Raw genomic sequence first — 57,008 nt, forward strand, 5'->3', positions numbered from 1 at the left:
AACGTCCCCGGTCGCACGGCCTGCGACATGCTGCCCTCGACCGTGGCCCGCCTCGCCGAGATCCCGAACATCGTCGGGCTCAAGGAGGCCAAGGGCGACCTGGACCGGGTCCGCGAGCTCGTCGCGCTGGGCCTGACCGACTTCGCGCTCTACTCCGGCGACGACGGCACCGCCCGCGCGTCGATGCTGGCCGGCTTCCACGGCGACATCTCGGTCACCGCCAACGTCGCGCCGGAGACGATGGCCCGGATGTGCAAGGCCGCCGTCGCGGGGGACGCCGAGACCGCGTCCGCGCTGGACGCCGACCTGGCCGGGTTGCACTCCGCGCTGTTCTCCGAGCCGAACCCGATTCCGGTGAAGTGGGCGCTGGCCGAGCTGGGGCTGATGCCGGGCGGGATCCGGCTGCCGCTGGTGCCGCTCGACGAATGGCACCACGAGGATGTCCGGGCCGCGCTGCGTACCGCCGGGCTGCTGAGCTGACACCCCGCTCCTCGAGCGGCACCCGATCGCTGTTCGATCTTCCGGCGACGATCCTGCCGTACCCCTCGAGGGTGGGCCTCAGGCGTCCGGCGGGGGTGCGCTCGTGGTGCGCACATTGCGGACGATGTCCCGGCCGAAGGTGACGTCCACCCGCTCCGCGACGGCCAGTTCGAGGACCGCGATCATCACCTCGCCGGAGATCCGCCGCATCCGCTCGATCGTCTCGTAGACCCGGGGCCACTGGTCGTCGGGCCGGCCCTCGGCGTCGAACGGCTGCCAGATCTCGCCGAGGAACAGGTCGACGTAGAGCTTCGCGACGCCGTCGGCGTGCTTGCGCAGCTGCTCGACGACGTCGAGCGAGCGGCCGATCGGGATCCCCAGGCCGGTCAGCTCCGCGGCGGCGTTCATCAGCCGCGGGCTGATCTCCTCGTAGGTGTCCTCGCCCAGCTCGCGCAGCAGGCCCATCTTGACCCCGCGCTTCGCGAGCCCGGCGTCGGTCGTCTCGTACCGCTCGGCGAGCTCGGCCAGCTGCACCATCTGCCGGTCCTCGGGGGCGAACAGCGCCCGCACGGTGCGGATGAACTGCACGACCTGCTCGGTGGAACCGCCCGTGGTGTCGAGCAGCTTCTTGACCGTGTCGAGCTTGACGCCCTCGTCCTGCAGGTCCTTGATCAGCTCCAGGCGGGCGGCGTGGCCGGGCCCGTAGTACCCGGTCCGGGCCCTGACCTGCGGCGGAGGGAGCAGGCCGCGGGCCTGGTAGGCGCGGATGTTGCGGACGGTGACGCCGCTGGCGCGGGCCAGCTCGTCGATCGTCAGCCAGCCGTCCGGATCGTCGGGGGTCGGGACTCCCTCCGTCATGACACTGAGGTTAGCAGGGGTCGATGTGACACGAGACTCCGGCTAGCTGCACTTGCCATGTGACATCAATACGCGCAGAGTTGATGTCATGATCCGACCCGCGGCACCGAGAACGCCCCGGCGCCTGCTGTCCGCCGCGCGCGTGCTCACCACGCCGCTGCTGCCCGAGGACTTCCTGACCATGATCGATCCGCTGTGGTCGACGCGCACGCTGCGGGGCCGGGTCGTCGCCCGTCGTCGCGAGACCGGCCGCGCGGTCTCGGTGACGATCGAGCCGGGCCGGCTGTGGGCCGGGCACCGGGCGGGGCAGTACGTCGGCGTCGGGGTCGACGTCGACGGCGTCCGGTACCGCCGCAGCTACTCGCTCTCGTCGCCGGAGTCGGCGGACCGGCTGACGATCACCGTGCAGGAGGTGGCCGACGGGACCGTCTCGCCGACGCTGGTCCGGGACCTGCCGATCGGGACGATCGTCGACCTGGAGCAGGCGGCCGGGGAGTTCACGCTGCCGGACCCGCTGCCGGCCAAGCTCCTGTTCGTCACCGCGGGCAGCGGCATCACCCCGGTGATGGGCATGCTGCGCACCCTCGACGAGCGCGGCCGGATCCCGGACACCGTGCTGGTGCACACCGCCCGTACTCGTGCGGACACGATCTTCGCCGCCGAGCTGGCCGGGCTCGCGGAGCGGCACCCGTCGCTGCGGGTGGTGCTGCGGCACACCGCGGTCAGCGGGCGGCCGACCCCGGAGTCGCTGGACGCCGCCGTCCCGGACCGGGCCGACCGCGCCGTCCACGCCTGCGGCCCGGCCGGGCTGCTCGACGCCCTCGACGAGGCCTGGGACGGCGTCGTCGCCGAACGCTTCACCCCGCCCGCCCGGGAGGCCGAGGGCACCGGCGGCACCGTCGACCTCGACGGCACCGAGGTCGAGGTGGCGCCGGGCCAGAGCCTGCTCGAAGCCGGCGAGGCCGCCGGGAAGCTGATGCCGCACGGCTGCCGGATGGGGATCTGCTTCGGCTGCGTGCTGCCGCTGCGCGAGGGCCGGGTCCGTGACCTGCGCACGGGCGAGGCGCACGGCGAACCCGGCGACCTCGTCCAGACCTGCATCAACTCCGCCTGCGGGCCCGCCCGCATCGGCACTCCCGCCCCCGATCCGAGGAGGTCACCATGACTGCCACCCAGGACCGTCCCGTCGCCGTCGAGCCCGGGCCGGAGGAGACCGGTCGTGAGCAGCACCCGCAGCGTCCGGTGCTGGAGCTCGTCCCCTCCACCCGCCGGGAGGACGTCGAGGCCACCACGAACCTCACCGCCGGGCAGATCGAGGAGCTCGGCCGCCGGCTCGACGCGATCCGCGACCGGGTGCTGGCCGAGCGCGGCGCCTCGGACGCCGCCTACATCCGCGGGGTGATCCGCAAGCAGCGTGCGCTGGAGGTCGGCGGGCGCGCGCTGCTGTTCGCCGGCGTCCTGCCCCCGGCCTGGATCGCCGGGACCGCCATGCTCTCGATCGCCAAGATCCTGGAGAACATGGAGATCGGGCACAACGTCATGCACGGCCAGTGGGACTGGATGCGCGATCCGGAGATCCACTCGTCGACCTGGGAGTGGGACAACGTCTCCTCGGCGGCCGAGTGGAAGCACTCGCACAACTACCAGCACCACACCTACACCAACGTCGTCGGCAAGGACCGCGACGTCGGGTACGGCATCCTGCGGCTGTCCGAGGAGCAGCCCTGGCGGCCGTACTACCTGGGCAACCCGCTCTACAACTTCCTGCTGTCGATCGTCTTCGAGTACGGCGTCGCGCTGCACGACCTGGAGGTCGAGAAGCTCGTCGCGGGGGAGAAGCCCTGGTCGCGGGTGTGGCAGCAGATCAAGTCGATCGGCCGCAAGACCGGGCGGCAGGTGTTCAAGGACTACCTCGCGTTCCCGGCACTGGCCGGGCCGTACTTTCTGCCGGTGCTGGCGGGCAACGTGACCGCGAACGTCGTCCGGAACCTCTGGACGCACGCCGTCATCTTCTGCGGGCACTTCCCGACCGGGGCGGTGCAGTTCACCGAGGAGCAGCTGGAGGACGAGAGCCGCGGCGAGTGGTACGTGCGGCAGCTGATGGGCTCGGCGAACCTGGACGGCGGCCGGACCTTCCACCTGATGACCGGCCAGCTGTCGTTCCAGATCGAGCACCACCTGTTCCCGGACCTGCCCAGCAACCGCTACGCCGAGATCGCGCCCGAGGTGCGGGAGCTGTGCGCCGAGTACGGGCTCGAGTACACGACCGGTCCACTGTGGAAGCAGTACCTGCAGGTGCTGGGGACGATCAACCGGCTGGCGCTGCCGGACGGGAGACGCTGACCGGTGCCGCCCCGGGCCGCGCGGTCGCGACCGACCGAGTCGCCGGAAAGCGACCCGCACCCGCCCGTGATCCATTAGCGTCGGTGTTCGTCCAGGTCGGACGGATCCGGGGGAGACGGCATGCGGGTGGCGGGAATGACCGCGGGGCTGCTGGGCGCGGTGGTCGCGGTGGCCCTGATGGGGGCCGGGACCGAGCGGGTGCGGCGCGGGGCCGCGTTGCTCGACCACTCGTACCTGTACCCCGGGGCGGCCCTGATGCTGGCCGGAGGTGCGGTGGTCGGAGTCCTCGCCGCGCAGGCCGGGCGGTCGCCGGCGACACCGGCGACGGCGGGTACCGTCTTCCTGCTGGGCAGCCTGTACGCGCTGGTGGACCCGAACTCGGCCTACCGGATGATGGGCCCCGGGATCGGCGACCTGCTGTTGCTGCAGTTCGGGACCGTGCTCGGTGCCGTGCTGCTCGTGGCCGCGGTCAGGCGCCGCCGCGCCCCCGCCGTCAGCGGGCGCCCGTCGCCGCGGACGGCGCCGCCCTCACCGGGCAGCGGGCCGGTCGTGCACTGAGCGGTCGGGGGCGGGCGGTCGGGCGGTGGGGCGGTGGGGCGGTCGGGGGCGAGGCAGTGGCACTGTCTACCCCGCCCCACACGATCGGCGTGCTCCGGACGCGGCTACCCTGGCGCAGCGTGGCACCCACCTCCGTCTTCCCTGTCCTGGAGCCGATCCTGCCCCGCGTCTCCAAGCCGGTGCAGTACGTCGGCGGTGAGGGGAACTCCCAGGTCAAGCCGTGGGACTCCGCGGCCGTCCGGTGGGCCCTGCTCTACCCGGACGCCTACGAGGTCGGCCTGCCCAACCAGGGCGTCCAGATCCTCTACGAGGTCCTGAACGAGCGCGGCGACGCGCTGGCCGAGCGCTGCTACGCGGTCTGGCCCGACCTCGAGGCGCTGATGCGTGAGCACGACGTCCCCGCCTTCACCGTCGACGCCCACCACCCCGTGGGAGCCTTCGACCTGCTCGGCGTGTCGTTCTCCACCGAGCTCGGCTACACGAACCTGCTCACCACGCTCGACCTGGCCGGCATGCCGCTGCACGCGCGCGACCGGGACGAGACGCACCCGGTCGTCGTCGCCGGTGGGCACGCGGCGTTCAACCCGGAGCCGGTCGCCGACTTCGTCGATGTCGCGGCGCTCGGCGACGGCGAGGAGGTCGTCGGGGACATCACCGACGTCGTCCGGGACTGGAAGGCGGAGGGCCGCCCCGGCGGGCGTCGTGAGCTGCTGGTCCGGCTGTCGTCGACGCCGGGCTGCTACGTGCCCTCGCTCTACGACGTCTCCTACGGCGACGACGGCGCGATCACCGCGGTGACCCCGGCCGACGACCGCGTCCCCGCCACCGTGCAGAAGCGCACCACCATCGAGCTCGACGAGTGGCCGTACCCGAAGAAGCCGCTGGTCCCGCTGGCCGAGACGGTGCACGAGCGGGCGTCGGTGGAGATCTTCCGCGGCTGCACCCGCGGCTGCCGGTTCTGTCAGGCCGGGATGATCACCCGCCCGGTGCGGGAGCGGTCGCTGCAGGGGATCGGCGAGATGGTCGACGCCGCCGTGCGCTCGTCCGGGTTCGACGAGGTCGGCCTGCTGTCGCTGTCCTCCGCCGACCACTCGGAGATCGCCGAGGTCACCAAGGGGCTCGCCGACCGCTACGAGGGCACCAACACCTCGCTGTCGCTGCCGTCCACCCGGGTCGACGCGTTCAACATCGACCTGGCCAACGAGATCTCCCGCAACGGCCGCCGCTCCGGCCTGACCTTCGCTCCGGAGGGCGGGTCCGAGCGGATCCGCCGCGTGATCAACAAGATGGTCTCCGAGGACGACCTCATCCGGACCTGCTCGGAGGCGTTCGCCCAGGGCTGGCGGCAGGTCAAGCTCTACTTCATGTGCGGGCTGCCGACCGAGACCGACGAGGACGTCCTGGAGATCGCCGGGATGGCCTACCGGGTGATCGAGGCGGGCCGGCGGGCGTCCGGCCGCAACGACGTCCGCTGCACGATCTCGATCGGCGGGTTCGTGCCGAAGCCGCACACGCCGTTCCAGTGGGCGTCGCAGACCAGCCCGGAGGTCGTCGACAACCGGCTGCGCAAGCTGCGCGAGGCGGTGAACTCGAACCGGAAGATCGGCCGCAACATCGGCATGCGCTACCACGACGGCGAGCCCTCGCTGATCGAGGGACTGCTCGCCCGGGGCGACCGGCGGGTCGGCGCGGTGATCGAGACGGTGTGGCGCGACGGCGGCCGGTTCGACGGCTGGTCGGAGCACTTCTCCTACGACCGCTGGGTCTCCTCGTCGGCGGCGGCGCTGGAGCCGGCCGGGGTGTCGCTGGACTGGTTCACCACCCGCGAGCGCGGCCGGGACGAGATCCTGCCGTGGGACCACCTCGACTCCGGCCTGGAGCGGGACTGGCTCTGGGAGGACTGGCAGGAGGCGCTCGACGGCCGCGAGCAGGACGACTGCCGCTGGACCCCCTGCTTCGACTGCGGCGTGTGCCCCTCCACCGGCACCGACATCGAGGTGGGCCCCAGCGGGACCACACTGCTGCCGCTGACGGTGGTGAACCCGACCGCGGCCGGTAGCACCTCCGCGGTCCCGGGCCCCGGTGCCTGAGCAGGGCCTGTCCTCGATCCCCGACCCCACGACGGCAGGTGACGCCGCCGGGTCGGCCTGGGAGTTCGGCGGCCGTCGGCTGAGGGTGCGGGTCGCCGACGAGCGCGACGTCGCCGGGCTCGCCCGGCTGCGCCGGGAGTGGCTGGAAGAACGCGCCGGACGCCCGGTGCCCGACCCCGGCTTCGAGGAGGCCTTCGCCGCCTGGTGGCGGGTCGAGCAGCCGCGCCGGGCGTTCTGGATCGCCGAGGCGGGCAGCGACCGGGCCGGGTACACGCCGATCGGGTCGATCAACGTGCTGGAGACGGTCCAGATGCCGCGCCCCGGCGGTCGCGGCGCGCGGACCGGGCAGGTCGGCAACGCGTTCGTGCTGGCCGCGTTCGCCGAGGCGGGGGTGCCGCGGGCGCTGCTGACGGCGGTCGTCGCGCACGCCCGGGACCGCGGGTACCGGCGGCTGATGCTCGCCCCGACACCGGGCAGCGCGTCGTTCTACCGGCGGGCGGGGTTCCGGCCGGCCGGGGAGTCGTTGCTGGTCGTGGACCCCCGCGAGGGCTGAGCCCCGTCGGGGACCGGAGCCCGCCGGTAGGCTCCGCCCCATGACGGCCACGCCGACCGATACCGCGGACGCCCTGCGGTCGGCCGCCGAGCGGGCGGCGGCAGACATCCCCGCCGAGGTCCGCTTCGCCTACCTCTTCGGCTCGCGGGCGACCGGCCGCGCCCGCCCGGACAGCGACGTCGACGTCGCCGTGCTCCTCGACGACGGGCTGCCCGCTCACGAGGCCGACCGGGTCGCCGCGAGCGTCGGGGAGCGGCTGTCGGCGGAGTCCGGCCTCGCACGGATCGAGGTCGTCGTGCTGAACGACGCCGAGCTGCGGTTCGCCGGGAGGGTCCTGCGGGACCGCGTGGTGATCTTCAGCCGGGACGAGGAGCGTCGCGTGGCCTACGAGTCGCTCGTCGGGCGGATGGCCGACGACGTCGAGGTGTGGGCCGCGCCGCTGGACCGGGAACTGCTCGCCGCGATCGCCGAGGGGCGACGCTGACGTGGTCGACCCGCTCCGGTTCCGCGCTCTCCTCGACCGGCTCGGCACCGAGATCGTCGCGCTTCGTCGGCTGTCCCGGCGCGACGCGGCAGAGCTGCTCGCCGACGAGGACGTGCTCGCCGCGATCAAGTACCGGTTCGTGGTCGCGATCGAGGCGTGCATCGCCGCCGGGCGGCACCTGGTGGCCGCCGGGGGACTGCGCACTCCGCGTGACTACGCCGACGTCTTCACCGTCCTGGGCGAGGCGGGAATGCTTCCTGCCAGACTGGTCAGCGATCTCCGGGAGATCGCACGGTTCCGGAACCTGCTGGTGCACGGGTATGCCGCCGTCGAGGACGACCGCGTCGTGCAGATCCTGCACACCCGGCTCGACGACCTCGAGAAGGTGCGCGCCGCGCTCGCCGCGGCCGCGGGGCGCGGCGGACCGGAGCCTGCCCGGTAGATGAAGGTTTCCTCACCCTGCGTCGATCGTCATCGGGGTACCGTTCGGCGGTCATGACCGTTCACCGGCCCCACTCCGCGGACGCGGAACCGCAGGCGGGGCCCGGTACGGGGACCGTCCGCGCGACCAGCGTGCGCGCCCCCGACCGCCCCGCGTCGCGACCGGTACGCCGCCGGCTGTTCCTCCCGGCCCGCCTGCGCATCGTCGGCTGGTGCACGCTGCTGCTGATCGTGACGCTGTTCAGCGTCGGGCTGGCCGTCCGCAACCTGCTGCAGGCCGACGCCGTCCGGTCCGTCCACGACGGACTCGTCCAGGAGACCCGGGAGTTCCTCCGGGTCGCCGAGAGCGGGCGCGACCCGATCACCGGAGCCCCGACGGTCGATGCGGTGCAGCTGATGGAGGGACACCTGCTGCGCCAGTACCCGCACGACGGCGAGCTGCTGTTCGGCATCGCGGGCGACGGGCGCGTGCTGACCCAGCCCGACCGCCCACCGAGCGAGGCCGAGCAGCGCGAGGTGATCGCGCCGATCGTGGCCGAGGCCGGGGAGGGCGGCCGGCTCGAGACATCCGCCGGACCGGTGCTCTGGTCGTCGGTCCGGGTGGTCGACGACTCCGGCGAGCCCGCCGGTACGTACGTGATCGCCTCCGAGGTGACGCCGCACCTGGCGTCGGCGGAGGCGGTGACCCGGGCCGTCATGATCGTCTCCGGCGGCGGGGTGCTGATCGCCGCGCTGGCGTCGTGGATCATCGCGGGGCAGATCTTGCGGCCGGTGAACGCCGTCCGCAAGGCCGCCGAGCGGATCACCCACGAAGACCTGACCCAGCGGATCGAGGTCGTCGGGCACGACGACGTCGCCGCGCTCGCGATGCAGTTCAACGCGATGCTCGACCGGCTCGAGGGCGCGTTCCGGGTGCAGCGCGAGTTCCTCGACGACGCCAGCCACGAGCTGCGCACCCCGATCACGATCGTCCGGGGCAACCTGGAGCTCCTCGGCGACGACGACCCCGCCGAGCGCGCGGAGGTCGTGCGGCTGTGTGGCGGCGAGCTGGACCGGATGAGCCGGATCGTCGAGGACCTGCTGCTGCTGGCGAAGTCCGAGCAACCCGACTTCGTGAGCCCGCGCCGCACCGACCTGCTGGAGCTGACCACCGACGTCGCGGCCAAGCTGCAGCGCCTCGGCGACCGCCGCTGGCGCATCGACGACCTGCCCGAGGGCGAGGCGATGCTCGACCCGCAGCGGATCACCCAGGCCCTGGTGCAGCTGGCGCAGAACGCGGTGCAGCACACCGGGCCGGGCGACCGGATCGCGCTCGGTGCGGTCGTCCGGGGCCCCGACGTCGTCTTCCGGGTCGCCGACACCGGCCACGGGGTCACCCCGGACGACGCCGAGGCGATCTTCCAGCGGTTCTCCCGCGGGGCGACGCACGGCGGCTCCCGCGGACTGCACACCGGCGCCGGCCTCGGGCTCGCGATCGTCACCGCCATCGCGGAGGCGCACGGCGGGCGGGTGGAGCTCGATTCGCGGCCCGGCGCGGGTGCGACGTTCTCGATCCGGCTGCCCGGCGCGGCCGGCGGCGCCGGCGACGTCCCGACCGACCGGATCGAGGGGGGCGCGTGGACCACATCCTGATCGCCGAGGACGAGGAGCACATCGCGCGCTTCGTCGGGAAGGGCCTGCGCGCGCACCACTTCCACACCACGGTCGTGGCCGACGGGCAGGACGCCGTCGCGCACGCGGCGACCGGCCGGTACGCGCTGCTGGTGCTGGACCTCGGGCTCCCCGGTGTCGACGGCTACGCGGTGCTGCGCGCCCTGCGCGAGGCCCGCAACCCGATACCGATCATCATCCTCACCGCCCGGGACGGGGTGCGGGACACCGTCGCGGGCCTGGAGGGTGGCGCCGACGACTACATGACCAAGCCCTTCCGGTTCGAGGAGCTGCTGGCCCGGGTGCGGCTGCGGCTGCGGACGTCGGGCAACGGTCAGGGCGAGGCGTCGGTGCTCTCGGTCGACGGGGTGACCCTCGACCTGCGCACCCGTCGCGCGACCGTCGCCGAGAAGTCCGTGGACCTCAGCACCCGTGAGTTCGCGCTGCTCGAGCTGATGATGCGCCACCCCGGTCAGGTGCTGTCCCGCGAGCAGATCCTCGACCGGGTCTGGGGCTTCGACTTCGACCCCGGGTCCAATGTGGTCGACGTGTACGTGCGGCAGCTCCGCCGCAAGATCGGCGCCGAACGGATCACGACGGTTCGCGGCGTCGGCTACCGGTGTGGATGAGGTGACGATGAGCGAGCTCCCCGACTCCCGGCGCCGCACGGTCAAGGCGGTGCTGATCGCGTTCCCCGTGTTCGTGGCCGCGGTGACCTGCGGTTATCTCGGCGGCTGGTTCGGCGACGACGACGCGCGGTTGCGGGCGGAAGGCTCGGCGGCGCGACCGGAGCGGGCGACCGAGGTGCCGGTGCCGACCTTCCCCGCGGCCCCCGCTCCGGGGGCTCCGCCCGCACCCGCACCCGCACCCGCGGACGCGGCCCCGGGCGCCGGTCCGGCCGCCGAGGGTCCGGACCTCGCGGGCGGCGTGGCCGCCGCGCTCGCGGTGCCCGCCGCCCCGCCCGCGCCTCCCGCGGCCCCGGCTCCGGCCGCGCCCGCGCCCGCCCTTCCGGCGGAGGTGCCGGCGGCGCTGCCGCCCGAGGACGTGCCCGACCCCGCGGACGACGGAGACGGAGAGGACGGGCCAGGGCCGGGAGACGAGCCGCTCCCGCCGGGGGAGGACGACGGTCCCGGCGTTCCGGACGACGAGGGCGGCGGCGACGCGGCCGGTGACCCGGACGACGGCGACGACGCCGGTGACGACGATGCCGGTGATGACGACGCCGGTGATGACGACGCCGGTGATGATGACGACGCCGGTGATGACGACGGCGGCGATGACGACGCCGGTGACGGCGATGACGATGACGGCGGCGATGACGATGACGCCGATGACGCGGATGGCTCCGACCCCGACGACGGCGGTGATGAGGACGACAGCGGCGACGACAGCGGCGACGACGGCGGCGACGACGGCGACGACGGCGACGGCGACGGCGACGGCGACGGCGACGATGTCCCGGACGGCGATGCCGCCGATGTCACGACCGGCGATGACGCTCCCGACACCGACGACAGCGCCCCCGCCGACGCACCTCTTCCCGACGCCTGACGGCGATCACCCCCGGCGTGTGACGCTGCGAGCCCGACGGAACGCCCGACACCGGGACGATCCCCGCCGAGATACGCGTGAGCGGGAATTGTCGATCTCTGCGGCCCGCTGAGGCGTATCTCGGCGGTTCGGTCGGAACGGGCAGGCCCCCGGGCCCGGCCGCAGGATCGAACGTCACGAGTCGCGCCGAACGTCACGAGTCGCGCCGCGGCGGCCGGGGCGGAGGGCACCCGTCCGACGCCGCAGAGGAACACCCGTTGTGGAGCATCCCATGCGGTCAGCGCACGGTCCGCTCCTCAGCCGGCGATCATCGGCGAGGCCGCGGTCGGTCACCGGCGACGCCAGGATGAAGATTCCCTCACGGACGGCTCAGACGTCGTTCATGTTCCGTCCCGATGGTGGACACCATGGACGAACGAGGCGCCCGGATCGCGCTGTACGGGCACGACACCATGGGATTGGGGCACCTGCGCCGCAACCTGGCGCTGGCGTCGGCACTGTGCGCGGACCAGGGCGGGCCGGGGCCGCAGGTCCTGCTCGTCAGCGGCGCCGCGGAGGCCGGCCGGTTCCCGCTGCCCGACGGCGTCGACCTGCTCGTGCTCCCCTCGGTCGCCAAGGGGGCCGACGGCGGGTACCGGGCGCGGCGCTGGGACCTGCCGCTCGACGACGTCGTCCGTATGCGGTCCGAGATCCTGGCGGCCGGGCTGCCGGCGTTCGCGCCGGACCTGCTCGTCGTCGACAAGGTCGCGCGCGGTTTCGCCGGTGACCTGGAGGCGGCGCTGCCGCGGCTGCGCGCGGCCGGTACCCGGACGGTGCTGGGCCTGCGCGACGTGCTGGACACCCCCGCCGTCGCGGCGACCGAGTGGCGTCGCGACCGCACCACCGAGATCGTCCGCGAGCACTACGACGCGGTCTGGGTCTACGGCGACCCGCGGGTGGCCGATCCGGTCGGCGACCTGCGACTGCCGCCGTCGGTCCGCCGGATGGTGCGGCACACCGGCTACCTGGCGCCGCGGCACCGGCCGGCCGCGACCGCGCGACCGGTGCCCGGTCCGTACAGCCTGTGCCTGCTCGGCGGCGGTGAGGACGGCGAGGCGCTGGCCCGCGCCTACGCCGCCGCACCGCACACGGCCGGGGTGACGCCGGTCGTCGTCGCCGGGCCATACCTGCCCGGCCGGACCCGGGATCTCCTGCACGCCGCGCCCGGGCTGCACGTCGTCGACTTCTGCGAGGACCCGGCGCGCTGGGTGGCCGGGGCGTCCGCGGTGGTGGCGATGGGTGGCTACAACACCGTCGTCGAGCTGCTGGGCACCGACACCCCGGCGCTGATCGTGCCGCGGGCCGTGCCGCGCGCCGAGCAGGTCGTCCGGGCCCGGCGGCTGTCCGAGCTGGGCGCCGTCGACGACGCCGACCCCGCCGACCTGAGCCCGGCGCTGCTGGGGCGCTGGCTGGCCGGGGCGATCGGGACCCGCACGCCCCGGGACGGCCTGGACCTCGACGGCCTGGCCCGCGTCCCGGCGCTGGCGGCCGAGCTGGTGGCGGAGGCGCGTCGTGCGGCCTGAACCCCGGATCGGGTACGTGCTCAAGCGCTACCCGCGGCTGTCCGAGACGTTCGTCGTCCAGGAGATCCTCGCCCGCGAGGCGGCGGGGGAGCGGATCGCGATCGCCGCGCTCCGCCCGGCCGGCGACCCCTGTTTCCACCCGGCCGTCGCCGCGGTCCGCGCGCCCGTCACCTGGGTGCCGCGGCCGACCGGCAGCGAGGCGCTGTGGGAGGCGATGGAGCGCGCGCTGCCCGAGCTGCCCCGGGTGCTGCCCGAGCTCCTGGCGCTGCGGCCGGCCGACGCCGTGCAGGTCCTGCACGTGGCGCAGTGGGTGCGGGAGACCGGCGTGACCCACCTGCACGCGCACTTCGCGACGATCGCGACGACCGTCGCGCGGCTCGCCGGCCGGCTGGCGGGGGTGCCGTACTCCTTCACCGCGCACGCCAAGGACCTCTACCACCACGACGTCGACCACGACGCGGTCCGCGCGATGCTGGCCGAGGCCCACCACGTCGTCACGATCAGCGACCACAACGCCCGCTGGCTCGCCGACACCTTCGGTGCCGCGGCCGCCCGGGTCGCCCGGGTCCACAACGGACTCGACCCGGCGACGATCCGGTTCCGTGAGCCGCGGGACCGCGAGGCCCGGGTCGCCTTCGTGGGCCGGCTCGTCGCCAAGAAGGGGCTGCCCGACCTGATCGACGCGATGGCGCTGCTGCGTGAGCGCGGACGGCCGACCCCGCTGGACGTCGTCGGCTCCGGTCCGCTGTCCGAGACCGCGCGGCGGCAGGTCGACGAGCTCGGCCTCACCGGGCTGGTCCGGTTCCACGGACCACTGCCGGCCGACGCGGTCGCCGGGATCGTCGGTGCCGCGAGCGTGTTCGCCGCGCCCTGCGTGCATGCGCCGGACGGCGACCGCGACGGCCTGCCCACCGTCCTGCTGGAGGCGATGGCACTCGGCACGCCGTGCGTCGCGACCACGGTCACCGGCATCCCGGAGGCCGTCCGGCACGACCGGACCGGCCTGCTGGTCCCCGAGCGCGACCCGGCCGCACTGGCGGACGCGATCACCGTGCTGCTCGACGACCCGGCGCGCGGGATCCGGCTGGCCCGCGCGGCCCGGGCCCTGGTCGAGGACCGCTTCGACCGGGCCGACCAGGCCGCGGCGCTGGCCCGGCTGGTGCGCGGCGAGCGAACCCCGGACCCGGCGTCGCTGCCGGTGGAGGTGCCGGCATGAACGACGCCGCCGTCTACGTCGTCACGGACCCCGGGGTTCCGGTGTTCGGCACCAAGGGGTGTTCGGTGCACGTCCGCGAGGTGCTGGCCGAGCTGCGTGCCCGCCACCACGAGGTGCACCTGGTCACCACCCGGCCCGGCGGTCCGGTACCCGCGGGGTGGGACGACGTCGTCCTGCACGCCCTCCCGCGTCCGGCCGGCGACGACCCGGTGACCCGCGAGGCCGCCCAGCGCGCCGCCGACGTGCAGGCGGGGCTCCGGGTCGCCGCCCTGTGCGCGACCGGCCGGGTCGCGCTGGTCTACCAGCGCTACGGGCTGTGGGGCGCCGCGCCGCTGGAGGCCGCCCGCATCACCGGAACGCCGACCGTGCTGGAGATCAACGCACCGCTGGTCGACGAGCAGCGCCGGCACCGCTCACTGTCCGATCCGGACGGAGCGCTGGCGTACACCCGCCGCGCGCTCGCCGCCGCGAGCGCGCCGTTCGCGGTCAGCGGGCCCGTCGCGGACTGGGCGGCCGCGCTCGATCCGGCGGGTCGGGAGATCCCGGTCGTCCCGAACGGCGTCGACCCGGGCCGGTTCCTCCCGGCCCCGGTCCGCGACGACCGGGAGCGGCTGGTCGTGGCGTTCTCCGGCACCTTCCGTCCCTGGCACGGCACGAGCCTGCTGGTCGACGCCGTCGCCGCGGCCCGGGCGGACGGGGCGACGCTGGAGCTGCTGCTGATCGGTGACGGCCCCGAGCTCGCCCCGACGGTCGGCCGCGCCGACCGGGCCGGGGTGCCGCTGCGTGCCACCGGGCGGGTCGACCCGTCGGTGGTGCCGGAGCTCCTGCACACCGCCGACCTGGCCGCCGCGCCCTACCCGGCCGGCGAGCACTACTTCTCGCCGCTGAAGGTCGCCGAGTACCTGGCTGCCGGGCTACCGACGGTCGCGAGCGCGATCGCGGACCTGCCCGGCCTGGTCCGCGACGGCGAGGAGGTCCTGCTCGTCCCGCCCGGCGACGTCACCGCGACCGCCCGCGCCCTGCACCGGATCGGCACCGACCGCGCCCTGCGGGGCCGGCTGGCCCGGGCCGGACGGGCGGCGGCGCAACGGCGGATGTCCTGGTCGGCCGTCGTCGACGCGACACTGGCCCTGCCCGGCGCCGGGCGGGCGGCATGAGCCGCCGCGCGGCCCCGCCCGGCGGCGCGCACCCTCCCGCGGGTCCGCCCGGCGACGCGCACCCGTCCGCGGGCCCGCCCCGGCCGAGCGCACTGCGGGCCACGCTGCGCCACCTGCTGCCGCTGCTGCGCGGCCGGCGCGCGCTGATCGCGCTGGGCCTGACCGCGGTGCTGGTCGAGGTGCTCGCCACGCTCGCCGAGCCGTGGCCGCTGAAGATCGTCATCGACGACGTCATCCCGGCCGTGCTGGCCGGGGCGCCGGTCCCCGGCGGCGAGCTGTTCGGCGTCCCCGTGCTGGCCCTGGTCGCGGCCGGGGGCGTGCTCGCGGCGGCCGCGCTGCGCGCCGGGGCCTCCTACCTGGCGACCGTCTGCTTCGCGACCGTCGGCTCCCGTGTGACGGTGGACCTGCGGGCCGCCGCGTACCGGCACGTGCTGGCCCAGTCCCTGCGCTACCACCAGAGCGTCCCGTCCGGGGACCTGCTCGCCCGGCTCACCGCCGACGTCACCCGGCTGCAGGAGGTCGCCGTCACCGCGGGCCTGCCGATGCTCGCCAGCGTCGCCACCTTCGCCGGGATGACCGTGGTGATGCTGATCCTGGACCCGCTGCTCGCGCTCGTCGTCCTCGCCGTGATCCCGCTGTTCCTGCGCGGCGCGAAGCGCGCCGGAGGCGAGGTCACCGACGCCGCCCGCAGCTCCCGCAAGGCCGAGGGCGCGGTCGCCGGCCTGGTCGGGGAGTCCCTCGGCGCCGTCCGCGTCGTGCAGGCCTACCGGCTCGAGGAACCGCTGTGGCAGCGGTTCGCCGCGAGCAGCCGGAAGGGACTCACCACCGGGGTCCGGGCACAGCGCCTCGCCGCCGGGCTGGAACGGCGCACCGACCTGCTGATCGGTGCCGCCACCGCGGTGGTGCTGCTCGCCGGGACGCTGCGGGTCACCGGCGGTGCGCTGACCCTCGGCGAGCTGGTCGTGTTCGTCAGCTACCTCAAGTCGGCGTTCAAGCCGATGCGCAACCTGGCCAAGTACACCGGCCGGATCAGCCGCGCCACCGCGTCCGGGGAACGGATCGCCGAGCTGCTCGACACCGAGCCGGACCTGCGGGACTCGACGGGCGCCCGGCCGCTGCGCCGGGTGGTCGGCGACCTGCGCCTCGACGCCGTCAGCGTCGCGCACGGGGCCGGGCCGCCGGTGCTGCGCCGGGTGGACCTGCACGTCCGCCCGGGCGAGCGGGTCGGGCTGACCGGTCCCAGCGGCGCCGGCAAGTCGACGGTGCTGGCGCTGTTCCTGCGGTTGCTCGATCCCCGGGCGGGCACAGTCCGGCTGGACGGCCACGACGTCACCGACCTCACGCTGGCCTCGGTGCGGTCCTCGTTCGCCGTCGTGCTGCAGGAGGCGGTGCTGTTCCACGGCTCGGTCGCCGACAACATCCGGATGGGCCGGCCCGGCGCCACGGACGAGCAGGTCCGCGCCGCCGCCGTCGCGGCCGACGCCGACGCGTTCGTCCGCGCGCTGCCCGACGGTTACGACACCGTCCTCGCCGAGCGCGGCGACTCACTGTCCGGCGGGCAGCGGCAACGGATCGCGATCGCCCGCGCGATCCTGCGTGACGCCCCCGTCGTGCTGCTCGACGAGCCCACCACCGGGCTCGACGCCGCCTCCCGGCGCGCGGTGCTCGGCGCGCTGGAACGGCTGACCGCCGGGCGGACCGTGCTGGTCGTCGCGCACCACGACGAGCTGCTCGCGTCCTGCCACCGGGTGCTGCACGTGGCCGAGGGGCGGGTCGACGAGCGCCCGGCCGCCCCCACCGTCCGCCTCGAGCCGGCCGGGGAGGCGCGGTGAGCGCCCCCGTCGATGCCGCGCTGCCCGGCGCGGCCACGATCCTCGACCCGGCCGCCCGGGACCGGCTGCTGGCGCGGCACGGCGCCGGGGACCCGGTGGCGCTGCGGCTGCGCTGGAAGCCGGGCACGAACCTGCGGCTCGGCGTGGTCGGCACCCGACGTTCCCTGCTGGTGGCGTCGTTCGCCGACGCCGGGAAGGCCGACGCGCTCGCCCGGCGCCCGGGCGCCGTCCGGGACGCCACCGGGCTCGTCGTGCTGGACGCGGTGCGCGATCCGGCCCTCCGGCTCCGGGGCGCGGAGCCGGTGCCGGGCATGTCGGTGCTGGCCTACAACCCCGACCGGCGGATCGTGCTGCGCTCCGGCGACGAGGTGCTCAAACGGCACGCCGCACCGCCGCCGCGGGCGGTGCTCGACCTGCTGACCGACCCGCCCGGCCCGCTGGCCCCGCACCTGCCCGGCACCGTCGTCCACGGCACCGGGCGCAGCGTGCGGTCGTCCTGGGTGGACGGTCGTGCACCAGGGCCGGACGACGGCGACGCGGTGCGCGACGCGCTCGCGGCGCTGCGGTCCTGCGTCCCGCCGGCCGGGCTCCCGGTGCTGCGCGGGGGAGACGTCCACGCGGCCGCCGCGGCGGCCGTCGCCGCCCTGACCCGGATCCTCCCGGACAGCGCGGCGCGGACCCGGCCCGCGCTCGACGTGCTGCGCCGGGCCCCGTGGCCGGATCCCGTCGAGCCGGTGCACGGCGACCTCTCGGTGGACCAGGTGGTCGTCGACGGCGACCGCGCGGTGCTGCTCGACCTCGACCGCGCCGCGGTCGGCCCGCCCGGCTGGGACGCCGCCCAGTGGACCGCGGCCGCGCTGACCGGGCCCGGGCCCGCGTGGCCGGGCCCCGAGCCCGACCCGGTGCTGCTGCTCGCCGCGCTGCTGCAGCGGCTGCCGGAGCCGTTCAAACGGCTGCGCGACGGCTGGGAGGCCGACACCGGACGGCTGCTCGACGCGGTCGAGGAGACCGCCGCCCGGGTGGCGGACCGGTCCGACCCGGCGCCGCCCGCGGACCGTGCCCTGCGGCGCCTGCCGTCCGGGCTCCGCACGGCCCGCGCCTGGCCGATCGACCGGCCGGGCAGCCGGGCCCCGGTGCTGGCGGTGGAGGCGACCGCGGCCGACGGCCGGGTGGTCGGTGTGCTGCTCCCGGTCCGGTTGCGCCGGCCGGTGGAGGTCCTCGACGGCGCCGACCCGGCGCTCCCGGACCTGGCACCGGCGCTGGCCCGGCCGGGCGCGGTGCTGCTCGGGCACCGTCCCGGCAAGCGTGCCGTGCTCCGCGACGGCGACGGCGGCTATCTCAAGGTGGTGCGGCCGGGACGGGCCGGCCGCGTCGTCGCCGTTCTGGACACCGCGCGGGAGAAGGTGCGCGGACGTCCGGGCGCGCCGGTGATCCCCGATGCCGTGCCGCTCACCGACGGGACGGTCCGGCTCGCACCGCTGTCCGGGCCGTCGCTGCACGCGCTGCTCGCGCGGGACCCCGGCGGGCGGGCCGCCGAGGCCTGTGCCGGCCTGGTCGGGGCGCTCGCCGCGCTGCGGGACGCCGACCCGTCCGGGCTCGCCGTGCACACCGGGGGCGACGAGGCCGCCGTCCTCACCCGGTGGGCCGCCGACGCCGACCGGCTCACCGGCTCGTCGCTGTCCGGTCCGGCCCGGGCGGTCGCGGCCGCGCTCGCCGCGCTCGGGCCCCGCCCGGCCGTCCCGTGCCACCGTGACCTGCACGACAAGCAGGTGATCGCGCTGTCCGGTGGCCGCACCGGGCTGCTCGATCTGGACACGCTGTGTGCCGCCGACCCGGCCCTCGACGCCGGGAACCTGCTGGCCCACCTGCGGCTGCGCGCCGAGCAGGGGCACACCTCCGCCGGGCGGGCGCGGGAGTGCGCGGCCGCGCTCGGGCTGCCGGACCCGTACTCGGCCGTCCCGGGCGGCCGTCCCGACGGGCACGCCCTCGCGGTGTACACGGCGGCCGCGCTGCTCCGGGTGGCGGCGGTGCACCGGTTCCGTCCCGAGCCGGCCAGGCTCACCGGCCGGCTGGTGGCCGCGGCGCGGGAGGTCGCCCCCGGGCCTCCTAGACTGGCGGCATGGCGCGCGTGAAGGCGGGAGCGGCGGCGAACCCGGCACCTCCGGTGGTGCAGCGGGTACGCCTGCGGTTCGCCAAGCGCGGACGGCTGCGGTTCCTGTCGCACCGCGACGTCGCCCGCAGCTTCGAGCGGGCGGTGCGCCGGGCCGGCGTCCCGGTCGCGCACTCGCACGGGTTCAGCCCGCACCCGCGGCTGTCCTGGGTCGGCGCCGCACCGACCGGTGCGGCCAGCGAGGCCGAGTACGTGGAGATGGGCCTGACCCGCGAGGTCGACCCCGAGGTGCTGCGCGCGGCGATGGACGGGGTACTGCCCGACGGGCTCGACGTGCTCGAGGCCGTCCCGGCCGCGCCGCCGTCGCTGGCCGACCGGATCGACGCCGGACGCTGGCGGCTGGAGATCCGTGGGATCCCGTACCCGGACGTCGCGGCGGCCGTCGCGGAGCTGCTCGGTCGGGACTCGGTCGTCGTCACCCGGGTCACACCGTCCGGGCGCAAGGAGATCGACGTGCGGGCCGCGCTGGTCGCGCTCGCGGTCGACCCGGCCGGGACCGGCGGGCCGGGCGCGGACCCCGCCGAGGGCCCGGCGGGTCAGCCGGGTCCGGCGGCGGACTGTGCGATACTGACGGCGGTCGTACGGCAGACGACACCGACCGTCCGACCCGACGACGTGCTCAGTGCACTCGGCGTTGTCGCAGGCCTGACGCCACCGGTACCGGTGACGGCCACCCGGTTGGCGCAGGGCCTGCTCGACGACGGGGGTGACCTGGTGGATCCGCTCGGTGCGGTCCCGGTGACCCGGGAGAGCCCGGCCGGATCCTGAGCCGGCGGGACCCCTCCCGCCGCCACGCCGTCGAGGGCACCACCCCCCGCCTGGCGCGGGGACAGCGACACCGATGTGCCGTACCGCGCACCCGCGCGAGCTGCGGAACGAGAACGCGCAAGGTCCCTGCGCGGCCGCCTCCGACGTGAGGCGCCCGGGGGCGAAGGAGCTGAATGTCAGTGAAGGACACGCCCGCCGGTGCAACCGGCGGGCCCCCGGGTGTGCCGGGCGGTACTGCGGACCTGCCGGAGAAGATGCGGGTCCACGCCCTCGCGAAGCTGCTCGGCCGGGCCAGCAAGGACGTCCTCGACACGCTGACCGGTCTCGGCCACGAGGTCCGCAGCGTCCAGTCGAACATCACGCGTGCGACGGCCGAGCAGGTCGTCGCGGCGTTCGGCGCGGGGAACGAGGAGGTGGCCGCCGAGGCGCCGGTCCCCGAGCCGACTCCTGAGCCGGCCCCCGAGCCTGTCGCGGAGCAGCCCAGGCCCCGGCGGCGGACGCGGAAGAAGGCCGTCGCGGAGGAGGTCCGGCCCGAGGCCACGCAGCCCGACGCCGCCCAGCCCGACGCCGCCCAGTCCGACGCCACCCAGCCCGACGCCGCCCAGCCCGAGGTCGTCGACGCGCCGTCCCCGGCCGCCGAGACCCCCGAGGGCCCCGGCACCGCGCCGTCGTCCGCCTCGGAGCCGGCCGGCCCCGGGCTCGCCCCGGTGTTCGCCGTGCCGATGTTCCAGGCGCCCACCGCCCCCGCCGCGGCGCAGCCGTCGGCACCGGCGCCGGAGGCCGCCGAGACCGGTGACTCCGGTGACGGCGGCGGCCGCAAGGGACGCAAGACCCGCAAGCGCAAGCGCGACGACGACGCGGTCGCCGAGACGGCCCCGCAGCCCGCCGGCGACAAGGCCGCCGACACCGCCGACACCGGGACCGCCGACGGCCCGGACACCGGCGACGGCCCCGACGCCGACGACTCCGACGACGACGGCGCCCGCCGCCGCCGGCGGCGTGGACGGCGCGGACGTGGTCGCGGCAAGGGCGGCGACGAGCAGGCCGACGACGACTTCGACGGCGACGACACCGCCGACGAGGACGACACCGAGACCTCCGCCCCCGGGACGTCCGACTCCCAGAAGTCCGGGAAGTCCGACTCCGACGACCGGGACAACGACTCCGACGACTCGGCCGACGACTCCGACGATGCCGAGGACCAGGACCGGTCCGACCAGTCCTCCGGCGGGTCCCGGCGGCGTCGCCGGCGCCGCCGCCGCGGTGGCTCGGACGCCGAGGACCGCTCGGACGACGACCCGCCGAACACCGTCACGAAGGTGCGGGAGGCGCGGAGCAGCGACTCCGGTTCCTCCTCGTCCGACGACCAGGTGCAGGGCGTCCGCGGTTCGACCCGGCTGGAGGCCAAGCGCCAGCGACGCCGGGACGGCCGCGACGCCGGCCGCCGTCGTCCGCCGATCCTGTCCGAGTCCGAGTTCCTGGCCCGCCGGGAGTCCGTCGACCGGCAGATGGTGATCCGCCAGCTGGCCGACCGCACCGAGATCGGGGTGCTCGAGGACTCCGTCCTCGTCGAGCACTTCATCGCCGGTGGCGGCGTCGGCAGCGCCGGCATGGTCGGCAACATCTACCTGGGCCGCGTGCAGAACGTGCTGCCGTCGATGGAGGCCGCCTTCGTCGACATCGGCCGCGGCCGCAACGCCGTGCTCTACGCCGGTGAGGTCGACTGGGACGCCGCCGGGCTGAACGGCAAGGCCCGCAAGATCGAGCAGGCGCTGTCGTCCGGTGACCAGGTGCTGGTGCAGGTCACCAAGGACCCGGTGGGGCACAAGGGTGCCCGGCTCACCACGCAGATCTCGCTGGCCGGCCGGTTCCTGGTCTACGTGCCCTCCGGCGGCGCCGCCGGCATCTCCCGCAAGCTGCCCGACGTCGAGCGCAAGCGGCTCAAGGAGATGCTCAAGGAGATCGTCCCGGCCGAGGCCGGCGTGATCATCCGGACGGCGTCCGAGGGGGTCTCGCACGAGGCCCTGGAGCGCGACGTCCGCCGGCTGCAGGCGCAGTGGGAGGTCGTCAAGGAGAAGTCCGAGCGGACCGGCAAGGGCGCCCCGAAGGCGCCGACGCTCCTCTACGAGGAGCCGGACATGCTGGTCAAGGTCGTCCGCGACCAGTTCAACGAGGACTTCTCGAAGCTGATCGTGTCCGGCGACGGCGCCTGGGAGACCGTCTCCGGCTACGTCTCGCACGTCGCCCCGGAGCTGGCCGACCGCATGCACCGGCACACCGGCCCGACCGACGTCTTCACCGAGTACCGGATCGACGAGCAGCTGCTCAAGGCGCTGGACCGCAAGGTCTGGCTGCCCTCGGGCGGCACGCTGGTGATCGACCGGACCGAGGCGATGACGGTCGTCGACGTCAACACCGGCAAGTTCACCGGCTCCGGGGGCAACCTGGAGGAGACCGTCACCCGCAACAACCTGGAGGCGGCCGAGGAGGTCGTCCGCCAGCTCCGGCTGCGGGACATCGGCGGGATCATCGTCGTCGACTTCATCGACATGGTCCTGGAGGCCAACCGGGACCTGGTGCTGCGCCGGCTCACCGAGTGCCTGGCCCGCGACCGCACCCGGCACCAGGTGGCCGAGGTGACCTCACTGGGCCTGGTGCAGATGACCCGCAAGCGGGTCGGCGGCGGGCTGCTGGAGCACTTCTCGACCCCGTGCGAGCACTGCCGCGGCCGCGGCGTGATCGTGTCCACCGACCCGTCCGACGGCGGTCACCAGCACGGTGGCGGGAACGGCAAGGGCGGTGGGTCCGGGTCCGGCGGCTCCGGGAACGGTGGCTCCGGGAACGGTGGCCAGGACAACAGCAACGGCAACGGCGACGGCGGTGGGCGCCGCCGGCGCCGGCGCGGCGGTGGCGGTGACGGCGGCAACGGGCGTTCCGCGCACGGCAACGGTGACGGGGTGGACGTCGAGGCCGCCGGGACCAACGGCTCGGCCGGATCCGGTGACGCCGGGCGCCCGGTCGACACCAGTTCGGTCGTGGCCGGGGTGGCGGCGGTCGCCGCCGGCCTGCCCCGCGGCGACGACGGCGCCTCCGCGCCGGCTGGTACCGACACCCCGGTTGGTACCGACACCCCGGTTGGTGCCGACACTCCGGGCGATACCACGGCTGATTCCGATGGCCCGGGCGGCGACGACCGGCCGGCCGGCATCGGCAGCCCGGCGAGCGCCGACGGGTCGGCGAGCGCCGACGGCACGGTGGCCCCCGCCGGACCGGCGACCGGGGACAGCACCGTGGCCGACGCGGCGCTTGCTCCGGAGCCCACGGCGGATCCGGACGCCGACCCGGCCGTCGCCGAACCGGCCGGCGCCCTCGCCGCCGCGACCGCGCAGCCGACCGGACCGGCCGACGTCGCGGAGGCGGAGCCGGCCCCGCGCCGCCGCCGGGTGAGCCGGTCCGCCGGCGCCCCGGTGAAGGGCGCCGACCCGGTCGTGATCACCACGGCGAGCACGGACGGCGCCGCCGCCCCGGCCGCCCCGACGACCCCGGACCCCGCCCCGGCGGTCCCGGACAGCACCGGGACGCCCGCGGGCGCCCCGGAGCAGCCGGAACCCGCCGCGGTGGTGTCCCGGCCCCGCCGCGCACGGCGGGCCGCCTCGCGTCCCGCGGGACCACCGCAGGACGGGGGGTGAGTGCGGCCCCGCCAGTGGGGTCGCGTACCCTTGACCGACAGAAGCCACGCCTGGAGTGCGCAAGTTATGGGGCGGTGGCGTGCGCGCCGGGAACCGGTGCGAGCTGTGAGAGACCCGAGCGCGCGAGTCGCGCCCCCGATGTTCAGGAGTCGTGCGTCAGCGATGTACGCGATCGTCAAGACCGGCGGCAAGCAGTACAAGGTGGCCGTCGAGGACAAGGTCACCGTCGAGAAGATCGACGGTGAGCCCGGTGCCGAGATCGTCCTCCCGGCCGTGATGCTCGTCGACGGCGACCAGGTGACCACCGACGTCGCCGGTCTCACCACCGCGGTGACCGCCACCGTCGTCGAGCACACCAAGGGTCCGAAGATCCGGATCCACAAGTTCAAGAACAAGACCGGGTACCACAAGCGTCAGGGCCACCGCCAGCCGCTGACGACGGTCCAGGTCACCGCGATCGGTAAGTGAGGAGCCTGCGTCATGGCACACAAGAAGGGTGCATCCAGCTCCCGTAACGGTCGCGACTCGAACGCCCAGTTCCTGGGTGTGAAGCGGTTCGGCGGCCAGGTCGTCAAGGCCGGCGAGATCCTGATCCGCCAGCGCGGCACCAGCACCCACCCGGGCGTCAACGTCGGGCGGGGCAAGGACGACACGCTGTTCGCGCTCGCCGCGGGCACCGTGCAGTTCGGGTCGAAGCGCGGTCGCAAGACCGTCAACATCGTGCCGGCCGAGGTCTGAGCGACCCGCCAGCACAGCGACGCCGACGGCGGGTCACCCGGTCATCCGGGGGCCCGCCGTTCGTCGTGTCACCAATGATCAAGTAACTCAGTGACCGAGTAGAGGAGCATCGCCATGTCCCGGTTCGTGGACCGCGTCGTGCTGCACGCGACCGCGGGATCCGGGGGCAACGGCTGCGCCTCGGTGCACCGCGAGAAGTTCAAGCCCCTCGGCGGTCCGGACGGCGGTAACGGCGGGCGCGGCGGGTCGGTCCTGCTCGTCGTCGACCCCGGGGTGCACACCCTGCTCGACTACCACCACCGCCCGCACGCGTCCGCGAAGAGCGGCGCGCAGGGCCAGGGCTCGTTCAAGCAGGGCGCAAACGCGCCGGACCTGGAGCTGCGGGTCCCGGACGGCACCGTCGTCCTCGACGCCGACGGCGAGATCGTCGCCGACCTCGTCGGGTCCGGCACGCAGTACGTGGCCGCGCAGGGCGGTCGGGGCGGGCTCGGCAACGCCGCACTCGCCTCCGCCGCGCGCAAGGCGCCCGGGTTCGCGCTGCTCGGCGAGCCCGGCGACGAGGTCGAGCTGACCCTGGAGCTCCGCTCGATCGCCGACGTCGGACTCGTCGGCTTCCCGAGTGCCGGCAAGTCCTCGCTGGTCGCCGCGCTGTCCGCGGCCCGGCCGAAGATCGCCGACTACCCGTTCACGACGCTCGTCCCGCAGCTCGGCGTGGTCAGCGCGGGCGACGAGACCTTCACCGTCGCCGACGTCCCCGGCCTCATCCCGGGTGCGGCCGACGGCCGCGGGCTGGGCCTGGAGTTCCTCCGGCACGTCGAGCGCTGCGAGGTGCTGGTGCACGTCGTCGACTGCGCGACGTTCGAGACCGAGCGCGACCCGGTGGGCGACATCGAGGCACTCGAGACCGAGCTCGCGCACTACGCCGACCAGCTCGGCACCAGCGCGCTGGGGGAGCGGCTCGACGAGCGGCCCCGGCTGATCGCGCTCAACAAGATCGACGTCCCGGACGCGGCCGACCTCGTCGACATGGTCCGCGCCGACCTCGACGAGCGGTTCGGCTGGCCGGTGTACCCGATCTCCACCGCGTCCCGGGCCGGGCTGCGGGAGCTGACCTTCGCGATGGCCGAGCGGGTGGCGGCGGCGCGCGCGGCCCGGCCGGTCGTCGAGGCGACCCGCACCGTCATCCGTCCGAAGGCGATCGACGACGCCGGGTTCACCATCGAGCGGGACACCGAGATCTCCGACGGCTTCGTCGTCCGCGGCGAGCGCCCCGAGCGCTGGATCCGGCAGACGAACTTCGAGAACGACGAGGCCGTCGGCTACCTCGCCGACCGACTGGCCCGGCTCGGGGTCGAGGAGGCGCTGGCCAAGGCCGGCGCCGTGCCCGGCTGCCCGGTCACGATCGGCGACGTCACCTTCGACTGGGAGCCCTCCACTCCCGCCGGTGCGGCGGCGCTGCTCACCGGGCGCGGCACCGACGTCCGGCTGGAGAGCAACGAGCGGGTCGGCGCGTCGGACCGCAAGCGGGCCCGCGCCGCGCGTCGGGCCCACCTGTCCGACGCCGAACTCGCGGCCGGTGCGCGGTACTCCTCCGACCACGAGATCGACGAGTGAGCACTCCCGCAGCGAGTACCGCGTGACCACCCGGGCCGCGCTCGGCGCGGCGCGCCGGGTCGTGGTCAAGGTCGGGTCGTCCTCGCTCACCAGCCTCACCGGTGGGCTCGACCCGGCCCGGCTCGACGCGCTGGTCGACGCCCTGATGGTCCGCCGCGCGACGGGCGGCCAGGTCGTGCTCGTCTCCTCCGGCGCGATCGCGGCGGGGCTCGCACCGCTGAAGCTGCGCAGGCGCCCGCGCGACCTCGCCACCCAGCAGGCCGCCGCCTCGGTCGGGCAGCTGCTGCTCGCGCACGCCTACTCGGCGTCGTTCGCCCGGCACTCCCAAGGCATCGGGCAGGTGCTGCTCACCGCCGACGACATGATCCGCCGGTCCAACTACCGCAACGCCCAGCGCACCCTGGAACGGCTGCTGCAGCTCGGCTCGGTGCCGGTGGTGAACGAGAACGACACCGTCGCCACCGCCGAGATCCGGGTCGGCGACAACGACCGGCTCGCCGCGCTGGTCGCGCACATCGTCGGCGCGGACGCCCTCGTGCTGCTCTCCGACGTCGACGGCCTCTACGACGGCCACCCGGGCGACCCGGCGTCGTCGCTGGTCGGGGAGGTGGCCGACCCGGCCGAGCTGGCCGGGGTCAGCATCTCCCGCCCGGGCTCCGGGCTGGGCACCGGCGGCATGGCCACCAAGGTCACCGCGGCGGCGATGGCGTCCGCGGCCGGGATCCCGGTGCTGCTGACCTCCGCCGAGGACGCCGCCGCCGCGCTCGACACCGGACCGGACGGCCCGAAGGTCGGCACCGCGTTCCGAGCGGCCGGGGCGCGGATGGGCGCGCGCCGGTTCTGGCTGCGGCACGCCGCCGACGTCCGCGGCGCGCTGGACCTCGACGACGGCGCCGTCGAGGCCGTCCGGAAGCGGCGGCGCTCGTTGCTCGCGGCCGGGGTGCACGGGATCTCCGGCGACTTCGTCGCCGGGGACGTGGTGGAGCTGCTAGCCCCGGGTGGGCGGGCGATCGCCCGCGGCGTCGTGTCCTACGACGCGACCGAGCTGCCGTCGATGATCGGCCGGCGGACCCGCGAGCTGCCGCCGGAGCAGCGCCGCGAGCTGGTGCACGCCGACGACCTGGTGCTCGTCTGACCCGTGAGTGCTTGTCCTGGTCACAGACACGTGGTCAGGGCCACGACGACCACTCACAGGTAGCGTCGGCTGCATGGCAACCGCCGAGGACGCCAGGTCCGGCCTGGTCGCCGGGCTGGTCCGGGACGGCCGCGTGCACAGCGGGCGGGTGCGGGCCGCGTTGGAGGAGGTGCCCCGGCACCTGTTCCTGCCCGGGCTCGAGCCGCCGGCGGCCTACGCCGACGAGGCGGTCCCGCTGAAGTTCGACGACGGCGTCACCGTCAGCTCGGTGTCCCAGCCCTCGATGGTCGCGATCATGCTGGAGCAGCTGGACGCCGGGCCGGGGCACCGGGTCCTGGAGATCGGCGCCGGGTCGGGGTGGAACGCGGGGCTGCTCGCCCACCTCGTCGGACCGGCGGGTGCGGTCACCACGGTGGACATCGACGAGGACCTGGTCGAAGGCGCGCGCGCCAACCTGGCCGTGGCCGGCGCGCACGGCGTGGCGGCCGTCACCGCCGACGGCGCCGCGGGCTACCCGCCCGGCGCGCCGTACGACCGCATCGAGCTGACCGTCGGCAGCACCGGGGTCCGGCCGGAGTGGGTCGCCCAGCTCGCGCCCGAGGGCCGGCTGCTGCTGCCGCTCACGGTGCGCGGCAGCCAGCTCTCGGTGGCGTTCCGGCTCACCGCACCGGGCCGGTTGAGCTCGGCGTCGGTGCGCAGCTGCGCGTTCGTCCGGTTGCGCGGGGCCGGCGCCACCCCCGGTCCCGACGCCGCGCTGGCCGACTCGGGATGGACGGTGCAGCCCGCGGACCCGGGCGTCGTCGACCCCACCGTGCTGGCGGAGGCGCTGCGTGCACCGGGTGCGGACCGGCCGGCGGCCTCGCCCGGGTCGGTGTCCGACCTCTGGGACGGGCTCGGTCTGTGGTGCGCCCTCGCCGACCCCGCCACCCTGCGGCTGATCGGACGGCCCGACGACGGGCTCGCGCCGGCGCTGTTCCCGCTGGCCGGGGGCCGGGCGGGGCTCGGCGTCGCCGCCGGGACCGGGTGCGCCCTGCTGCTCGCCGAGCCGGGCGCGACGATCCGGTCGTTCGGGTCAGGCGGCGACGTCGCCGCGCTCCGGCTCGCGGCGCTCGTCGAGGGTTGGGTGGCAGCCGGCCGCCCGCACGCCGCGGACCTGCGGATCGACGCCGTCGTCCCGGAACTGGCGGGCGGCGGCGATCCGGTTATCGGCGGCGCGGGCGGGCAGGTCGTGGTGGACGGGGCCGGCACGGTCCTGACGGCGTCCTGGCACCCGGTCGCGGGCTGAGCACCCGGCCGCGACGCCGATCCCCCGAACGCATGGGCGATGTGTACGCGCAGCGGACCTCGAATCGAACCGTACAACTCCGGCCCCCGGGACCTGCGGAGGTCCCGGACGGTCGCTGCGCTCCCGGTGCGACCGTCCGGCCCTCACCCCGCGGATCAGGCGTCCACGATCTCGAAGTCGACCTGGCCGCCCTGGATGCCGGTCACGTGGACCGCGACCGGGATCTGCTCCCCGGAGGTGTTGAGGGTGCAGGCGACGCGGCCGTCGGTGGATGCCGGGAGGTCGCCGTCGCACTCGGTGGAGTCGATGAAGGCGACCGGGACGCCGGCCTCCGCGGCCACGGTCGAGGCGACCGTCTCCTCGAGCAGCGCCCGCGGCACCGGCCGGGCCTCGGTGGTGATGTCGAAGGAGACGTCGTCGTCGTCCACCGCGGTCACCGTCACGACGGCGCCGACCGGCTGACCGCCGGTGCGGAACTCACAGGTCTGGCCGGCGCCGACCTCGGCGTCGAGGTCGCCGGGGCAGTCCGCCGTCCCGCCGTCGAACGAGACGCCCTGCGCACCCAGCTGGGTGACGATCTGCTCCTCGACGCTGTCGGCCGGCACCGAGAAGATGGTGCAGGCGGTGGTGGAGAACAGCACCGCGGTCGACGCGGCGCCGATCATGGCCAGGCGGGTGAGGGTGCGGACGGTGGTGCTGCGGGCCGTGCTCACGGCGGTCCTCCTGAAGGCGGTGCCCGTCGGCCGGGTGGCCGGTGGGCTGATGAGGAGGACTCTGCGCCGGGGCACTCGCAGCCGACTTGCAGTCGCATTGCAGGCGGCCTGCAGGGAGGCGTTCAGGCGCTGCGGCCGGCTTCCCGCAGCACCGCAGGGGTCCCGCCCAGCTCGTCGAGCACCGAGTCGACGGCGGCCCGCCCGCCGGCGACCCCCTCGCCGAAGGCCGTCGCGAACCTTTCCGCGGGGTGCGGCCCCGTCCCGAGCGCGGACCGGACCAGCGCCAGGTTCCGCTCGGAGTCCTGCGGGTCCATCTGCGCCGGCTGGAAGCCGACCTCACCGCCGACCGCGGAGACCGCGCCGAGCAGCCGTGCGCCACGCTCCCCGTCGCCGGCCAGTCCCAGGGCGCCGGCCAGCGCGTGCAGCCCGACCAGCCAGGACGTGACGTCCGGCTGGCCGCCCATGAACTGCACCATCGGGAGCGCCTCGGCCAGCGCCGCCGTCGCGTCCCCGCGGTCCAGGTGCACCTTGACCAGGTTCCAGCGGGCCGAGCCCTCGGCGAAGCCGTGCCCGCAGGCGTGGGCGACGGCGGCGCTCGCCCCGAACCGCTCGAGCGCCGTGCCGGGGTCGCCGCCGAGCCGGGCGAGCTGCCCGAGCGCGGCGAGCGCCTCGGACTCGCCCGGACCGTCCGCGGCGGCGCGGGCCACCGCGTAGGCCCGCTCGATGAACGCCGGCGCGGCGGCCGGGTCGGTCGCCGCGGCCAGGTACGCGCGGAACGCGAGCCCGCGCGCGACCTTGGTGGGCTCGACCGCCGGGTCCATCCGCTCCAGCCCGGCGACGACGTCGGCGCGCGCACCGGCGTGGTCCCCGGCCAGGTAGCGCAGCGGCCCGACGGCGAAGTGGGCGGCGCCGAGCGCGGCGGGGTCGGCGTCCGGCCCGGCCGCCGCGATCACCGCGGACGCCCAGCCGATGCCCTCGGCGATCCGCCCGAAGCGGTACCAGTACCAGCCCAGCGCCCCGGCCAGGCGCAGCGCGTCGTCCACGGCGTCGGCGGACCCGTCGGCGAGCGCGGCGGTGAAGGCGACGCGGACGTTCGGCTGCTCGATGCGCACCCGGCCGAACCAGCGGGCGGCGTCGTGGCCGAGCCAGTGCCGGTCGGCCTCGGCGACGAGGCCGGTCACCCACCGGCGGTGCCGGGTCGTGGCGTCCGGCCGGCCGCCGTCGTCCAGCACCGTGCCGCCGAATGCCCGCAGGGTCTCCAGCAGGTCGAACCGGCGCGGGCCGGACCCGGTGACGTCGGACCGGACCAGCGACTTCGCCACCAGCGCCGCGAGCTCGTCGTGCACCGGACGGCCGGCGACGGCGGCCGCGGCGGATGCGTCGAAGCCGCCGGCGAACAGCGACACCCGTCCGAAGAGGTCCCGCTGGCCGGCGCTGAGCTCGTCGACCGAGAGCGCGACGGTCCGCGCCACGCTGCGGTGCCGGGCCGGCGCGGTCCGCGGACCACCGACGAGCAGCCCGAACCGGTCGTCGAGCGCGTCGGCGATCTCCGCGACCGAGAGGGTGCGGCTGCGGGCCGCGGCCAGCTCGACGGCCAGCGGCAGCCCGTCGAGGGCGCGGCAGACCGCGGCGACGCGGGTGCGCTCGTCGTCGCTCGGGATCCAGCCGGGCGCGGCCGCGCCGGCCCGCTCGACGAACAGGGCCTCCGCGTCGGCCGGGGTGAGCGGGGCGAGCTCGTGCAGGTGCTCGCCGGGCAGCGTCACCGGTTCCCGGCTGGTGGCCAGCACCCGCAGACCCGGGCAGGACGGCAGCAGCACCGCGAGCAGGTCGGCGACGGCGTCGAGCACGTGCTCGCAGTTGTCGAGGACCAGCAGGGCCTCGGAGTCGCCGAGCGCGGCGGCCAGCGCCGCCGGCGCCTGCGCGGTCACCACCCCGGCGGTCTCGGCGACCACCGCGGCCAGCAGGTTCCCGCCCCCGGCGGACAGGTCGGCGAGCTCGGCGAACCACACCGTCCCGGCCCGCTCCCGGGCCGCGGCGAGAGCGAGCCGGGTCTTGCCGACCCCGCCCGGCCCGACGACGGTGACCAGCCGGTGCGCGTCGAGGTCGGCGCGCAGGCCGTCGAGGTCGGCGTCCCGGCCGAGCAGCGACGTCAGCGGGGCCGGGAGTGCCCGGCGCGGGGCCGCGGCCGCCGGGGCGGGCGCGTCGGCGGCGGGTGCGCGGTGCAGGAGCGCGGGATCCTGGGCGAGCACCGCCCGCTCGGCCTCCCGCAGGCCGGGACCGGGGTCGACGCCGAGCTCGTCGGCGAGGACCTCGCGTGCGGCGCGCAGCGTGGCGAGCGCATCCGCCTGCCGGCCCGCCCGGTAGAGCGCGCGGGCCCGCAGCTCCCAGGCGCGCTCGCGCAGCGGGTGCTCCCGGGTCAGGGCCTCCAGCTCGTCGAGCAGGGTGCTGTCCGCGCCGACGGCGAGCCCGGCCGCGGCCCGGTCCTCCCGGACGCCGGTGCGCAGCTCGTCCAGCGCGGCGGTCTCGGCCTGCAGGAACGCGCGCCCGTCGAGGTCGGCGAACGGGGCGCCGGCCGCCGTCGCGATCGCCCGGTCCAGCAGGGTGATCGCCTCGTGCGGGCGCTGCTCGGCCAGCGCCGCGGCACCGCGGGCGGCCAGGTCGCGCAGGGCCCAGGCGTCGACCCGGTCCGGACCGAGGGCGAGCGCGTACCCCGCGGCGTTCCGGACGAGCACGGTCGCCGCGGTGCGGACCGACCGCCCCGGCTCGAGGGCCCCCCGGAGCCGCGCGACGTAGGTGTGCAGCGCCTGCCGGGCCGCCGGCGGCGGGGCCCCGTCCCACGCGGCCTCGATCAGGGCGTCCTCGCCGACCGGCCGCCCGCCGGCGACGACGAGCGCGGCGACCAGCGAGCGGGGGCGCGGACCGCCCAGGGCGAGCGGCTCGCCGTCCCGGGTGGCGCGCACCCCGCCGAACACGGAGATGCGCAGGCCGGACACGGTGATCACAGTAGGAGCCGGGATTTCCCAGCGGAATCATCGATCCTGACGATGCGCGGGTGATCAGGCCGGCTCGAGGTGCACCAGCGGGATCTCCCGCTCGGTGCTGCGCTGGTAGCCGGCGTAGTTGCGGTACTTCCCGGCGATCTTCGGCCACAGCTCGGCCCGGTCGTCCGGCTCGGCGATCCGGGCCCGCATCGGGGTCCGCGGCCCGCCCCGCACGGCGACCTCGACGTCCGGGTTCGCCCGCAGGTTGAGGAACCAGGCCGGGTGCTTGTCGTCGCCGCCCCGGGAGGCGACGACGACGTAGCGGCCGTCCCCGTGGATCGGCGCGGTGAGAAGCACCGTGCGGGGCTGCCCGGTGCGGCGGCCGGTGGTGGTCAGCTCGACCACCGGCATGTCGCCGGCGGAGTAGCCGACCTTGCCGCGGGTCACGGCGATCACCAGCCGGTGGGCGGAGTTCATGGCCTTGAGCAGGAAGTCGGGAGGGTTCACCGCAGGAGGTTACCGCGGGTAAGTTTCTCCGTGCACGATCAGCCTGCGGCTTGTTCGAGTGCGGGCCGGATGCGGTCGATCAGCCAGCCGGTCGAGACCACGCTCGGCGCCTGCAGGGCGACCGCCTCGTCGAGGTCCACCGGCCGGTAGCGGTCCTCCCGCACGATGGACAGCCGCTGCACCAGCTCGTTGCCCTCGAACCGGGACCGGTCGCCGTCCGCGGCGAAGGTCATGAACAGGAGGTCGGCGTCGTCGAGCCGGGACGCCTCCTCGTAGCTCAGCCCGACCGTGCCCGGCGCGAGCGCGTCGGAGGCCGGGGCGTCCCGGAACGACCCGGGGACCTGCAGGCCGAGGGAGTTCATGAACACTGTCGAGAGGTTGTCGTCGCCGACGACCAGCGGCAGGACGTCGCCGCGGGCCTGGCCGTAGAGGTAGGTTGCGCCCTGCAGGCCCGGCAGCTCCTCGCGGACCTCGGCGATCCGCTGCTCGGCGTCGGCGATCAGGCCCTCCACCGCGTCCTGCTCGCCGAGGGCGCGGCCGATCTGGCGGGCGTCGTCCTGCATCGACGAGCCGTAGAGGGACTTCTCGAAGGTCACCACCGGGGCGATCGCGGTCAGGTCGTCGTAGATCGACTGCTCGAGTTGCGGGTAGGAGACGGCGAGGATCATGTCGGGCCGGTAGGCCGCGACCTGCTCGAGCCCGACGACCGGGTCGAGCTGCAGGCCGACGACGTCCTCGGGGAGCGGTTCGAGGTAGGGCAGGTTCGGTTCGCCGGTCACGTTGCGGATCGCGCCGACCAGCGGGGCGCCGACGGTCTGTGCGACGGCGACGTCGTTGAGACCCAGTGCCACCACCCGCTGCGGCTTTGCCGGGATCGTCGTCTCGCCGAACGCGTGCGGCACGACGACCGGGAACCCCGCCCCGTCGCCGGCGGTCGGCGAGCCGGCGGCCGGCTCGGCTTCCGGCGGGCCGCCGCACCCGGCGATCAGGGCGGTGGCGGCGAGCAGCGCCGCGACGAGGGGGAGCCTGGGACGGGGCATGGCACGCACTCTCCATAGTTAGGTTAGGCGAACCTTTGTCGATGGAGGGCGTGTCGTCAAGATCCTCAGCCCGCGACCGCCAGCGCCAGCGGTAGCACCGCGGGGGCCCCGGCCCGCCGCACCGCCCGGGCGGCCACCGTCATCGTCCACCCGGAGTCGACGAGGTCGTCCACCAGCAGCACCGGACCGCCCACACCGGACAGGTCCGGCAGCCCGGCGGTGTCCAGCCCCTCCCACACCGCGGCGAGCCGCTGGGCCGAGTTCTCCTTGGCGCCGGGACGCTCCCCGGCCGGGGCCAGCGTGCCCAGCAGTTCGAGGCGGCCGATCTCGGCGATCCGCCGGGCCAGGTGATCGAGCTGGTGCGGCCGGGTCCGCGAGCCGATCCCGATCACGCCGACCGGCCGCTGCTCCCACTCCCAGCCGGCCAGCACCCGGACCAGCGCGTCGAGCACGTCGGCGGGAACCGGGTCGTCCGCCCCGGACACGAGCTCGCGCAGCCGGGTGCCCCAGCCGATGTCCGAGAGCCGTCCGATCGCCCGCCCCCCGGCGGCCTGCTCGCCCGGCGGGATCCGGCCGGACAGCGGGACGCCGATCTCCTTCATCCCGGACGGCCACATCTTGCGCGGCGCGACCTCGATCCCGGGCTTGGCGAGCCGCTCCGCGGCGTCCCGCTCGCCGTCGGCCGGGACGTCGTCGGACCAGACCGTTCCCGTACAGGTGTCGCAGCGCCCGCACGGGGTGGGGTCGGGGTCGTCGAGCTGGCGGCGCAGGAACACCAGGCGGCACTCGGTCGTCGCGAGGTAGTCGAGCATCGCCTGCTGCTCGGTGCGGCGTGCCTCGTTCACGCGCTCGTGCCGCTCGGTGTCGTAGACCCAGTCCTGCCCGGTCGCGACCCAGCCGCCCTTGACGCGCTTGGCCGCGCCGTCGGCGTCGAGCACCTTGAGCAGCATCTCCAGCCGGGTCCGGGACAGGTCCACCCGCGTCTCGATCGACGCCGTGGACTGCGGGTGGTCGGAGAGCACGCCGAGGGTCTGGCGGACCAACGGCTCGGGCGGGAACGCCAGCGAGGCGAAGTAGGCCCAGATGTCGCGGTCCTCGCGGCCGGGCAGCAGCACCACCTCGGCCCGGTCCAGCGCGCGCCCGGCACGGCCGATCTGCTGGTAGTAGGCCACCGGCGAGGCCGGGGCGCCGAGGTGCACCACGAACCCGAGATCGGGCTTGTCGAAGCCCATGCCCAGCGCGGACGTCGCCACCAGGGCCTTGACCCGGTTCTCCTGCAGGTCCGACTCCGCGGCCAGGCGCTCCTCGGGGTCGGTCTTGCCGGAGTAGGACCGCACCGCGAACCCGCGCCCGCGCAGGAACTCGGCCACCTCGTCGGCGGCCTGCACGGTGAGCGTGTAGACGATCCCGGCGCCGGGCAGCTCGTCGAGCTTCGCCGCGAGCCAGGCCAGCCGCCGGGCGGGCGAGGGCAGCGTCACCACGGCCAGCCGCAGCGACTCGCGGTCGAGCGTGCCGCGCAGCACCAGGGTGTCCTGCTGGTCGCGACCCATGCCCAGCTGCTCGGAGACGTCGGTGACCACCCGGTCGTTCGCCGTCGCCGTGGTCGCCAGGACCGGGATCCCGGACGGCAGCTCGGCGATCAGTGTGCGCAGCCGTCGGTAGTCGGGCCGGAAGTCGTGCCCCCAGTCGGACACGCAGTGCGCCTCGTCCACCACGAGCATCCCGGCGCTCGCCGCGAGCTTCGGCAGCACCCGGTCCCGGAAGTCGGGATTGTTGAGCCGCTCCGGGGACACCAGCAGCACGTCGACGTCACCGTTCGCGATGTCGGCGTAGACCGCGTCCCACTCGTCGGCGTTCGCCGAGTTCACCGTGACCGCGACGATCCCGGACCGGATCGCGGCGTCGATCTGGTTGCGCATCAGCGCCAGCAGCGGGGACACGATCACCGTCGGCCCGGCGCCCTGCTCGCGCAGCAGCGCGGTCGCGACGAAGTAGACCGCGGACTTGCCCCAGCCGGTGCGCTGCACGACCAGCGCCCGGCGGTGTTGGGCCACCAGCGCCTCGATCGCCGTCCACTGATCCTCGCGCAGCCGCGCGCCCTCCCCGGCGAGCTGGGAGAGCACGGCCTCGGCCCGGTCGCGCAGTGCCGTTCCCGATGGCGCGGTCCCTGATGCGGTGGTCACGGGCACCATGGTGGCCCCGACCCCCGACAGTTCCGCACGCCGGTCGGAACTGCCCAGGTCAGAGGTGCTGCGGCGAGTTGCGGGCGAGGTGGGCGGCGATGCCGTCGAGCACGACCGTGAGGCCGAACTCGACGTCCTCGGTGGCGCTCGCCGTCGCTACCGGCGGCTCGGCGGCCATCGCCCCGGCCAGATCGGGGTAGGCGGCGGGGTCGGCGAGCAGGCGCAACGCGGTCACGAAGTCGTGGAACGGGTTCGCCGCGACGACCTCGGCCGGATCCAGGTCGGACTCCGGGGCGTCGGCGGGGAGGCCACGGGAGTGCCGGACCGTCGCGGCCGCCGCGCGGGCGCTCTCCAGCTGCACCCGGGCCTCGCCGAGCACGTGCTGGGACAGGAGTCCGACGACCGCCAGCTTCGTGTCGGCCGGCACGGGCACATCACGCAGGATCCGGAACGCGTCGTCCAGCCAGCGGACCCGGTTCGGTCCCGGTTGCACCGCGGCCAGCGGCAGGTCCAGGAACCACGGCCGGGCCAGCAGCCCCTCGATCTGCGCTCGCGCCCAGGCGTGCAGCCCCTCCCGCCAGTCGCCCGGGTACTGCGGGGTGGGGATCTCCGCGGCGATGTGGTCGGCGAGCAGGACGAGCAGCTCGTCCTTGCCGTCGACATGCCGGTACAGCGCCATGGCCGAGTACCCGAGCGCCTCCCCGATCCGCGCCATGGAGACCGCGGCCAGACCGTCCGCGTCGGCGATCGCGGCCGCGGCCCGCAGGATCTGCTCGGTGGTCAGCGCCGGTCTCGGACCGCGCCGCGGGCGCGCCTCGTGCCCCCACAGCCGGCGCAGGGTCGGCGGGAGGTCGGCTGCCGGATCGTGCTCGCCCATGCCGCCATCCTCTCCGACGCCGGCGGGAGGCTGGTGCTCGCTCAGCGCTTACGCTATAAACAGTTTATGTCATACACAGATGAGGTGCTGGTCCGCGCCGCCGGCCTGCGCAAGAGTTACGGGCCGGCGCGGCGGCCGGTGCGGGTGCTGGACGGCGTCGACCTCGAGCTGCGGGCCGGGGAGGTGCTGGCGCTGCTCGGGCCGAACGGGGCCGGGAAGACCACCACCGTCCGGATCCTGGCCACGCTGACCCGCCCGGACGCCGGGTCCGCGCACGTCGCCGGGTACGACGTCGTCGCCGAGGCCCGGCGGGTGCGCGAGATCATCGGCCTCACCGGCCAGCACGCGGCGGTCGACCTGAAGCTGTCCGGCCGGGAGAACCTGACGACGATGGCCCGGCTCGCGCACCTGCCCCGGCGCGCGGTGCGCGGTCGCGTCGCCGAGCTGCTGGAGGCCTTCGGCCTCACCGACGCCGCCGACCGGCGGCTGGACACCTACTCGGGCGGGATGCGGCGGCGGCTCGACATCGCGGCCGGGCTGGTGCGCCGGCCCCGGGTGCTGTTCCTCGACGAGCCCACCACCGGCCTCGACCCGCGCAGCCGGGCGTACCTGTGGGACGTCGTCCGCGACGTCGTCGCCGGCGGGACGAGCCTGTTCCTGACCACCCAGTACCTGGAGGAGGCCGACCGGCTCGCCGACCGCATCGCGATGATCGACGACGGCCGGGTGGTCGCCGAGGGGACGCCCGCGCGGCTCAAGCAGGCGGTCGGCGACGCGGCGATCGAGCTGACCTACGGCACCGGCGCGGAGGCCGGGTTCGCGGCCGCCGCGCTCGGGACCGGGACGCCGGAGGACCGGACGGTGCGGGTGCCCACCGACGGCTCGGTCGGGCACGTGCGGGGCGTCCTCGCCGCGGTCGAGGCGGCCGGCCCGGCGCCGGTGCGCTGGGAGGTCCGCGCACCCAGCCTGGACGACGCGTTCCTGGCGCTGACCGGGCAGCCGACCGCGCCCGCCGCGGCGGTGGCCGCGTGACCGCCGTCGCCGCTGCCGAGGCCGGGCCGCACCCCTGGCGCCGGTTCGGCCCGGACGTGCTGACCATGACCGCCCGGGTCCTGCGGCTGGTGCGCCGCGACCCGGACGAGCTGGTGCTCGCGCTCGTCCTCCCGACGGCGATGATGCTGCTGTTCGTCTACGTCTTCGGTGGCGCGATCGAGGTCGGCACCGACTACCTCGCCTACGCCACGCCGGGCGTGCTGCTGCTGTGCGCCGGGTTCGGGGCGGCGAACGCGGCGATGGCGGTCAACTCCGACGTCTCCGGTGAGATCATGGACCGGTTCCGGGCGATGCCGGTCGCGAGCGCGACGGTGCTCGTCGGGCACGTGCTGGCCAGCATGGCGAAGAACCTGGTGACGACGGCGGTGGTGCTCGGCGTCGCGATGGCGATCGGGTTCCGGACGGTGGCCGGCCCGCTCGGCTGGCTCGCCGCCGTCGGCGTCGTCGCGGTGTACGTCTTCGCGATCACCGGCGTCGCCGTCCTGGTGGGGGTGCTGGTCCGCACGCCCGCCGCGGCCGGTGGGTTCGGGTTCGTGATGCTGTTCCTGCCGTACGTCTCGAGCGCGTTCGTCCCGCCGGAGACGATGCCGTCCTGGCTGCGGGGTTTCGCCGAGGTCCAGCCGGTGACGCCGGTGATCGAGACCGTCCGCGGGTTGCTGGTGGGCATGGGGTCGGACGGGATGCCGGTGACCGGCCTGGCCGGCACCGCGACCGTCACCCTGGGCTGGTGGCTCGGCGTTGCGCTGGTGGCGCTGTCCGCGGCGTCCTGGGCGTTCGCCCGGCGCGGCCGCTGAGGCGGCCCGGCCCCGCTGATCGGCCGAGCGGCGCGGCCGGTGCGCGGTTCCCAGCCGGCGGCCGTGCAGGGCAGGATGATCGCCGTGGCGGACAGCAGCGGGACAGGGGGAGGCGTGGCGCACCAGCCCGTCTTCGGCTCCGTCGACGACGTCGCCGAGCGGCTCGCCGGGATGGGCTACCTGGCGTCGACGGCGGTGGCGACGACGGTGTTCCTCGCCGACCGCCTCGGGCGGCCGCTGCTGGTCGAGGGCCCGGCCGGCGTCGGGAAGACCGAGCTCGCGCGGGCGGTCGCCGAGGCCACCGGATCGGGGCTGGTCCGGCTGCAGTGCTACGAGGGCATCGACGAGGCCCGCGCGCTCTACGAGTGGAACCACGCCAAGCAGCTGCTGCGGATCACCGCCGCGCAGGGCCGGGAGGAGTGGGACGCCACCCGCGACGACGTCTTCTCCGAGGAGTTCCTGCTCCCGCGCCCGCTGCTGACCGCGATCCGGCGCACCGACCCGACGGTCCTGCTGGTCGACGAGGTGGACAAGGCCGACGTCGAGGTCGAGGGGCTGCTGCTGGAGGTGCTGTCGGACTTCCAGGTCTCGATCCCGGAGCTGGGCACGGTCACCGCGAACCGGCGCCCGTTCGTCCTGCTGACCTCGAACTCCACCCGCGAGCTGTCCGAGGCGCTCAAGCGGCGCTGCCTGTTCCTCCACCTGGACTTCCCGGACCCCGAGCTGGAACGGCAGATCGTGCTGACCCGGGTCCCCGAGCTGACCGGGCAGTTGACCGACGCGCTGGTCCGCACGGTCGGGGTGCTGCGCGCGATGGAGCTGCGCAAGGTCCCGAGCGTGGCCGAGACGATCGACTGGGGGCGCACGCTGCTGGCCCTCGGGCTGGACACCCTCGACGACGACGCGGTGCGCGCCACCCTCGGCGTCGTGCTCAAGCACCGGTCGGACGCCGAGAAGGCGGCTGCCGAACTCCGGCTGAACTAGCAGCATGGACACATGAGTGACGCGTCCGGGACCGGACTGCCCGGCCACCTCGTCGACTTCGTGGCGGCGCTGCGCCGGCACGGTGTCCCGGTCGGGCCCGGCGAGTCCGTGGACGCCGCCCGGGTCCTGGGTGCGCTGGACCTGCTGCAGCGCGAGCAGGTGCGCGAGGGGCTGGCGGCGGCGCTGCTGCGCCGCTCCGCGCAGCGGGACACCTTCGACGCGCTGTTCGACCTGTGGTTCCCGGCCGCGCTGGGGGCCGGGGTGTCGCTCGTGGACGTACCGCGGATCGACGACGGCGACGACGACGGCGAGGGCACCGGCCCGGTCGACGTCGAGGCACTGCGGGACCTGCTGGCCGACCTGCTCCGCGACGGCGACGAGCAGACCCTGCGCGAGCTGGCGAGGGCCGCCGTGGACGCGATCGGCACCGCCGGCGCGTCCGGCCGCGGCCTGCGCGGCCCCGCCGCCCGGCCCGGCTGGTCGGCCTACCAGGTGCTCAACGCGATCTCCCCGGAGACCCTGCTGGCCCGGGTCCTCGACGGCCTGCGCTCCGAGGGGGAGAGCGACCACGTCTCCGAGGTGCGCCGCCGCGAGATCCGGGACCGGATCGCCCGGTTCCGGGACGCGATCACCGGCGAGGTGCGCCGCCGGACCGCCGAGCAGCGCGGCCGCGAGCAGGTCGCGCGTTCCTCGACGCCGGCGCAGCCCGACCAGCTCGAGTTCCTCACCGCGCACACCGCCGCGCTGGCCGAGCTCCGCCGCACCGTACACCCGCTGGCCCGGCGGCTGGCGTCCCGGCTCTCGGCGCGCCGCCGTCGGGCCCACCGGGGCCGGCTCGACCTGCGCCGCACGCTGCGTCGCTCGATGTCCACCGGCGGGGTGCCGATGTCCCCGGCGTACCGCACCCGGCGTCCCGGCCGGCCCGAGCTGGTGGTCCTCTGCGACGTCTCCGGCTCGGTCGCGGGGTTCAGCCACTTCACGCTGCTGCTGGTGCAGGCCCTGCGCGAGCAGTTCTCGAAGGTACGGGTGTTCGCGTTCATCGAGCGGACCGACGAGGTGACCGACCTGTTCGCCCCCGGGGTCGAGCCGGCCGGGGCCATGGCGCGGGTGCTGCGCGAGGCCCGGCTGACCGCCTTCGACGGGCACTCCGACTACGGCGGCGCGTTCGGCGACTTCCTCGCCCAGCACGCGGACGCGGTCACCCCACGGGCGTCGCTGCTCGTGCTCGGCGACGGCCGGACCAACTACCGGGACCCGAACCTGCGCGCGCTGCGGGCGGTCGTCGGGCAGGCCCGGCACGCGCACTGGCTCAACCCGGAGCCCCGGCGGATGTGGGGGAGCGGGGACTCCGCCGCCACGACCTACGCCGAGATCCTCCCGATGCACGAGTGCCGGACCGCAGCGCAGCTGGCCGACGTCGTCGAGGGGCTGCTGCCGATCTGACCCGACCGGCGGAAGCCCGGTCGGGTGATCCGTTGCGCGCCGCAGCCCGATCTTGTGGAGGGTGGGTCGCATGTGGACTTCACGGACACCTCTCGCGGCCGGCCTGCTCGCCGGCGCGCTCCTCCTCACGGCCTGCGGCGGCGACTCGGGCACGCAGATGGCACCCCCGTCCGCCGCCTCCGCCGCGCCGTCCTCCCCGGCTGCGCCCACATCGGAGGAGTACGAGGTGCCCGGTGCCGGCCAGGAGCCCGGTGCGATGTGCAACTACGACGCCCTGACCGCCGCGCTGGGAGAGACCACCGGCGAGGCGGGGCAGCGGCACACCATCGTGGTGTGGACCAACGGCACGACGACGCCGTGCACGATGACCGGCTTCGGCGGCGTCGACCTGCAGGGCCCGGACGACCCGATGGGACCGACCTACTCGCTGCCGCGCGCCGAGAAGGAGCCCGCCACCGTCGACCTCGGGCCGGGCGACACCGCGCACACGACGATCACCTGGCTGCCGCCGCAGGACGGTTCCGGCTGGACGCCGACCGAGCTCGTCGTGACCCCGCCGGACGAGACCCGCTCCTTCACCCTCGACTGGCCCGGCGGCGCCGTGCTCCGCCAGGACGGCGCGACCCGGCCCGGCACCTACATCGACCCGGTCGCACCCGGGAACGGATGATCCTCTGCCGCTAGATTGCCCCCGTGGGAGACGTGTCGATGCGGGTCCTCGGCCCGCTGCACGTCACGGCCGGGGGTGCGGCGGTCCCGATCGGGTCCGGACGGCAGCGTGAGCTGCTCGCCCGGCTCGCCGTCGCCGGGGGAGACGTGGTCGCGGTCGACGCGCTCGTCGACGACCTCTGGCACGGCGAGCCGCCGCCGCGCGCACACGGCGGGCTGCAGGTGCACGTCTCCCGGCTCCGCCGGCTGCTCGAACCGGGCCGCTCACCACGGGCGGCCGCCACCGTCCTTGTGAGCCGCCCGCCCGGGTACGCGCTCTCCCTCGACCCCGGGGCACTGGACGCCGACGCCTTCACCACGCTGGTCGACCGCGCGGTGACCGCCGAGCCCGGCGACGCCGACGTCCTGCTCGGCCGGGCGCTGGCCCTGTGGTCGGGCCCGGCCTACGCCGAGTTCGCCGACGCCGACTGGGCCCGCGCCGAGGCGGGCCGGCTGGACGAGCTGGGCCGGGTCGCCGTCGAGCGGCGTGGGCGGGCGCGGCTGCTGGCCGGGCGCGCCGACGCCGTCGTGCCCGACCTGGAGGCGCTGCTGGGCGCGCACCCGCTGCGGGAGGACGCCGTCGCGCTGCTCGCCGTGGCCCTCTACCGGACCGGGCGGCAGGCCGACGCGCTCGCGGTGCTGGCCCGCACCCGGCGGCAGCTCGGCGACGAGCTCGGGATCGACCCGGGGCCGCGGCTGCGGGAGACCGAGGCGGCGGTGCTCGCGCATCGCGACCCGGGACCGGAGGCGGGGCTGACGACGGGGCCCGGCCCCGGCACCCCGGGCGCGGTCGGCTCCGGGGGGACCGGCCGGGACCTCGGTGCCGCAGCGCCCTCCGGCCCGGTCCCGGCCGACCCGTCGCGGCCCGCCGGCCTCGTCGAGGCCACGACCGGGGCCGCCGCTCCGGAGCACGGCCTGCTCGGTCGCACGGCCGAGCTCGCCCGCCTGACCGCCGCCGCGGCGTCCGCCCGCAGGGGGGCCCAGCTCGTCCTCGTCGCCGGGGACGCCGGCGCCGGCAAGTCCGCGCTGCTCGCCGCGTTCGCCACCGACTTCGCCTCGGACGGCTGGACCGCGGTGACCGGCCGCTGCCCGGGGATCGACGGCGCTCCGCCGGGGTGGGCGTGGCGGGAGGCCGTCGACGCCCTGCTCGCCACCCACCCGGCCACCGGCGATCTCCTCGAGCGCCTCGCCCCGTTGCGTTCGCCGACCGGCCCGGCCGGTGCCGGGGAGACGTTCTGGCTGGCCCGCGCCGTGATCGAGCTGCTGGCGTCGCCCGGCCGGGAGCGTCCGGTCCTGCTGGTCCTCGACGACCTGCACCGGGCCGAGACCGAGACCCTGGCGCTGCTGCGTTCGGTGGTGACCGGCCTGGCCGGGTCCCCGGTGCTCGTCGTCGCGGCGCTGCGGCCCGGGGAGGTCTCGGCGGAGCTGGAGGCTGCGCTGGCCGCGCTGGCCGAGCCGACCGTGGACCGCATCGAGCCGGGGCCGCTCACCGGGCCGGAGGTGGCCGGGTTGCTGGCCCGGCACGGCGTCGCCGAGCCCGACGCCGGCACCGTCTCCCAGGTCGCCGACCGCACCGGCGGGAACCCGCTGTTCGTCCGGGAGCTGGCCCGGCTGGTGGCCTCCGAAGGATCCGCCGCGGCGGCCGAGGCGGTCCCGGCGGGTGTGCGCGACGTGCTGCGCCGGCGGCTGGCGCGGCTGCCGGCGGGCACCCGGACCGCGCTGGCCCGGGTGGCGGTGCTCGGCCGGGACGTCGACACCGACGACGCGCTCGACCTCGTCGGCACCCCGGACGGCCCGGACCCGCTGGACGCGCTGGAGCCCGCGGTGCTCGGCGGCATGCTGGTCGAACCCGGCCCGGGGCGGCTGCGGTTCTCGCACGCCCTGGTCCGCGACACGCTCTACGCCGACCTCCCCCAGCTGCACCGGGGCCGGCTGCACGCGGCCGCGCTGGAGATCCTCGGCCGCCGCCGTCCGGACGACCCGGTACCGCTGGCGCACCACGCGCTCGCCGCGGGACCCGCGGTGGAGCCGGCCCGGGCGCTGGATCTCGCCACGGACGCAGCCCGGGCGACCGCGGCGTTCGGCGCACACCGCGAGGCCGCCCGGTTGCTCGGCCGCGCGGTCGACCTCGCCGGTCCGGCCGGTGCCGGGCCCGGCGCGGAGCTGTCCCTGCGCTGCGGGCGGGTGACCGAGCTGGCCCGCTCCGGCGACGGCACGGCCGCGGTCCGGGAGCGCGGCGTCGCGGTGGACCGGGCGCTCGCCGTCGCCCCCGACCGGGTAGGCGACGCCCTGACCAGCTACGACGCCCTCGTCAGCTGGACGATCCGGCCCGGCCAGCACCTCGACCCGAGGATGGTCGCGCTGCTCGAGGCCGAGCTCGCGCGGACCCCGGCCGACGACGTCGCCCGCCGGGTGCGGCTGCTGGCCGCGCTGGTGTTCGAGGTCGAGGGGCAGGACGACGACCGGACCCGCTCGGCGAGCACGGAGGCCGTCCGGCTGACGACGGGGGACGACGCCGACCCGCTGCTGCGCTGCCGCGCGCTCAACGCGCGGTTCTTCGCCGTCCTCGGACCGGACCTGTGGCACGAGATGGCCGGCGTCGGCGCCGAGCTGCGCGACCTCGGCGGGCGCATCGGGCACGCCGGCTACCGCAGCCAGGGCCACCACCTGCTGTTCATGGTCGCGGCGGCGGACGGCGACCTCGACGGCGCGCAGCGCGAGGTGGACGCCGCCGTCGCCACCGCCCCGGGCGGCGGGCTGGCCGCCACGCTGGGCTGGGCGGCGATCTTCGCCGCGGTCCGCGCGCTGGTCGCCGGAGACCTGGACCTGGCCGAGCGGCGCTACGCGGAGGTCACCGCGCGGCTCGACCGCGGCGGGGACGTCAACAGCGCGCTGATCGGCACCGTGGGCCGGTTCGCGGTCCGGCACGCGCAGGGCCGCCTGGGCGAGATCGCCGGGGAGTTCGACGCGATGGTCCCGCTGCTCCCGCCCGCGTTCGGCGACTTCGCCGCGCTGACCCACCTGCGGGCCGGCGACGCCGACCGGGCCCGCGCCGTGTGGCGGCCCGACGTGCCGCTGGCCCGCAGCTACTACTGGCTGCCGTGGACCTGCGTGCGGGCCGAGGTCGCGGTCGGGCTCGGCGACCGGGACGTGGCGGCGGCCTGCCGCGACGAGCTGGCGCCCTGGTCGGGGACGATCGCGGGACTGTCCAGCGGGACGATCGCCCTGGGTCCGACCGACCTCGTGCTCGCCGAGCTGGCCGGGATGCTCGACGGCCCGGGTGCGGCGCGCGAGCACCATCTGCGGGTCGCCGCGGACGTCGCCGACCGGCTCGGTGCCGGGCACTGGGTCGCCCGCGCCCGGCCGGGGGAGCGCGCTCAGCCGCCGAACACCAGCGTGCAGCGGCGCCGGTAGCCGCCCCGCACCGCCCGGGCCAGCACCATGAGCAGCGGTCCCGCCTCGGTGCGGATCCGGGCGAGCTCGTCGTCGGACAGCACGTCCATGATCCGCGGCAACATGAACCGCAGCCCGGGCCCGGACTTCTGCACCTGCGCCTCCACGCCCTCCCACTCGCGCGCGGGCACGTAGCGCTCGATCACCGGGAAGAGCTCGCCCTCCTCGGCGTCGAGGTGCTCGTCGATCTCGTCCCGGACGGCGGCCAGGCGGTCGGCGAGCACCCCGGCCGGGGCTGCCCGGCCGGGCTCGGGCGCCGCGACGAGCGCGAACGAGGCCTCGCGCACCGCGGTCAGCAGCGGGTCGAGCCGTCCGTGGTCGTCGCTGAGCTCGGCCAGGTCGACCGCGTGGCCGGCGTAGCGGGCGATCACCGGCCAGGCGACGTCGTCCTCGGCGGTGTGGTGGCCGTGGATCTCGTGCTCCAGGTTCGCCAACCACCTGTCCAGCGCGCGGGCGCGCCGGTCCGGGCAGGGCGACCCGTCCGCGATCGCGCGGGCGGCGTCGGTGAGCCGGTGCAGGTCGCGGCGCATGACCCGGTGCGCGAGGGTGATGCCGAGCAGGTCAGGGGTGGTGCGGCGGGCGGTCGTCATCGTCGTGGGGTCCTCTGGGTGATCGGTCGGGTGATCGGGCGAGGACACCGTGCGCCGGGTCGCTGTAGAGCGACTTGCAGCACACTTGCCGCAGTCTTGACCGGCCGGCCAATCAAGCGTAGACCGGAGGTATCCCCACAGGGACCTCACGGAGAAGGTGAATCGCGATGGCAGGGACCTCTCAGCAGTCGTGGCAGCGGTGGCAGGACTGGGCCGCGCTGGTGATCGGTGTGCTCGTGGCGCTCTCGCCCATCGTGACGGCGACGAGCGTCGCTGCCGCGTGGACGATGGTCGTACTGGGCGTGGTGCTCGCCGCCACGTCGTTGTGGTCGCTCGCGCAGCCCGGTTCCGTGGCGAGCGAGTGGGTGCACGGCGTGATCGGCGTGCTGCTGTTCCTCGCGCCATGGGTGATGGGGTACTACGACACCCTCACCGGCGCGGCCTGGACGTCCTGGGTCGGCGGCGTGCTCACGGTGATCGTCGCGGCGTCCGCGCTGCCGGCGGCGACCGAGGCGCACCGCGGCGTGATCGCCCACTGACCCCCCACTCGGGGACCGCGCCCCCGGTGTTGTCCCGACTCATGACGCTTTAGTTCGGTATGACCGAACTAAAGCGTCATGAGTGGGCCTCCTCCCGGTCGGGTCGCGGTCCGCTTCATGTGCGCGGCAGGATCGACTCGTGCAGCCCACGCCGCCTCCCCCCGAGGACGCCCCGGCCCGCGACCGCATCCTGGACGCGGCCGAGTCGCTGTTCGCCCGGGACGGGTTCGACGCGACGCCGACCTCCCGGGTCGCCGAGCGGGCCGGGGTGCCGAAGGGGCTCGTGCACTACTACTTCCGCCGCAAGCCCGACCTGCTCGAGGCGTTGGTCGAACGGCTGCCGCACCCGGTACGCGGCCGGGACGTGCTCGTCGAGGGCGACCTGCCGGCGAGCCTGCGAGCGCTGGTGACCGCACTGGACCGGACGCTGGAGTCGTCGGCGACGCTGTCGCACCTGCTGTGGCGGGAGGCGGACACCCACCCGGCGGTGCGGGAGGCGCTGGAGCGGCGTACCGGGGAGCTGGACGACACCGTCTTCGAGATGCTCTCGGGGGCTGCTCCGCACCGGGACCCGGAGGTCGTGCGCGGTGCGGCCCGGCTGCTGGCCGCGGCGATCGGGCACCGGCACGCGGTCGCGCGGCACGCCGACGACGACCGGGACGCGATGGAGCCCGAGCTGGCGTTCGTCGTCGCGGCGCTGAGGTAGCCGCCGCGGTCAGCTCCCCGAATCGCGGAACTCCGGCAGCGCCCCGGCCCGCGCCGCCGCCGAACGGAGCGGCAGGTCCCACAGCGCCCGGAGCAGGGTGCCGGCGATCAGCGCCACACCGGCGAGCACGAAGGCGGTCAGCAGGCCGTTCAGCGGCCGGGTGGTGTTCAGCACCACCATGGACCCGACGGGGGCCAGCAGCATCGGGAGCTGTCCGACGTGGACGTACCACCGCGTCACGGCGACCTCGACGGCCCGGCGGGCGCCCTCGTCGAGCCGCCGTCCGGCGAGAAGATCTCCTCGCGCGGCCCGACGCCGGCTCCGGGACACCTGATGCACCACCGAGCGGGGGACCGACTCGGTCGGCAGGCGCCCGCAGAGCACCCAGGCCGTGGCGACGGCCAGCGCGACGGCGGTGAGGCCGGTCCACCACAGCACGGGGTGCCATGTCGGTAGGCCGTCGAACACGTCCGGCTCGACGAACCCGTTCCCCGCCCCGAAGACCGTGATGAGGCCGAACAGCGTCGAGCCGCCACGCTGTACCCACAACGCGCCCGGACCCGCCCGGGCCAGCGCCGGCCGGGGTGTGGTGTCTGTCTCCATTGTCCGACGGTAAGCGATATGGACCCCTCTCGCAGGCAGGTTAGGCTCACCTTGTTTGTGATCGAGAAGGGGAGACTTCGTGCCCGCAGTACCGCCGTCCGCCCGCACCGTCAGCCGTCGCGGGGTGCTCTCCGGGGCCGCCGGGCTCCTGCTGCTCGCCGGATGTGGCAGTGGTGCGGGGGAACCGGGCGCCGGCGGCGGAGGGGAGGTCGCGGAGGGCTTCCCGGCCACGATCACGCACGCCCTGGGCGAGACCGTCGTCCCGGACCGCCCGCAGCGGGTCGTCACGCTCAGCGCGGCGAACACCGACGTCGCGCTGGCGATGGGCGTGCTGCCGGTCGCGATCCCGCGGACCGACTACGGCGGCGACGCCGAGGGCGTCCTGCCCTGGGTGCGGGACGCGATCGTCGCGCACGGCGGCGAGTTCCCTCGGGTGATCGGCTCGGACGACCTGGCCGTGGTCCCGCTGGAGGAGGTCGCCGCGGCGGAGCCCGATCTGGTGCTCGCCACCTACTCCGGGCTCACCCCGGCCGAGTACGAGCAGCTGTCGGCGATCGCGCCGACCATCGCCTACCCGGACGCCCCCTACTCCACCGGCTGGGAGGACCAGACCCGGATCGCGGGCGAGGCCCTCGGTGACCCGGCACGCGCCGCGCAGCTGATCGACGAGACCCGGGCGACGCTCGCCGGCGCGGCGCGGGAGTACCCGCAGCTCGCCGGAAGAACGTTCGTCTACACCGGAGGGATCGACGGCGGCGCGCTCGGCGTCTTCCGGGCCGGCGACGTGCGCGTGCAGCTCGTCACCGACCTCGGCCTGACCCTGGCCCCCTACGTCGAGGAGAACGCGCCCGGCGGCGACGAGGTCTACTACACGGTCAGCCCCGAGCTGCTGTCCGGTGTGGACTCCGACCTGGTGATCGGGTTCTTCGCCACCGACGAGGAGGTCCGGGCGTTCCGTGACGCGCCCGCGGTCGACACCCTCCCGGCGATGGCCAGGGGCGGCTTCGCGCCGGTCGTGGGCGCCGATCGGGTGGTGGCGAGCTCGGCACCCTCCGTGTTGTCGATCCCGTGGGTGTTCGACTCCTACCTGCCGATCCTCGCCGACGCGGCGATCCGGTCCGGTACCTGATCATCACCCGTCCGAAACCTGAGTCACTCGATCGTGTGAAGTGACGTAGCGCAGAGCAACCGTCTTCGTTGTGTGGTCGAGGCCATTTGCGATGGCCTCTCGGCCGACGAGGAGGGAACGCCATGCGCAAGACGCTGCGCACCGCCGTGGTCGGTGCCGTCGCCGCCGTGCCGCTCGCGATCGGGAGTGCCGGACCGGCGCTCGCCGGTGGAGCCGGTCATGACGGGGGACCGCACAAGGGCGGGCACGACCGGGACCACGGGCACGAGCACGACGACTGTGACTGCGACTCCGGCGCTCCGGTGGACGCCATGCCGGAGCTGCCGCCGACGATGGAGGTCCCCGATCTGACCGATCTGCACCCGGGTGGGCTTCCGAAGGAGAAGCCCGGGGAGGAGTGCTCGGGCGAGAACCCCGGCGGCTCCGGCGGTGGGTCGGTGGATCCGGTCGACCTCGTGGACCCGGTGAAGCCGGGCGACATGATCGACCCGGCGGTGCCGGATCCGGAGGACGTGCTGGACCCGGTGGTCCCCGACGTCCCGATGGAGCCGGGCGAGCCGCAGGACCCGGATCCGGGCGACCCTGCGCTCCCGATCGATGCGCTCCCGATCGACGTCGACCCGGACCCGGACCCGGAGGACGAGACGGGCCCGGAGCTGCCGGACCCGACGGGCGTCCTGGATCCGCTGCTCCCGGGGGGACCCGGGGAGCTGCTCGACCCGGAGCTCCCGGAGATTCCGGGGCTCCCGGGTGGACCGGGGGAGATGCTGGACCCCGTGCTGCCGGGTGAGACGGAGGACCCGGTCGACGTGGTGCCGCCCGTCGAACTGGACGATCCGGTGGGCCTGGGCTCCCCCGAGGTCCCGACGGTTCCCGTCGAGCCCGGTGATCTCGACGACCTCGTGGACCTGCCGGAGACCGGGGACACGGAGCTCCCCGCGCTGCCGAGCGACCCGCCGGTCGGCGAGGACGACTCGGACGACTCCGGCGAGGGCGAGGGGCCCGGGGGTGACGACGACTCCACGGGTCCCGGGGACGAGGACGACTCCACGGGTTCTGTGGACGGCGACGACTCCTCGGCGCCGGAGGACGAGGACGACACGACGGAGCCCGGGGACGGCGACGTCGTCGACGGGATCGTCGACGGTGGGCCCGATCCCGACGAGTCGGGGTACTCCGACTCCGGCTCCGACGGCGTCGACGACTCCGACTATCCGGACTCCGAGCACACGGACCCGGACGACGTCTCCGGCTCGATCCCGTTCGACCCGGGCCCGAGCGACGACGCCGGGGGCGAGGACTCCCGGGGCGACTCCGGGGGCGACGACTCCGGGAGCGAGGACTCCGGCGACCGGGACGGGGAATCCGACATGGACGGTCAGGCCGGCACATCGGGACAGGTGCCTGCCATGGCCATGCTCGCACCGTCGTTCTGACGACGGTCGCGCCGGCGCCGGGGAGCGGGCGTCGGAGGGGTGCCGGCCCGATGGAGTGCGCTATGACGCTTCGTGTCGATCTCCAGAGCTCAAGATCGCTCTGACCTGGGATTCTCGGAGATGGCGGATCTATCGAGTGACGCTCCGTTGCGGCTGTTGGTGCTTCTCGTTGAGTCGGCAAGGCCCTTTGCGATGGCCTGTCGATCGACGAGGAGGTTGTGAGATGCGTAAGTCCGTTCGCGGTGTGATCGTCGGCGCGGCCCTGATGCCGCTGGCGTTCGCCGGCCCCGGTATGGCGTTCGCCGGTGACACCGGCTACGACGACGACTCGTACGACTCGTCCAAGGACCACTCGTCCTACGAGAAGGACGACGACCACGGGTACGACAAGCACGACCACGGCAAGAAGAAGCACGACAAGCACGACAAGAAGAAGACGTACGACCACGAGTACGAGAAGTGGGACATGGACGAGGGCGACCCGGCTCCCGAGCCGGTGTCCGAAGGTCCGCTCCAGGTGGAGTCGCTCGTCAGCATGATCGTCGGTGGCGGAGAGCCCACGGCGATCGGCTGAGACGCTCGGCGACGCAGCAGGGCCGGTCCGGAACCGAGGGGGTGTCCGGACCGGCCCTGACTGTGCGTTGCGCATTCCGTCTTCAGGTGAAGATCCGTTGCGTGTCGTGCGAGGCCCTCGTTGGCCCGAGCGAGGCCGTGATCAACGGCCGTTCGACCAGCGAGAGGTTGTGGACCAGATGCGGAAGAGCCTGCGCGGCGCGATCGTCGGGGCGACGCTGATGCCCCTGGCCTTTGCGGCTCCCGGAATGGCGTTCGCGGGTGACGAGCACGGCGGTGACCACAAGAACAAGCACGACCACGGCCACCACGAGGACACGGCCGGTAGCCCGGTGGACGGCATCGACGCGCCGTCCGACGTGGCTCCGGAGCTTCCGACCACCCCGCTCGACCCGATCCTCGACATGGTCGGCGACGACCTCGACCTCGACCTCGGCCTGCCGGGTGACTCCGACGACGCGACCGAGGCCGTCGACGACGTCGTCGAGGAGGGCGAGGACGTCCTCGACGAGATCGACGAGGCTGCCGGCGAGGCGGACGAGGCTGCCGGCGAGCTCGACGAGGCCGCGGGCGAGGTCGTCGAGGAGATCGAGAACGCCCTCGACGAGGCCACCGAGGGCGTCGACGCGCCGGAGGCCCCCGAGGCGCCCACCGACCTCGAGACCCCGGACGCGCTCGACGCGATGCCCGAGTTCCCGACCGTCGACGACGTCGTCGCGCTCTGACGCACCGCGTCGTCCCGGCTGTGGCCCGCCCGGTCTCCGGGCGGGCCACAGCCGTGCCGGGGCCGGATCAGACCGCGGGCGCCGGATCGGTCGACGGCGGGTCCTTCAGCACGGTGTCGCCCTTCACGAACCACGCGACGCCGAACGCCACGATCCCCACAGCCTCGATCCAGAACAGCGTGTTCCAGCGCACCGCCAGCTCGTCCGGCAGGAACGCGGCGTCCAGGGCCGCGACCACGAGACAGGCGATGATCGTCCACCCGCAGATCCGGTAGACGACGTTGCGCGAGGCCTTCCGCGGGTTGGTCACCTCGCCGCGGGTGAACAGGCCCAGGCAGAACGCCGCCAGGCCGGCGAAGAAGACCAGCGCCGCGACCAGGTGCAGGACGCCGACGACGTACTGCGTCGTCGTCGCACCGACCTCGGGCCGGGTCGGCAGCAGTGCGACGGCGATCGCCGCCGTCCCGGTCACGTTGGCCAGCAACCGGTCCGGACGTTCGTAGCGGTAGCAGAAGAGGAACACGCCGACCGCGCACATGCTGCCGACGAACACGTCGCGCATCGGGGTGTAGTAGTAGCTGCTGATCGAGGGACGCAGCCCGTCGTCGCCGAGCACCCAGTCGCCCACGACGAGGACGAGCGGCAGCAGGATCCCGATCACACCGACCGCGCGGCGCAGCCCGAGGTAGGACAGCGCGGCCCCTTCGGTCCTGGGTGACGACGGGGAGCTCATGATCGACATCATTCCAGTGATGGACTCCACGCACGGTGACGACTCGCGCGTCGGCCCTGTCGACCGGGTGACGGCGAGCCTTGATCGTCGGCTCCGGAGCGCGGCGCTCACGTCGCGAACGCTCCGCTCCGGAACCGGTGATCACGCAGCATGATCGGGATCGAACACGGGTTCGATCGGGCGTAGTCTCCGGACGGTGGACGCCAGCTGGCAGGGATCGCTGTTCGCCGCCCTCGACGAGGATGCGGCCCACGGCGCCGGCCTGCACTCCGCGTACCGGCACGAGCTGGCGCACGGGGCGTGGGTCGACGTCGTCCCCGGCTGGGTGCCGGATCCGGACACCCTGTTCGACCGGCTCCGGGAGACGGTCCCGTTCCAGGGGTACACGCGCCGGATGTACGACCGGATGGTCGTCGAGCCCCGGCTGACCCACCGCTGGGTGCTCGGTGGCGGCGACGAGCCCCCGCGGCGCCTGCGGGACATGGCATCCGAGCTCGGTGGGCACTATGACGTGGCCTTCACCCAGGTCGGCGCGAACCTCTACCGCGACGGTGCGGACGGCGTCGCCTGGCACGGCGACCGGGTCGCGCGGGAGCGCCCGGAGGCCGTCGTCGCACTCGTGTCACTGGGGGCGACGCGGCCGCTGCGGCTGCGCCCGACCGGGGGAGGGACCTCGGTGTCGTTCCCGCTCGCGTCCGGCGACCTGCTGGTCATGGGCGGGACGTGCCAGCGGACCTGGCAGCACAGCGTGCCGAAGGTGGCCGCGAGCGGACCGCGGATCAGCGTCCAGTTCCGCCATCTCTACCCCGGGGCACCGGAGGTGCCGGCGCCCAGGACGTCATAGTCTGCGCTGATGCAGCGCAAGATCGGCGTGATGGGCGGGACGTTCGACCCGGTCCACCACGGTCATCTCGTCGCAGCCAGCGAGGTGGCCGACCGCTTCGCCCTGGACGAAGTGATCTTCGTGCCGACCGGCGAGCCGTGGCAGAAGACGGGCCGGCCCGTGTCACCGGCCGAGGACCGCTACCTGATGACGGTCATCGCGACGGCGTCCAACCCACGGTTCTCGGTGAGCCGGGTCGACATCGACCGCAAGGGCCCCACCTACACCGCCGACACCCTCGCCGACCTGCACGACGCCATGCCCGACGCGCAGCTGTACTTCATCACCGGTGCGGACGCGATCCAGCAGATCCTGTCCTGGCGCAAGGTCGGGGAGCTGTTCCGGCACGCGCACTTCATCGGCGTCACGCGGCCCGGGTACGAGCTCGCCGACGGGCACCTGCCCGACGGGTCGATCACGCTGGTGGAGGTGCCGGCGATGGCGATCTCGTCGAGCGACTGCCGTGAGCGCGTCGAGGCGGGGCGGCCGGTCTGGTACCTCGTACCCGACGGGGTGGTGCAGTACATCTCCAAGCGCAGCCTCTACGTCGACCCCAGCGCCTGAGCACCGAGCGACCACCCTCAGAACGTCGCGATCGGATTGACCGGACTCCCTGACGTCCCCGCGAGCCGCAGGGGCGCGACCGACAGCTGAAAATCCCACTGCCCGAGCTCACCCGCCGTCTTCGCACATGCCTCCAGATCGCAGTTGTCGAGCAACCACAACCCCATAGCCACGAGCCCCACGGCATGCACCGGCATCAGGACGTCGTCGTACCCCGACGGCTGCACGTCCTGCGGGGTGTCGGCACCGATCATCGCGACCTCGCGCTCCTGCAACCACGGCAGGCACGACGCGTGCCAGCCGGCCTGCGTGAACCCGCCGCTCGGACCGGTCTCGTGCCGGGCCCGCCCGTAGCCGGTCCGCAGGAGCACCGCATCGCCGGAGCGCACCCGCACCCCCTGACTACGCTCGGCCTCCTCGAGGTCGGCGGGGAACACGCCCTGCCCCGGTTCCAGCCACGGCACGTCGCGGACGCGGGCGATGTCCAGCAGGACACCGCGCGTCGAGATCCCGTCCGCCGCCGCCGTGACGGCCGCCCACGACGATCCGGACTCCGGGTCGACCCGCGAGTGCGGCCGTCCGTTGTACATCGTGCCGTCCCAGAAGATGTGGCACGGCGAGTCGAGGTGGGTGAGCGTGTTGCCGTGGAAGCTTAGGCCGAGCCGCTCGGAGGAGAAGCCCCAGCGCCGGTCGTTGCGGAATCCGGGCAGGGGCATGTCGTCGGCGCCGGGCATGTCCGCGGCGCACGGGCAGGTCGTGGTCGAGCGCTCCATGTCGTCGGGCGCGGTGACCTCCCACGCGCACGACACGCTGCGGCCATGTCGCACGGTCCGGGCCGCCGCCAGCCGGACGTCGTCGGTGATGTGGTTCAGGGTGCCGCGCTCGTCGTCGTCGCCCCAGCGTCCCCAGTTCGACAGCGTGCTGAAGTACCCGAGCACGTCGTCCTGTGTGGGCATCGGTCGTCCGGCCGTCATCCGACATCGACTCCTCCGGCCGCGCGGTCGTCGGCACCGCGGGCAGCGTAGGGCGCCGTCGTCGGTCGCGGCACGGCGTCGGCGCCGGTGGCTACGATCGAGGAGTGACCGGGCGCCCGACCGTGCTTCCACCGATCCCGCGGTGAGGCCGTTCTCCGAACTGCCGGTGTTCCGGATGCTGGGCGTCGTCGTGCTGCTCGGGGGGCTCGTCGGCGCGGCGGCCAACCTGGTCGTCGTCCAGCGGACGGCGGAGAGCGTCACCGGCGACGTGTCTCGGTTGCGCCCGGCCCAGGTGGCGATCGTGCCGGGCTCCCTGGTCCGGTCCGACGGCAGCCTCGGCGAGATCGTGCGCGCGCGGGTCGAGGCGGGCGTGGCGCTCTACCACCGCGGGACTGTCGACGCGCTGCTCATGTCCGGGGACAACAGCACGGCCTCCTACGACGAGCCCGGCGCGATGCGCGACGCCGCCCTCGCCGCCGGCGTGGCGCCCGAGGATGTCTTCACCGACTACGCCGGCTTCAGCACCTGGCACACCATGCGCCGGGCGAACGAGATCTTCCAGGTCACCTCGGCGGTCGTCGTGACGCAGGACCTGTACGCCGCGCGGTCGGTCGACCTCGCGCACGCGGCGGGGCTCGACGCGCAGGGACTCCTGATCGGCGACGGCGGCCGGGCGGGTCGGGAATGGCTCGCCCGCGTTCGTGGGCTGGCTGAGGCCACCATCCGGCCGAAGGTGACAGCCGGACCCGCGATCCCGATCGACGGCGACGGCCGCCGCTCCTGGGCGGAGCCTCTCTCATGACAGGCGCACTGCAGCGGCGGCTCTGATCCGCGCATCGGACCTCCTGCGCCTCCGGGGGGTCCGACGGCCCGTCGACGGCGCTCTCGACCCGTTCGCGCCGGGTCCGATGTCGATGTGCTGAGGGGTGCCGTGGCTAAGCTCGAGGTGTGCCTCGACCTCTGGCCGTGTACCACCTCGACCTGACGTGACGTCCCCCGCCGCGGTGCCGGCGTCCCGGGTCCTCGGGGTCGTCGTCGGGGTGCTCGCCCTGCTCGGCGGGCTCGTCGTCGCGGTGGCCAACGTGATCGTCGTCCAGCGGGCCGCGGAGGATCTGACCACCCAGGTGTCCCTGGTGCGACCGGCCCACGTGGCGATCGTCCCCGGCTCGCACGTCCATCCCGACGGGAGCCTGGGAGCGGTCGTGGCCGAGCGCGTCGATGCGGCCGTGGACCTCTACCACCGCGGCACGGTGGACGTGATCCTCATGTCCGGCGCCGCCCGTGCCGGGTACGACGAGCCCGGACCGATGCGCGATGCGGCCCTGGCAGCCGGCGTCGCCCCCGAGGACGTCTTCACCGACTACGCCGGGTTCGACACCTGGCACACCATGCGCCGGGCGAACGACGTCTTCGGCGTGACCACGGCGGTGGTCGTGACGCAGGACCTCTATGCGGCCCGGGCGGCACTGCTCGCGGACGCCGCGGGGCTCGAGGTGCAGGTGCTCACGACCGGCGGCGGCGATCTGTTCGTACGGGAGTGGCTGGCCCGGGTCCGTGGATTGTGGAGCGCGACCGTCCGCCCGGACGTGGCGACCGGACCTCCGATCCCGATCGACGGCGACGGTCGTGACTCGTGGGTGTCGCAGCGGTAGAACGCTCGACGCTTCGATGTCGGACCCACTCCCTAGTCTCCGCGGTATGCGCGAGCACGAGGCCGTGGAACGGACGCGTCGGGACTACGACGACGTCGCCGAGCTGTACGACGACCTGGTGCGGCGAGGGCGTGACGACGTCATCGACGCCCTCTCCGCCGCGATGATCAACGCCTTCGCCCGTCTCGTCCGCGCCGGTGGATCGGACAGTGCGGTGCTCGACGCGGGGTGCGGTTCCGGACAGTGGACCGATCACCTGGATCGGGACGGCACCCGGGCGTACGGGATCGACCTGTCACCGGCCATGGTCACGATCGCCCGCCGGTATCGCCCCGACCTGCGCTTCGAGGTCGGTTCCCTGCTCCAGCTCGACGCACCGGACCGGTCGGTGGCCGGCGTATTCGCCCACTTCTCGCTGATCCACACTCCGCCGGATCTCCTTCCGGATGTCCTGGGCGAGTTCGCCCGGGTGATCGAACCGGGCGGGCCGCTGCTGATCGGTGTGCAGATCACTGACAGTGCGGGTGACGACGGCTGGATCCCGTACGACCACAAGGCGTCGCCGGCGTTCCTGTGGAGCCTGGACGCGCTCGCCGGACGGCTGCGGGCACACGACTTTGCCGAGCTCGGGCGCATGCGCATCGCCGCCCCGTCCCCGGGAAAGCCACCCGGCGGCTACCTCCTGCTGCGCCACGTGGACGGTGCCGACCCGGCGCGAAGCGCCCGGATCGAGCCTTGACCTCGACCCGGGTCGAGTTTCTACCGTCCTGATCGGAAGGTCGAAGCAGGGAGAGGGAGTGCGTGATGATCGTGACCGTTGCCAGGGTCTCCGACCTCGATCGCTTCATGGAGGTCTTCGAGGGCATCGGCGCGGAGAAGCGCCGGGAGCACCGTTGCCGGAGTGCCCGCGTCTATCTCGATCCCGACGACGAGCACCGGGTGTGGTCCGTGTTCGACTGGGATCCGGCGGACTACGAGGGCTTCCTCGCGG

The 57,008-nt window shown here is 74.9% G+C and carries 52 protein-coding genes (2 of these 52 only partly in view); 41 read left to right on the plus strand and 11 right to left on the minus strand.

Annotated elements, in window-relative coordinates; translation table 11 throughout:
* Positions 1-480, plus strand: partial view of a 4-hydroxy-tetrahydrodipicolinate synthase gene (gene dapA, locus WIS52_RS21685; RefSeq protein ID WP_349300155.1) — the 3' portion only. 399 nt of this gene lie to the left of the window's left edge; 480 of the gene's 879 nt are visible here — the last part of the coding sequence; the start codon falls outside the window, past its left edge; it ends in the stop codon at positions 478-480.
* Positions 481-558: 78 nt separating this feature from the next.
* Here dapA and WIS52_RS21690 read toward each other — a convergent pair whose 3' ends face one another.
* Positions 559-1,338 (minus strand): MerR family transcriptional regulator, encoded by a 780-nt coding sequence (locus WIS52_RS21690; RefSeq protein ID WP_349300156.1) that lies wholly within the window; start codon positions 1,336-1,338, stop codon positions 559-561.
* An 88-nt stretch (positions 1,339-1,426) separates the two neighbouring features.
* On the opposite strand from WIS52_RS21690, the gene WIS52_RS21695 reads away from it, so the two are divergent.
* The 22 genes from WIS52_RS21695 (at position 1,427) to WIS52_RS21800 (ending at position 28,174) form a co-directional block, all read left to right on the plus strand.
* The gene (locus tag WIS52_RS21695) at positions 1,427-2,503 is read left to right on the plus strand and encodes a ferredoxin reductase (RefSeq protein WP_349300157.1); all 1,077 of its coding nucleotides are present in this window, start codon (positions 1,427-1,429) and stop codon (positions 2,501-2,503) included.
* The gene (locus WIS52_RS21700) at positions 2,500-3,681 is read left to right on the plus strand and encodes a fatty acid desaturase family protein (protein WP_349300158.1); all 1,182 of its coding nucleotides are present in this window, start codon (positions 2,500-2,502) and stop codon (positions 3,679-3,681) included. Before WIS52_RS21695 ends, WIS52_RS21700 begins: the two co-directional genes overlap by 4 nt.
* 120 nt (positions 3,682-3,801) lie before the next feature.
* Entirely contained in the window at positions 3,802-4,239 is a 438-nt protein-coding gene (locus tag WIS52_RS21705; RefSeq protein ID WP_349300159.1) for a hypothetical protein, read from the plus strand.
* 119 nt (positions 4,240-4,358) lie between these two features.
* Positions 4,359-6,329, plus strand: a complete 1,971-nt coding sequence (locus tag WIS52_RS21710) for a TIGR03960 family B12-binding radical SAM protein (RefSeq protein ID WP_349300160.1) — start codon at positions 4,359-4,361, stop codon at positions 6,327-6,329.
* Positions 6,322-6,882 carry a GNAT family N-acetyltransferase gene (locus WIS52_RS21715; RefSeq protein WP_349300161.1) on the plus strand — a complete coding sequence of 187 codons (561 nt, stop codon included), beginning with the start codon at positions 6,322-6,324 and terminating at the stop codon, positions 6,880-6,882. The genes WIS52_RS21710 and WIS52_RS21715 overlap by 8 nt, the downstream gene beginning before the upstream one ends.
* Positions 6,883-6,922: 40 nt before the next feature.
* Complete coding sequence (gene mntA / locus WIS52_RS21720; protein WP_349300162.1) at positions 6,923-7,366, plus strand: type VII toxin-antitoxin system MntA family adenylyltransferase antitoxin; 444 nt, start codon at positions 6,923-6,925, stop codon at positions 7,364-7,366.
* Between the two features lies 1 nt (position 7,367).
* The gene (gene hepT / locus WIS52_RS21725; RefSeq protein WP_349300163.1) at positions 7,368-7,808 is read left to right on the plus strand and encodes a type VII toxin-antitoxin system HepT family RNase toxin; all 441 of its coding nucleotides are present in this window, start codon (positions 7,368-7,370) and stop codon (positions 7,806-7,808) included.
* A gap of 53 nt (positions 7,809-7,861) precedes the next feature.
* On the plus strand, positions 7,862-9,439 hold the full coding sequence (locus WIS52_RS21730; RefSeq protein WP_349300164.1) for a sensor histidine kinase: 1,578 nt from the start codon (positions 7,862-7,864) through the stop codon (positions 9,437-9,439).
* Positions 9,424-10,086, plus strand: a complete 663-nt coding sequence (locus WIS52_RS21735; protein ID WP_349300165.1) for a response regulator transcription factor — start codon at positions 9,424-9,426, stop codon at positions 10,084-10,086. Before WIS52_RS21730 ends, WIS52_RS21735 begins: the two co-directional genes overlap by 16 nt.
* A 415-nt stretch (positions 10,087-10,501) precedes the next feature.
* Positions 10,502-11,008: a hypothetical protein gene (locus WIS52_RS21740; protein WP_349300166.1), complete on the plus strand. Its 507-nt coding sequence runs from the start codon at positions 10,502-10,504 to the stop codon at positions 11,006-11,008.
* A 407-nt stretch (positions 11,009-11,415) separates the two neighbouring features.
* Positions 11,416-12,570, plus strand: coding sequence for a glycosyltransferase family protein (locus WIS52_RS21745; protein ID WP_349300167.1), 1,155 nt, complete (start codon positions 11,416-11,418; stop codon positions 12,568-12,570).
* Positions 12,560-13,786, plus strand: a complete 1,227-nt coding sequence (locus tag WIS52_RS21750) for a glycosyltransferase (protein WP_349300168.1) — start codon at positions 12,560-12,562, stop codon at positions 13,784-13,786. Before WIS52_RS21745 ends, WIS52_RS21750 begins: the two co-directional genes overlap by 11 nt.
* Complete coding sequence (locus tag WIS52_RS21755; protein WP_349300169.1) at positions 13,783-14,943, plus strand: glycosyltransferase family 4 protein; 1,161 nt, start codon at positions 13,783-13,785, stop codon at positions 14,941-14,943. The genes WIS52_RS21750 and WIS52_RS21755 overlap by 4 nt, the downstream gene beginning before the upstream one ends.
* A complete protein-coding gene (locus WIS52_RS21760; protein ID WP_349300170.1) occupies positions 14,940-16,775 on the plus strand; it encodes an ABC transporter ATP-binding protein in 1,836 nt (611 codons plus the stop codon). Before WIS52_RS21755 ends, WIS52_RS21760 begins: the two co-directional genes overlap by 4 nt.
* Positions 16,772-18,907 carry a hypothetical protein gene (locus tag WIS52_RS21765; protein WP_349300171.1) on the plus strand — a complete coding sequence of 712 codons (2,136 nt, stop codon included), beginning with the start codon at positions 16,772-16,774 and terminating at the stop codon, positions 18,905-18,907. Before WIS52_RS21760 ends, WIS52_RS21765 begins: the two co-directional genes overlap by 4 nt.
* Positions 18,895-19,713, plus strand: a complete 819-nt coding sequence (locus WIS52_RS21770) for a TIGR03936 family radical SAM-associated protein (RefSeq protein ID WP_349300172.1) — start codon at positions 18,895-18,897, stop codon at positions 19,711-19,713. Before WIS52_RS21765 ends, WIS52_RS21770 begins: the two co-directional genes overlap by 13 nt.
* Before the next feature lie 179 nt (positions 19,714-19,892).
* On the plus strand, positions 19,893-23,402 hold the full coding sequence (locus WIS52_RS21775) for a translation initiation factor IF-2 N-terminal domain-containing protein (protein WP_417715016.1): 3,510 nt from the start codon (positions 19,893-19,895) through the stop codon (positions 23,400-23,402).
* Positions 23,403-23,564: 162 nt separating this feature from the next.
* Positions 23,565-23,870, plus strand: coding sequence for a 50S ribosomal protein L21 (gene rplU, locus WIS52_RS21780; RefSeq protein WP_349300174.1), 306 nt, complete (start codon positions 23,565-23,567; stop codon positions 23,868-23,870).
* Between the two features lie 12 nt (positions 23,871-23,882).
* Positions 23,883-24,140 (plus strand): 50S ribosomal protein L27, encoded by a 258-nt coding sequence (gene rpmA / locus WIS52_RS21785; protein ID WP_349300175.1) that lies wholly within the window; start codon positions 23,883-23,885, stop codon positions 24,138-24,140.
* 114 nt (positions 24,141-24,254) lie between these two features.
* Complete coding sequence (gene obgE / locus WIS52_RS21790; protein ID WP_349300176.1) at positions 24,255-25,754, plus strand: GTPase ObgE; 1,500 nt, start codon at positions 24,255-24,257, stop codon at positions 25,752-25,754.
* A gap of 22 nt (positions 25,755-25,776) precedes the next feature.
* A complete protein-coding gene (proB, locus tag WIS52_RS21795) occupies positions 25,777-26,889 on the plus strand; it encodes a glutamate 5-kinase (protein ID WP_349300177.1) in 1,113 nt (370 codons plus the stop codon).
* Positions 26,890-26,962: 73 nt separating this feature from the next.
* Positions 26,963-28,174 carry a methyltransferase domain-containing protein gene (locus tag WIS52_RS21800; protein ID WP_349300178.1) on the plus strand — a complete coding sequence of 404 codons (1,212 nt, stop codon included), beginning with the start codon at positions 26,963-26,965 and terminating at the stop codon, positions 28,172-28,174.
* A 155-nt stretch (positions 28,175-28,329) separates the two neighbouring features.
* Here WIS52_RS21800 and WIS52_RS21805 read toward each other — a convergent pair whose 3' ends face one another.
* From WIS52_RS21805 to WIS52_RS21830, 6 genes are all read right to left on the minus strand, one after another.
* The gene (locus WIS52_RS21805) at positions 28,330-28,887 is read right to left on the minus strand and encodes a DUF4333 domain-containing protein (RefSeq protein ID WP_349300179.1); all 558 of its coding nucleotides are present in this window, start codon (positions 28,885-28,887) and stop codon (positions 28,330-28,332) included.
* 122 nt (positions 28,888-29,009) lie between these two features.
* Entirely contained in the window at positions 29,010-31,880 is a 2,871-nt protein-coding gene (locus tag WIS52_RS21810; protein ID WP_349300180.1) for a BTAD domain-containing putative transcriptional regulator, read from the minus strand.
* Positions 31,881-31,943: 63 nt separating this feature from the next.
* Positions 31,944-32,345 carry a nitroreductase/quinone reductase family protein gene (locus WIS52_RS21815; RefSeq protein WP_349300275.1) on the minus strand — a complete coding sequence of 134 codons (402 nt, stop codon included), beginning with the start codon at positions 32,343-32,345 and terminating at the stop codon, positions 31,944-31,946.
* Positions 32,346-32,413: 68 nt separating this feature from the next.
* The gene (locus WIS52_RS21820; protein WP_349300181.1) at positions 32,414-33,415 is read right to left on the minus strand and encodes an ABC transporter substrate-binding protein; all 1,002 of its coding nucleotides are present in this window, start codon (positions 33,413-33,415) and stop codon (positions 32,414-32,416) included.
* A 65-nt stretch (positions 33,416-33,480) separates the two neighbouring features.
* Positions 33,481-35,607 (minus strand): RecQ family ATP-dependent DNA helicase, encoded by a 2,127-nt coding sequence (locus WIS52_RS21825; RefSeq protein WP_379611605.1) that lies wholly within the window; start codon positions 35,605-35,607, stop codon positions 33,481-33,483.
* A 49-nt stretch (positions 35,608-35,656) separates the two neighbouring features.
* Positions 35,657-36,475 carry a TetR/AcrR family transcriptional regulator C-terminal domain-containing protein gene (locus tag WIS52_RS21830; RefSeq protein WP_349300183.1) on the minus strand — a complete coding sequence of 273 codons (819 nt, stop codon included), beginning with the start codon at positions 36,473-36,475 and terminating at the stop codon, positions 35,657-35,659.
* 66 nt (positions 36,476-36,541) lie between these two features.
* Here WIS52_RS21830 and WIS52_RS21835 point away from each other — a divergent pair, with 66 nt between their 5' ends.
* The 6 genes from WIS52_RS21835 (at position 36,542) to WIS52_RS21860 (ending at position 44,871) form a co-directional block, all read left to right on the plus strand.
* A complete protein-coding gene (locus tag WIS52_RS21835; protein ID WP_349300184.1) occupies positions 36,542-37,507 on the plus strand; it encodes an ATP-binding cassette domain-containing protein in 966 nt (321 codons plus the stop codon).
* Positions 37,504-38,322: an ABC transporter permease gene (locus WIS52_RS21840; protein ID WP_349300185.1), complete on the plus strand. Its 819-nt coding sequence runs from the start codon at positions 37,504-37,506 to the stop codon at positions 38,320-38,322. Before WIS52_RS21835 ends, WIS52_RS21840 begins: the two co-directional genes overlap by 4 nt.
* A 171-nt stretch (positions 38,323-38,493) precedes the next feature.
* The gene (locus WIS52_RS21845; RefSeq protein ID WP_349300276.1) at positions 38,494-39,306 is read left to right on the plus strand and encodes an AAA family ATPase; all 813 of its coding nucleotides are present in this window, start codon (positions 38,494-38,496) and stop codon (positions 39,304-39,306) included.
* A 12-nt stretch (positions 39,307-39,318) separates the two neighbouring features.
* Positions 39,319-40,749 carry a vWA domain-containing protein gene (locus WIS52_RS21850; protein ID WP_349300186.1) on the plus strand — a complete coding sequence of 477 codons (1,431 nt, stop codon included), beginning with the start codon at positions 39,319-39,321 and terminating at the stop codon, positions 40,747-40,749.
* Positions 40,750-40,819: 70 nt separating this feature from the next.
* Positions 40,820-41,419, plus strand: coding sequence for a DUF4232 domain-containing protein (locus WIS52_RS21855; protein ID WP_349300187.1), 600 nt, complete (start codon positions 40,820-40,822; stop codon positions 41,417-41,419).
* A 23-nt stretch (positions 41,420-41,442) separates the two neighbouring features.
* Complete coding sequence (locus tag WIS52_RS21860) at positions 41,443-44,871, plus strand: BTAD domain-containing putative transcriptional regulator (protein ID WP_349300188.1); 3,429 nt, start codon at positions 41,443-41,445, stop codon at positions 44,869-44,871.
* Here WIS52_RS21860 and WIS52_RS21865 read toward each other — a convergent pair.
* Positions 44,835-45,500, minus strand: a complete 666-nt coding sequence (locus WIS52_RS21865; protein ID WP_349300189.1) for a hemerythrin domain-containing protein — start codon at positions 45,498-45,500, stop codon at positions 44,835-44,837. The genes WIS52_RS21860 and WIS52_RS21865 overlap by 37 nt on opposite strands.
* Positions 45,501-45,667: 167 nt before the next feature.
* Here WIS52_RS21865 and WIS52_RS21870 point away from each other — a divergent pair, with 167 nt between their 5' ends.
* A complete protein-coding gene (locus WIS52_RS21870; protein ID WP_349300190.1) occupies positions 45,668-46,039 on the plus strand; it encodes an SPW repeat domain-containing protein in 372 nt (123 codons plus the stop codon).
* 139 nt (positions 46,040-46,178) lie between these two features.
* Positions 46,179-46,745, plus strand: a complete 567-nt coding sequence (locus WIS52_RS21875; RefSeq protein WP_349300191.1) for a TetR/AcrR family transcriptional regulator — start codon at positions 46,179-46,181, stop codon at positions 46,743-46,745.
* 9 nt (positions 46,746-46,754) lie between these two features.
* On the opposite strand, the gene WIS52_RS21880 is transcribed toward WIS52_RS21875, so the two are convergent.
* Positions 46,755-47,348 carry a hypothetical protein gene (locus WIS52_RS21880; RefSeq protein ID WP_349300192.1) on the minus strand — a complete coding sequence of 198 codons (594 nt, stop codon included), beginning with the start codon at positions 47,346-47,348 and terminating at the stop codon, positions 46,755-46,757.
* Between the two features lie 79 nt (positions 47,349-47,427).
* On the opposite strand from WIS52_RS21880, the gene WIS52_RS21885 reads away from it, so the two are divergent.
* From WIS52_RS21885 to WIS52_RS21900, 4 genes are all read left to right on the plus strand, one after another.
* Positions 47,428-48,477: an ABC transporter substrate-binding protein gene (locus WIS52_RS21885; RefSeq protein WP_349300193.1), complete on the plus strand. Its 1,050-nt coding sequence runs from the start codon at positions 47,428-47,430 to the stop codon at positions 48,475-48,477.
* 122 nt (positions 48,478-48,599) lie between these two features.
* A complete protein-coding gene (locus tag WIS52_RS21890) occupies positions 48,600-49,913 on the plus strand; it encodes a hypothetical protein (protein WP_349300194.1) in 1,314 nt (437 codons plus the stop codon).
* 223 nt (positions 49,914-50,136) lie between these two features.
* Positions 50,137-50,487, plus strand: a complete 351-nt coding sequence (locus WIS52_RS21895; RefSeq protein ID WP_349300195.1) for a hypothetical protein — start codon at positions 50,137-50,139, stop codon at positions 50,485-50,487.
* A gap of 178 nt (positions 50,488-50,665) precedes the next feature.
* On the plus strand, positions 50,666-51,211 hold the full coding sequence (locus WIS52_RS21900; protein WP_349300196.1) for a hypothetical protein: 546 nt from the start codon (positions 50,666-50,668) through the stop codon (positions 51,209-51,211).
* 67 nt (positions 51,212-51,278) lie between these two features.
* On the opposite strand, the gene WIS52_RS21905 is transcribed toward WIS52_RS21900, so the two are convergent.
* A complete protein-coding gene (locus WIS52_RS21905) occupies positions 51,279-51,944 on the minus strand; it encodes a DUF998 domain-containing protein (protein WP_349300197.1) in 666 nt (221 codons plus the stop codon).
* Between the two features lie 196 nt (positions 51,945-52,140).
* Between WIS52_RS21905 and WIS52_RS21910 the strand changes: the two genes are divergently transcribed.
* Both WIS52_RS21910 and nadD read left to right on the plus strand, forming a co-directional pair.
* Positions 52,141-52,788: an alpha-ketoglutarate-dependent dioxygenase AlkB gene (locus WIS52_RS21910; protein WP_349300198.1), complete on the plus strand. Its 648-nt coding sequence runs from the start codon at positions 52,141-52,143 to the stop codon at positions 52,786-52,788.
* A gap of 9 nt (positions 52,789-52,797) precedes the next feature.
* Complete coding sequence (nadD, locus tag WIS52_RS21915; protein WP_349300199.1) at positions 52,798-53,391, plus strand: nicotinate-nucleotide adenylyltransferase; 594 nt, start codon at positions 52,798-52,800, stop codon at positions 53,389-53,391.
* Positions 53,392-53,408: 17 nt separating this feature from the next.
* On the opposite strand, the gene WIS52_RS21920 is transcribed toward nadD, so the two are convergent.
* Positions 53,409-54,347 (minus strand): cyclase family protein, encoded by a 939-nt coding sequence (locus WIS52_RS21920; protein WP_349300200.1) that lies wholly within the window; start codon positions 54,345-54,347, stop codon positions 53,409-53,411.
* Positions 54,348-54,507: 160 nt separating this feature from the next.
* Here WIS52_RS21920 and WIS52_RS21925 point away from each other — a divergent pair, with 160 nt between their 5' ends.
* The 4 genes from WIS52_RS21925 to WIS52_RS21940 form a co-directional block, all read left to right on the plus strand.
* Positions 54,508-55,167 carry a SanA/YdcF family protein gene (locus WIS52_RS21925; RefSeq protein ID WP_349300201.1) on the plus strand — a complete coding sequence of 220 codons (660 nt, stop codon included), beginning with the start codon at positions 54,508-54,510 and terminating at the stop codon, positions 55,165-55,167.
* Between the two features lie 184 nt (positions 55,168-55,351).
* On the plus strand, positions 55,352-56,017 hold the full coding sequence (locus tag WIS52_RS21930) for a SanA/YdcF family protein (RefSeq protein ID WP_349300202.1): 666 nt from the start codon (positions 55,352-55,354) through the stop codon (positions 56,015-56,017).
* 46 nt (positions 56,018-56,063) lie between these two features.
* Positions 56,064-56,756, plus strand: coding sequence for a class I SAM-dependent methyltransferase (locus WIS52_RS21935; RefSeq protein WP_349300203.1), 693 nt, complete (start codon positions 56,064-56,066; stop codon positions 56,754-56,756).
* 65 nt (positions 56,757-56,821) lie between these two features.
* On the plus strand, positions 56,822-57,008 hold the 5' portion of the coding sequence (locus WIS52_RS21940) for a hypothetical protein (RefSeq protein WP_349300204.1). The gene runs 86 nt beyond the window's last position; the window shows 187 of its 273 coding nt (coding positions 1-187); it begins with the start codon at positions 56,822-56,824; its stop codon lies beyond the right edge, outside the window.

Source organism: Pseudonocardia nematodicida (assembly GCF_040105385.1).
GTDB lineage: Bacteria > Actinomycetota > Actinomycetes > Mycobacteriales > Pseudonocardiaceae > Pseudonocardia > Pseudonocardia nematodicida.

Bases quoted from the DNA above. Each gene is read 5' to 3' on its own strand.
- WIS52_RS21755 (WP_349300169.1), top strand. From the start codon at position 13,783: ATGAACGACGCCGCCGTCTACGTCGTCACGGACCCCGGGGTTCCGGTG.
- WIS52_RS21815 (WP_349300275.1), bottom strand. From the start codon at position 32,345: ATGAACTCCGCCCACCGGCTGGTGATCGCCGTGACCCGCGGCAAGGTC.
- WIS52_RS21770 (WP_349300172.1), top strand. From the start codon at position 18,895: ATGGCGCGCGTGAAGGCGGGAGCGGCGGCGAACCCGGCACCTCCGGTG.
- WIS52_RS21695 (WP_349300157.1), top strand. From the start codon at position 1,427: ATGATCCGACCCGCGGCACCGAGAACGCCCCGGCGCCTGCTGTCCGCC.
- WIS52_RS21890 (WP_349300194.1), top strand. From the start codon at position 48,600: ATGCGCAAGACGCTGCGCACCGCCGTGGTCGGTGCCGTCGCCGCCGTG.
- obgE (WP_349300176.1), top strand. From the start codon at position 24,255: ATGTCCCGGTTCGTGGACCGCGTCGTGCTGCACGCGACCGCGGGATCC.
- WIS52_RS21845 (WP_349300276.1), top strand. From the start codon at position 38,494: ATGGGCTACCTGGCGTCGACGGCGGTGGCGACGACGGTGTTCCTCGCC.
- WIS52_RS21880 (WP_349300192.1), bottom strand. From the start codon at position 47,348: ATGGAGACAGACACCACACCCCGGCCGGCGCTGGCCCGGGCGGGTCCG.
- mntA (WP_349300162.1), top strand. From the start codon at position 6,923: ATGACGGCCACGCCGACCGATACCGCGGACGCCCTGCGGTCGGCCGCC.
- WIS52_RS21935 (WP_349300203.1), top strand. From the start codon at position 56,064: ATGCGCGAGCACGAGGCCGTGGAACGGACGCGTCGGGACTACGACGAC.
- WIS52_RS21855 (WP_349300187.1), top strand. From the start codon at position 40,820: ATGTGGACTTCACGGACACCTCTCGCGGCCGGCCTGCTCGCCGGCGCG.
- WIS52_RS21730 (WP_349300164.1), top strand. From the start codon at position 7,862: ATGACCGTTCACCGGCCCCACTCCGCGGACGCGGAACCGCAGGCGGGG.
- WIS52_RS21850 (WP_349300186.1), top strand. From the start codon at position 39,319: ATGAGTGACGCGTCCGGGACCGGACTGCCCGGCCACCTCGTCGACTTC.
- WIS52_RS21865 (WP_349300189.1), bottom strand. From the start codon at position 45,500: ATGACGACCGCCCGCCGCACCACCCCTGACCTGCTCGGCATCACCCTC.
- WIS52_RS21825 (WP_379611605.1), bottom strand. From the start codon at position 35,607: ATGGTGCCCGTGACCACCGCATCAGGGACCGCGCCATCGGGAACGGCA.
- WIS52_RS21900 (WP_349300196.1), top strand. From the start codon at position 50,666: ATGCGGAAGAGCCTGCGCGGCGCGATCGTCGGGGCGACGCTGATGCCC.
- WIS52_RS21745 (WP_349300167.1), top strand. From the start codon at position 11,416: ATGGACGAACGAGGCGCCCGGATCGCGCTGTACGGGCACGACACCATG.
- WIS52_RS21830 (WP_349300183.1), bottom strand. From the start codon at position 36,475: ATGGGCGAGCACGATCCGGCAGCCGACCTCCCGCCGACCCTGCGCCGG.
- WIS52_RS21920 (WP_349300200.1), bottom strand. From the start codon at position 54,347: ATGCCCACACAGGACGACGTGCTCGGGTACTTCAGCACGCTGTCGAAC.
- WIS52_RS21870 (WP_349300190.1), top strand. From the start codon at position 45,668: ATGGCAGGGACCTCTCAGCAGTCGTGGCAGCGGTGGCAGGACTGGGCC.
- WIS52_RS21895 (WP_349300195.1), top strand. From the start codon at position 50,137: ATGCGTAAGTCCGTTCGCGGTGTGATCGTCGGCGCGGCCCTGATGCCG.
- WIS52_RS21835 (WP_349300184.1), top strand. From the start codon at position 36,542: ATGTCATACACAGATGAGGTGCTGGTCCGCGCCGCCGGCCTGCGCAAG.
- WIS52_RS21700 (WP_349300158.1), top strand. From the start codon at position 2,500: ATGACTGCCACCCAGGACCGTCCCGTCGCCGTCGAGCCCGGGCCGGAG.
- WIS52_RS21760 (WP_349300170.1), top strand. From the start codon at position 14,940: ATGAGCCGCCGCGCGGCCCCGCCCGGCGGCGCGCACCCTCCCGCGGGT.
- nadD (WP_349300199.1), top strand. From the start codon at position 52,798: ATGCAGCGCAAGATCGGCGTGATGGGCGGGACGTTCGACCCGGTCCAC.
- WIS52_RS21820 (WP_349300181.1), bottom strand. From the start codon at position 33,415: ATGCCCCGTCCCAGGCTCCCCCTCGTCGCGGCGCTGCTCGCCGCCACC.
- WIS52_RS21905 (WP_349300197.1), bottom strand. From the start codon at position 51,944: ATGAGCTCCCCGTCGTCACCCAGGACCGAAGGGGCCGCGCTGTCCTAC.
- WIS52_RS21690 (WP_349300156.1), bottom strand. From the start codon at position 1,338: ATGACGGAGGGAGTCCCGACCCCCGACGATCCGGACGGCTGGCTGACG.
- WIS52_RS21705 (WP_349300159.1), top strand. From the start codon at position 3,802: ATGCGGGTGGCGGGAATGACCGCGGGGCTGCTGGGCGCGGTGGTCGCG.
- rplU (WP_349300174.1), top strand. From the start codon at position 23,565: ATGTACGCGATCGTCAAGACCGGCGGCAAGCAGTACAAGGTGGCCGTC.
- WIS52_RS21800 (WP_349300178.1), top strand. From the start codon at position 26,963: ATGGCAACCGCCGAGGACGCCAGGTCCGGCCTGGTCGCCGGGCTGGTC.
- rpmA (WP_349300175.1), top strand. From the start codon at position 23,883: ATGGCACACAAGAAGGGTGCATCCAGCTCCCGTAACGGTCGCGACTCG.